The sequence below is a fragment of the Pseudomonas wadenswilerensis genome (assembly GCF_024749185.1).
GTDB lineage: Bacteria > Pseudomonadota > Gammaproteobacteria > Pseudomonadales > Pseudomonadaceae > Aquipseudomonas > Aquipseudomonas wadenswilerensis.
Window position 1 is genome coordinate 1,139,748 of sequence record NZ_CP087191.1, and the last position, 56,644, is coordinate 1,196,391.

Sequence of the window (56,644 nt, forward strand, 5' to 3'; positions counted from 1 at the left end):
TTTCAACACAGGCACCGAGCATCAGGAAGAGTCCGGTTGCGATGAGCCATCTGGCGCACCGCTGGCGCAAAGCGGTTTGGGCGAACATAGGTTGCAGTATACGCAAAGGACCGGTTGCGCCATATCTCGACAACGGTTTGCTTGTCTGCTAGCGATCTTTGCGTTTAGGGCGAAATGCAGGTCGAAATGGGTGGTTTTTTTTGACCCCCGAGTCCGCTTTGCCGGGCCGACATGCGGAGGTGTCGCAATGGCGTGTTTCGGGTGCCGGAAGCGCTGGAATTAGGCTAGAATGCACGGCCTCTAAGCACACCCCCTTCCTGAGGCTGTCCCGACGATGTTGATCCTGCGCGGCGCTCCTGCCCTTTCTGCCTTTCGCCACGGTAAGTTAATCGAGCAACTGAGCCAGAAAGTCCCCGCTGTTAGTGGTTTGTATGCTGAATTCACGCATTTCGCCGAGGTTGACGGCGATCTGAGTGCCGACCAACAGCAAGTGCTCGCGCGCCTGCTCAAGTACGGCCCGAGCGTACCGGTCCAGGAGCCGAGCGGCCGCCTGTTCCTGGTGGTTCCGCGTTTCGGCACCATCTCGCCCTGGTCGAGCAAGGCCAGCGACATCGCCCACAACTGCGGCCTGGAAAACATCCAGCGCCTGGAGCGGGGCATTGCCTACTACGTCAGCGGTGAGCTGAGCGACGCCGATGCCGCCGTCGTTGCCGACATCCTGCACGATCGCATGACCCAACTGGTGCTGAGCAAGCTCGAAGGGGCCGCCGGCCTGTTCAGCCACGCCCAGCCCAAGCCGCTGACCGCCGTCGACATCCTCGGTGGTGGCCGCGCCGCCCTGGAAAAAGCCAACGTCGAGCTGGGCCTGGCCCTGGCCGAAGACGAGATCGACTACCTGGTTACCAGCTTCCAGGGCCTCAAGCGCAACCCGCACGACATCGAACTGATGATGTTCGCCCAGGCCAACTCCGAGCACTGCCGCCACAAGATCTTCAACGCCAGTTGGGATATCGACGGCCAGAGCCAGGAAAAAAGCCTGTTCGGCATGATCAAGAACACCTACCAGATGCACAGCGAAGGCGTGCTGTCCGCTTACAAGGACAACGCCTCGGTGATCGTCGGTTCCGTGGCCGGGCGCTTCTTCCCGAACCCTGAAACCCGCCAGTACGGCGCGGTGCAGGAGCCGGTGCATATCCTGATGAAGGTCGAGACCCACAACCACCCGACCGCCATCTCGCCGTTCTCCGGCGCCTCCACCGGTTCCGGTGGCGAAATCCGTGACGAAGGCGCTACCGGCCGCGGTGCCAAGCCCAAGGCTGGCCTGACCGGTTTCACCGTCTCCAACCTGCGCATCCCGGGCTTTGAACAGCCATGGGAAAAGGCCTATGGCAAGCCGGACCGTATCGTCAACGCCCTCGACATCATGGTCGAAGGCCCGCTGGGCGGCGCCGCGTTCAACAACGAATTCGGCCGTCCGGCCCTGACCGGCTACTTCCGTACCTTCGAGCAGTCGATCAATACCCCGCACGGTGAAGAAGTGCGCGGTTATCACAAGCCGATCATGCTGGCTGGTGGCTTGGGCAACATCCGCGAAGATCACGTACAGAAGGCTGAAATCACCGTCGGCGCCAAGCTGATCGTGCTCGGTGGCCCGGCCATGCTGATCGGTCTGGGTGGCGGCGCGGCTTCGTCGGTCGATACCGGCGCCAGCTCCGCTGACCTGGACTTCGCCTCGGTGCAGCGCGAGAACCCGGAAATGGAACGCCGCTGCCAGGAGGTCATCGACCGCTGCTGGCAGCTGGGCGACAAGAACCCGATCGCCTTCATCCATGACGTCGGCGCGGGCGGTATTTCCAACGCCTTCCCGGAGCTGGTCAACGACGGTGGCCGTGGTGGCCGCTTCGAACTGCGCAACGTGCCCAACGACGAGCCGGGCATGGCCCCGCACGAGATCTGGAGCAACGAATCCCAGGAACGTTACGTCCTGGCGGTGAGCGCAGGCGACTTCGAGCGCTTCCAGGCCATCTGCGAGCGTGAGCGCTGCCCGTTCGCGGTCGTCGGCGAGGCCACCGCAGAGCCGCACCTGACCGTTACCGACAGCCATTTCGGCAACACCCCGGTGGACATGCCGCTCGACGTGCTGCTCGGCAAGCCGCCGCGCATGCACCGTTCGGTGACTCGCGAAGCGGAGCTGGGCGATGACTTCGACCCAAGCACCCTGGAACTGAACGACTCGGTCGAGCGCGTACTGCGTCACCCAGCCGTCGCCAGCAAGAGCTTCCTGATCACCATCGGCGACCGCACCATTACCGGCCTGGTTGCCCGCGACCAGATGGTCGGGCCGTGGCAGGTACCGGTGGCCGATTGCGCCGTCACCGCCACCAGCTTCGACGTCTACACCGGTGAAGCCATGGCCATGGGCGAGCGCACCCCGCTGGCCCTGCTCGACGCTCCGGCGTCCGGGCGCATGGCAATCGGCGAGACCCTGACCAACCTGGCTGCCGCGCATATCGGCAAACTGTCCGACATCAAGCTGTCGGCCAACTGGATGTCGGCTGCCGGCCACCCGGGTGAAGATGCCCGCCTGTACGACACCGTCAAGGCTGTCGGCATGGAACTGTGCCCTGAGCTGGGCCTGACCATTCCGGTGGGCAAGGACTCCATGTCGATGAAGACCAAGTGGAGCGAGGAGGGCGCTGAGAAGAGCGTCACTTCGCCGATGTCGCTGATCGTCAGCGGCTTCGCCCCGGTGCTCGACGTGCGCAAGACCCTGACCCCGCAACTGCGCATGGACAAGGGCGAGACCGACCTGATCCTGATCGACCTGGGCCGTGGCAAGAACCGCATGGGCGCCTCGATCCTGGCCCAGACCCACGGCAAGCTGGCCGCAGTGGCACCGGACGTCGACGACGCCGAAGACCTCAAGGCCTTCTTCGCTGTGATCCAGGGCCTGAACGCCGACGGTCACCTGCTGGCCTACCACGACCGTTCCGACGGTGGCCTGCTGACCACCGCGCTGGAAATGGCCTTCGCCGGCCACTGCGGCCTGGACCTGGAACTGGACACCCTGACCAGCAAGCGCGAGAAAATCGCCGCCATCCTCTTCAACGAAGAGCTGGGTGCGGTGATCCAGGTGCGTCAGGACGCAACGCCGGACGTGCTGGCCCAGTTCAGTGCTGCTGGCCTGGGTGAAGACTGCGTCGCGGTGATCGGTCAGCCGATCAACAACGGCGAAGTGCTGATCAAGCTGGCCGGTGAAGAGCTGTTCAAGGGCGACCGTCGTCTGCTGCAACGCCAGTGGGCCGAGACCAGCTACCAGATCCAGCGCCTGCGCGACAACGCCGACTGCGCCGATCAAGAGTTCGACGTACTGCTGGAAGAAGACAACCCGGGCCTGAGCGTCAAGCTTGGCTTTGACGTCAACCAGGACATCGCCGCGCCGTACATCAAGAAGGGCGTGCGCCCGCAGGTAGCAGTGCTGCGCGAGCAGGGCGTCAACGGCCAGGTCGAGATGGCGGCAGCCTTCGACCGCGCCGGCTTCAACGCCATCGACGTGCACATGAGCGATATCCTCGCCGGTCGCGTTGACCTCAACGACTTCAAGGGCCTGGTGGCCTGCGGCGGCTTCTCCTACGGTGACGTTCTCGGCGCCGGTGAAGGCTGGGCCAAGTCGGCGCTGTTCAACGCCCGTGCCCGTGATGCCTTCCAGGGCTTCTTCGAGCGTACCGACAGCTTCACCCTGGGTGTGTGCAACGGTTGCCAGATGATGTCCAACCTGCACGAACTGGTTCCGGGTAGCGAGTTCTGGCCGCACTTCGTGCGTAACCGTTCCGAGCAGTTCGAAGCCCGAGTGGCCATGGTCGAAGTGCAGAAGTCGAACTCGATCTTCCTGCAGGGCATGGCCGGTTCGCGCATGCCGATTGCCATCGCCCACGGTGAAGGCCATGCCGAATTCGCCAGCGAAGAAGCCCTGCTCGAAGCCGACCTGTCCGGTTGCGTGGCCCTGCGCTTCGTCGACAACCACGGCAAGGTCACCGAGAGCTACCCGGCCAACCCGAACGGCTCGCCGCGCGGGATCACCGGCCTGACCAGCCGCGACGGTCGCGTCACCATCATGATGCCGCACCCTGAGCGGGTCTTCCGTGCCGTGCAGAACTCCTGGCGTCCGGATGACTGGAACGAAGACGCGGCGTGGATGCGCATGTTCCGCAACGCCCGGGTGTGGGTGAACTAAGGGTGTACAAGCTCGCCTTCTTCGTCCCGCCTAGCCATGTGGAGGTGGTCAAGGCTGCTGTGTTCGCCGCTGGCGGCGGGCGCATCGGCGACTACGATTGCTGCGCCTGGCAGGTGCTGGGCCAGGGCCAGTTCCGCCCGCTGGACGGCAGCCAGCCGTTCCTCGGGCAGACCGGCGTGGTCGAGCAGGTCGAAGAATGGCGGGTCGAGCTGGTGGTGGCCGACCAGTTGATTGGCTCGGTGGTCGCTGCGCTAAAGCTCAGTCATCCCTATGAAACCCCGGCTTATGAGGTCTGGCAGCTAGCGGACTTCTAAGGGCTGAAAAAAAGCCGCGACCTGTGATCGGGTCGCGGCTTTTTTGTGTCTGCTCGGGCCTCATCGCGGGTCAAGCCCGCTCCCACAGTGGGAGCGGGCTTGACCCGCGATGCTTTTCAGCCCTGCAACGCCTGGCTCAAGGCAGCAGCACGCTTGCCCATCAACAGATGCCAGGTGCCATCCGTCAGCGGACTGACCCCCTGGCACCCCAGCGCCAGCAGGCGCTCGCGTGCCACCTTGCGCGCATCCTTGAACTCGATGCGCACGCGGGTCAGGGCCACGCACTCCACCTTCAGCAGATTATCCTTGCCGCCCAGGGCGCTGAGCCAACCGTCAGCGGCCATGGTTTCTGTCGCCTCGTTTTTCGCTTGTGGCTGCTCAGCAGTGTTCGCCAGGGCATGTGGCAACTGGTTGCGAATCTCGTCGGCAATGGTATCGGCCAGCGGTCCGACCACCACCTGCAGGCTGCCACCGGAACCCGGCCGCACTACGGCCATGGCGCCGAGAGTTTTCAGCACGGCATCCTGAGCCAGGCTACGGTCTTTAAGCAGCAGGCGCAGACGGGTGGTGCAGGCGTCCACCGAGAGCAGGTTTGCGCCGCCGCCAAGGGCATCGATGTAGCGCTTGCCGCGTGGCGCGCTGCTGTCTGGGGCCGGCGCTTCTTCGCTGGGCTGATCTTCACGGCCCGGGGTTTTCAGATCGAAGCGGCGGATACAGAAGTCGAAAACAAAGTAGTACACCAGCGCATACAAAAGCCCTACCGGGAACACCATCCAGCCATTGGTTGAACGGCCCCAGCCCAGGGCCATGTCGATGGCGCCACCGGAGAAGGTAAAGCCCAGGCGGATGTTGAGCAGGTCGCAGAGTGCCATGGCCAGGCCGGTGAGGACGGCGTGGATCAGGTAAAGCATCGGCGCAAGGAACATGAAGGCGAACTCGACAGGCTCGGTGACCCCGGTCAGCGCCGAGGTCAGGGCCATCGACAGGAGGATGCCGCCGATCAGCTTGCGCCGCGCCGGCAGGGCATGGCGGTACATGGCCAGGCACGCAGCGGGCAGGCCGAAGATCATCATCGGGAACATCCCGGCCAGGAACTGGCCGGCCCGGGGATCACCGGCGAAATAGCGGCTGATGTCGCCGGTCACGGTCAGGCCATTGGCACCCTCGAAACTCCCGAAGACGAACCACACCAGATTGTTGAGGATATGGTGCAGGCCGGTGACGATCAGCAGGCGGTTAAGCACGCCAAAGAAGAACGCGCCGATGCTTCCGCTGTCGAGCAGCAACTGGCCCAGGCTGTTGATGCCGTTCTGCAGCGGCGGCCAGATCAAGCCGAACAGCAAGCCCAGGCCAACGGCTGAAAGGCCGGTGGCAATCGGCACGAAACGCCGGCCACCGAAGAAGGCCAGGTACTCGGGCAGCTGGATGTCCTTGAAACGGTTGTACAGCGCGCCGCCGAGCAGTCCTACGATAATCCCGGCGAGCATGCCCATGTCGATGTGCGGGTCGATCACCTTGAGTGTCGACACCAGCACCAGGTAGCCGATGGCCCCGGCCAGGCCCGCCGTACCGTTGTTGTCACGGGCAAAGCCGACGGCGATGCCGATGGCGAAGATCAGCGCCAGGTTGGCGAAGATTGCATTGCCGGCGTCGTGGATCAGGGCGATGTCCAACAGGTCGGTGTCGCCCAGGCGCAGCAGCAGGCCGGCAATCGGCAAGATGGCGATGGGCAGCATGAGGGCGCGGCCGAGCCGTTGCAGGCCCTGAATGAAGTGCTGGTACATGGTGCGCTCCGGTTATTGTTCTGTGCTAAGTGGAGAGTGGCGTGGTTGTAGCGGCCGCGCATCAAAGTCACGGCAGGCCTGGCGCACCGCGTGGGCACTGGACAGACCCAGCAACTGCTGGCTGAAGGCGCGGCATTGCGTGCTGTCGAGCTGGCGCACGCGCTCCTTGATCTCGCCGACCTGCGGGGCGCTGACCGACAGCTCACTGACCCCAAGGCCGATCAGTACCGAAGTGGCCAGTGGGTCCGAGGCCAAGGCGCCACACACGCCGACCCAACGGCCATGACGGGCGGCGCCCTGGCAGGTGAGGTCGATCAGGCGCAGCAGCGCCGGGTGCAGGGCGTCGACGCGAGCCGCCAGGCCCGCGTGGTCGCGGTCCATGGCCAGGGTGTACTGGGACAGGTCGTTGGTGCCGATGGAGAAGAAGTCGGCGTGCTCGGCCAGGCGCTCGGCGAGCAGGGCGGCGGCCGGTACTTCGATCATCACCCCAAGTTCGGCGCGCTGGCTGATGCCCAGCTCGCTGGTCAGTCGATCCAGGCGCTGGCGGATCTCCAGCAGTTCATCGACCTCGCTGACCATTGGCAGCATGATCCGGCAGCGGCGCTGCGGGCTGACCTGCAGCAGGGCACGCAATTGCAGGTCGAGCAGCTCGGGGCGCAGCTGGCCCAGGCGAATGCCGCGCAGGCCGAGCACCGGGTTGGCTTCATGGGGCAGTGGCAGGTAGTCCAGTTGCTTGTCGCCGCCGACATCGATGGTGCGGATGATCACCGGGCGATCGCCCATGGCGTCGAGCACTGCCTGGTAGGCGGCGCGTTGCTCCTGCTCATCCGGAGCGGTGTGGCGGTCGACGAAGAGGAATTCGGTGCGCAACAGGCCGACGCCGTCGGCGCCCAGGGTCAGGGCCTGGGCGGCCTCGACAGCCGAGGCGACATTGGCGGCGACTTCGATCAGGCGTCCGTCACGGGTCTGGGCGCTGCCCTGGGCGGCGGCTTGCTGCTCATCGCGGCGTTGCTGCTGTTGCTGGCGAAGCTGCGCGACCTGGGCCAGGCGTTCGGTGTCTGGCGCGGTTTCCAGTCGGGCCTGTTCGCCATCCATGACCAGTACCTGGCCTGCCTGCAGGTTCATCAGCTCCGGGCCCAGGGCAACCAGGCATGGCAGCCCACGGGCGCGGGCGAGGATGGCGACATGCGAGGTCGCGCCACCGGCGACCATGCACAACCCGGCTACCGCGTGCTTGTCGAGCAGCAGCAGGTCCGAGGGCGTCAGTTCATGGGCGGCGACAATTGCCGAAGGCGGCAGGTTCAGCTCTCGGGTTTCGCCGAGCAGGTCGCGCAATACCCGTTGCTGCAAATCCTGCAGGTCGTTGGCGCGCTCGGCCAGCAGCGGCTTGTCGAGTGCCTTGAGGATCGCGCACTGGGCGTCGATGGCCTGGCTCCAGGCGTGGCTGGCGGCGGTGCCCTGGTCGATGCACTGGCGCGCGGCGTCGATCAGGGACGGATCGTCGAGCAGTGCCAGGTGCGCTTCGAAGATGGCTGCGGCGTCGCCCTGTTGCAGGTGCTGCAGGTCAGCTTCAATGGCGGCCTTGACGCTGGCTAGCGCGACGTTCAGGGCTTGATGCTGCGGGCCGGGTTGATGGCCGCCGGAGTCGTGCGGCAGGCGAATGGCATCCAGGCGTGCCAACGGGCCGCTGGCCAGGCCAGGTGATGCGCATACACCATTGAGAATGCCGGGCTCCAGGTTGGCGACGGGTTTGGCCTGGACGCTGACGGCAGGTCCGGCATGCTGTTCGCCGACGGTCGCTGTGGCGACTGCCGCCAACAAGGCGTGCAAGGCTGGCGTACTGTCGGCACCGCTGCAGACGATTTCGATTTCATCCTGCTCGCCCACCCCCAATCCCATGATCGCCACCAGGCTGTTGAGCGCGGCGACCTGGCCGTTGAAGTGCAGTTCGGCGTGGCTGGCGAAACCCTGGGCGGTCTGGCGCAGTAATGCTGCAGGGCGCGCATGCAGGCCGCCGTGATGGGCGACCTTGGTGCTACCGCGCACTGTCTCACCTGCGCTGGCAGCTTTGACTGCGCCGACGCCAGCGTTGGGAATGACATCCAGCAATGGCGCACCCAGGGCCACCGAACGGGTCGTGCGCGGCAGCAATCGGTATTCGCTGCTATTGCTCAGGATTATGACGGTGATCAGGCTGGTGCAGTGTTGTGCGACCAGGTCCAGGTCAAAACGAATCAGCGGCTGACCCCGTTCGACGCGCTCGCCATTGGCCACCAGCGCTTCGAAGCCGCGGCCCTGCAACTGTACGGTATCAAGGCCGATGTGCATAAGGATCTCGGCGCCGTTGTCGGCACGCAGGGTCAGGGCGTGCAGGGTTTTTGCCAGGTGAATGACGGTGCCGGCGCAGGGTGCCTGCAGGCAGTCGTTGAGCGGGTCGATGGCGATGCCATTGCCCAGGGTGCCGCCGGCGAACACCGGGTCGGGCACCTGGTCCAGTGGCAACAGGGGGCCTTCGAGGGGTGCATGGAGGGTGATGTTCTTGTTGTCGGGCATGCGCAAGATCCTCGGTGCCTCAGTGAGTTCGGGTCACTTTGCTCAGGTGACGGGGCTGGTCCGGGTCCATGCCACGCGCCTCGGCCAGGCCTGCGGCCATGACATAGAAGCTCTGGATCGCCAGCAGCGGGTCGAGGCCCGGGTGGGCGGCGCTGCTCAAGGTCAGGTTGCGCTGGGGGATGTCCGCCGGTGCGGCCAGCAGCACTTTGGCGCCGCGCTGGCGCATGTCTTCGGCCAGTTGCAGCAGGCCTGCCTGTTCCACGCCACGAGGCGCCAATACCAGCAACGGGTAATGGGCATCGATCAGTGCCATCGGGCCGTGACGCACTTCGGCGCTGCTGAAGGCTTCGGCCTGGATTGCCGAGGTTTCCTTGAACTTGAGCGCTGCTTCCTGGGCGACGGCAAACCCGGCGCCCCGGCCGATGACCATCAGCCGCTGGCAATCGCGCAGTTGTTCGATGGCCAGGCTCCAGTCTTGCGCCGCTGCTTCGCGCAGTTGCCCGGGCAGGGCGAGGCCAGCCTCGAGCAGCGCCGGGTCTTGCTGCCAGTGGGCGACCAGGCGGGCGCTGGCGCTGAGGGTGGCGATAAAACTCTTGGTGGCGGCAACGCTCAACTCGGGGCCGGCGCACAGCGGCAGGCTGTATTGGCAGGCGCGTTCCAGCGGCGAATCCTCGGCGTTGACCAGGGCGACGCTGGTGGCGCCGCGTTCGCGCAGGGTTTGCAGGCTGTTGACCAGGTCCGGGCTCTGGCCCGACTGGGAAAAGCCCAGGGCCACCTGGCCGCGCACCTGCAAGGGCGAGTTCTGCAGGGTCACCACCGACATCGGCAGCGACGCCACCGGCAGGCCAAGCTGTTGCATGGTCAGGTAGGCGAAATAGCTGGCGGCGTGATCCGAACTGCCCCGGGCCACGGTCAGGGCAACCTGCGGTGCGAGGCGGCGCAGGTGTTCGGCGACCTCGGCGATACGGGCATCGCAACGCTCGAGTTGGGTCTGCACGACGGTGGCCGAGGCCAGGGCCTCGGCAAGCATTTTAGAGCTCAAGGTGTTCTCCTTCGACCATTACGCCGATCAGTTCAAGGTTGCGATCCAGGCTGACTGCGTCGGCCCAGCTACCGGCCTGCAGGCGTCCGCGCTCCTCCAGGCCGAGGTAGTCGGCGGGGAATTGCGACAGGCGCTGAGAGGCTTCGGCCAGAGGCAGGCCGATCTTCACCAGGTTGCGCAGGGCCTGGTCCATGGTCAGGGTGCTGCCGGCCAGGGTGCCGTCGGGCAGGCGCACGCCGCCCAGGCATTTGGTCACGGTGTGGCTGCCGAGCTTGTACTCGCCATCGGGCATGCCGGCGGCGGCGGTGGAGTCGGTCACGCAGTACAGGCAGGGGATCGAGCGCAGGGCCACGCGGATCGCGCCGGGGTGTACGTGCAGCAGGTCGGGAATCAGTTCGGCGTAGCGCGCATGGGCCAGGGCCGCGCCGACGATGCCCGGCTCGCGGTGATGCAGCGGGCTCATGGCGTTGTACAGGTGAGTGAAACTGGTGGCGCCGGCCTCAAGTGCCGCCACGCCTTCTTCATAGCTGCCCAGGGTGTGGCCGATCTGCAGGCGCACGCCGCGCTCACTCAAGGCACGGATCAACGGCAGGTGGCCAGCGACTTCCGGGGCGATAGTGATCACCTTGATTGGCGCCAGGGCCAGGTAGGCTTCGACTTCCTCAAGCAACCCCAAGTGGGCGAAGTTCGGCTGCGCGCCGAGCTTGCCCGGGTTGATGTACGGTCCTTCGAGGTGCACACCCAGCACCCGCGCGCCGTTGCTGCGCGGCTGGCGGGCGTAGGCGCCGAGTTCGCCGAGCACCTGGGTCAGTTCTTCCTTCGGCGCGGTCATGGTGGTGGCCAACAGCGAAGTGGTACCAAACCGGGCATGTGTACGGGCGATGGTGGCGAAGGCTCCGGCGCCCTCCATCACATCGCTGCCGCCGCCGCCGTGCACGTGCAGGTCGATGAAACCGGGCAGCAGGTAGGGCAAATCATTGCCCTGAGGATCGCACGGCTGGCCGTCGATGGCGGCGACGCGGCCGTCACGCAGCAACAGGCGTCCGCGTACCCAGCCCGTCGGGGTGAGTATGTTGTGTTCGCTCATGGGGGCTCCGCTAGCGTCGCAGCTCGGCGACAAAGTCGTAGTAGTCGTCGCGACAGTAGGTGTCGGTCAGTTCGATGGGGGTGTTGTCGTCGAGGTAGCCGACCCGGGTCATCAGCAGCATGGCGGTGCCGGGCTGGATGCCGACCCGTGCGGCCAGTTCGGCGCTGGCGTTGATCGCGCGAATGTGTTGCAGGGCACGCACCACCGGTTTGCCGATCTGGTCGAGATATTGGTACAGCGAATCGCCGATGGCTTCGGGGTTGCTCAGCAAGCGCGCGGGCAGGGTGCTGTATTCGACGGCCATGACGATGTCATCGGCCTTGCGCAGGCGCTTGAGGTGTACCACCTGTTCGTTGGGCGACAGGCCCAGGCGCACCAGCTCATCGGCCGACGGCGCGTCGACGCTGCGCTCCAGCCACTGCGAGCTTGGGGTAAAGCCTTTCAGGCGGAGCATTTCGCTGAAGCTCGACAGGCGTGAGAGCGGTTGTTCCAGGCGCGGGGTGATGAACGTACCAGAGCCCTGGATGCGGCGGATCAGGCCTTGTTCGAGCAGTACTTCCAGGGCCTTGCGCGCGGTAACCCGGGAGATGTCCAGGGCTTCGCTGAGACTTCTTTCCGAAGGCAGGGCCTGTTCGGCTTTCCACTGCCCGGCGTGGATGGCCTGTTCCAGATTGCGCGCCAACTGAAGGTAAAGCGGGGTGGCCAGGGTGTCGTCGGGGCGCAGGGCGGTCAACGGGGGCATGGCGGTGACTTCAGGTGGCGAGTGGTATTAAAAATTTAATACCACTTGCATACCACGTCAATACCACTTGTCAGCTGTTGCAGGCGATTTCCTGGTTGCCCTTGCGCTCGACCGCAGCACAGGCCAGTAATCCGACTTCAAACAATATCCACATCGGCACCGCCAATAGGGTTTGCGAGAACACATCCGGCGGGGTCAGCAGCATGCCAACCACGAAACAACCGACGATCACATAGGGGCGGCTTTTGCGCAGGGTACCGACGTCGGTGACCCCGGCCCAGACGATGATAAAAGTCGCCACCGGGATTTCGAACGCCAGGCCGAAGGCCAGGAACAGGGCGAGGATGAAGTCCAGGTACAGGCCGATGTCGGTCATCATCGCCACGCCATCGGGGGTGACGCTGGCAAAGAAGCCGAACATCATCGGGAAGACTACGAAGAAGGCGAAAGCCATGCCGGAATAGAACAGCACGATGCTCGACACCAGCAGTGGCAGGGCGATGCGCTTTTCCTGGCGGTACATGGCCGGGGCAATGAAGCTCCAGGCCTGGTGCAACAGCACCGGCATGGCCACGAACAGCGCCGCCATCAGGGTCAGCTTGAACGGCGCCAGGAACGGCGAGGTGACGCTGGTGGCGATCATGCTCGCGCCTTCGGGCAGGTAGCGGCGCAGCGGCTCCGAGACCTGGGTGTACAGCGTCTGGGCAAACGGGAACAGGCCGAGGAAAACCACGGCGATGGCCAGCAGGCAGCGCACCAGGCGCTTGCGCAGTTCGCGCAGGTGAGCGGTGAGCGGCATGCCCGGGTCGTGGGTTGCTGTGTTCATCAAGGGTTTCCGCTGGTTGGGCTGTTGTCCGGCTGCAGGCTGACGCCGCGGCGCAGGTCCTGCTCAAGGCGCTGCAACGCCACGGCATCGAGTTCCTGGCTCAAGGCCTGGGTGTCCAGTTCGCGGCCCACCTGGGCCTTGATCGACGCCATGGCGCGTTTCGCCTGACCCAGGCCGCGGCCCAGGGTGCGCGCCGCCGCCGGCAGGCGCTCGGGGCCGAGCACCAGCAGGGCGACGATGCCCACCAGCAGCAGTTCGGTAAAACCGACTTCGAACATCAGCGCTGGTGTTCCGCTTGTTGCACGCTGTCTGCCTTTAGCGGCGCCTGCGGTTTGACCTGGGCAATGACGTCGTCCTCTGCCGGCCCATTGCCCATGGATTTGCGAAAGCCCTGGATCGCATCGCCCACGTCCGCACCCAGGCCTTTGAGGCGCTTGGTGCCGAACAGCATGAACACGATCACCAACACGATGAGCAACTGCCAGATCCCGATACCACCCATGAAAAACGCTCCAAGCTCATGAAAAAGAAGGCCTTATCCTGCCTGCGCTTTATGACGCAAAAGTGACGTGCAGATGTATTTGCCATGTGCCTGCAACATCCGTTGTGTTGACTGACGCCTTATTTGCTCGGGATGTGCAGTTCATGGGTGCGAAGAGGCAACAAGGGGCGGCGCTGTTGATGGTGCTGGTGGTGCTGGCGATGCTTGCCGCAGGTTTGACCTGGCTGGTGCAGGACGGTCGCCAGCAGATCGACAGCGTGCGCCTGGTGCAGCAACGGGTGCAGGCAAGGGCCATGGAAACCGCCGGCCTGGCCTTTGCCGAACAGGCCCTGAAAGACCCGGCCTGGCGCGCCAGCCCGTTGTTCTGGCAAGCGCTGCGCGGGCAGCCGTTGTCCTATGCCTTTGCCGGCGGCTCGGCGGCCTTGCGCATCCGCGACTTGCACAGCTGCTTCAACGTCAATGCGTTGATTGGCGAAGAGGGCGAACGTGCCGCGCGGCAATTGCGCTACCTGCTTGGCGATGACATGGCCGCCCAACGGCTGACCGATGCCCTCGCGGACTGGATCGACAGCGACGGCCAGACCCGACTCAGCGGCGCCGAGAGCGATCAGTACCTGCGCCAGTCACCTGCGCGTCTAGCGGCCAACCAGATGATGGTCGACATGAGTGAACTGAACCTGCTGCTCGAGCCCGACGCCCAGCGCCAGCAACGCTATCCACAGTTGTGCGCGCTGCCGCAGACCAGCGGCTGGCGACTGAATGCCAATGCCTTGAGCCTGGAGCAGTTGCCGTTGCTCGAAGCGCTGTACGAAGGGGAGGTGTCGCGTTCGCTGCTGACCCGGATCATCACCGGCCGGCCCGCTGGTGGTTATCACGATGCAGGGGCGTTGCGCCAGGCACTGGGCGCCATGGACGACGCGACGTTTGCCCGGCTGAGCGAAGGCTTGCTGCTCAACAGCGGTGATTTTGCCCTGCAACTGGAATTCGAACAGGACGGGCAGAAGATGCGCAGCGAATTTCAGCTGCGGGCACGAGGGATCGTGCAGTGGCACGCGCTGGTGCCGGCCCAGCAGGTGCAAGTGATCAGCCGTTCGCCGCAACCCTGGTAAGGGCTGCGGCGAGCGCCGCTTGGGTTACACGCCGATTTCACCGCCATCGGCACGTTGGATCACCACGGTCGAGGCCCGGGGGCGCACCTTGGTGCCGGCCGGGGTAACGGCAGTGGCGACGTCGGTAGACGGCCAGTTGTCCGGGTGCTGGATGTTGACGAAGATCGACTTGTTGTCCGGCGTGAACGCAATGCCGGTGACTTCGCAGCCGTTGGGGCCGACGAAGAAGCGGCGCAGGTCGACCTGGTTCTTGGCATTGACCGGCACCTGCTTGCCAGCGGCATCTACCAGGTCGGTAGGAATCACCGCCAGCATCTGGTCGTTGGTGTAGTCGGTCAGGGTTTTTTCGCCGTTGTCGGTCTGGAACCAGAGGATGCCGCGGCTATCGAAACTCATGCCGTCGGGGCTGGCGAACTGGTTGAGTTCGGTCAGGCCCGAGCGGTTGATGTCGGCAGTACCGGCGGCGTTGGCGCCAAACACGAAGATGTCCCAGCTGAAGCTCAACTGATCGTCGCTGTCGTGCCAGCGGATGATATGGCCGTGGCGGTTCGGCCCGCGCGGGTTGGCGGCATCGACCTTGGCAGCGGTACGCGCGCTGTTGTTGGTCAGGGTCAGGTACACGTCGCCATTGAGCGGGTTGACCGTGGTCCATTCCGGGCGGTCCATCGGCGTTGCGCCCAGGGCGTCGGCAGCACCGCGGGTGTTGAGGATGATCCCCGGCAGGTCGCCATAGATCGAACCCAGGGTCTTGCCGCTGCTGGTCGGGGTGTTGACGTCGAGCAGCAACCACACGCCCGAGCCGTCGGCGTTGAAGCGGGCGACATACAGCTTGCCCTGGTCCATGTACTTGTTGCCGGTGGCCAGGCGGTCGGCCGGGTTGGCATCGGCCGCTTCCCACAGCGCGGTGGAGACGAACTTGTACAGGTACTCGTTGTTCGAGTCGTCGCCCATGTACCAGACCAGCGGCTTGCCCACCACCGGCAGGCCCGGGCAGCAGCCTTCGTGACGGAAGCGCCCGAGTGCCGTGCGTTTTACGGCCAGGGTATTGGCCGTGTAGGGGTCGATCTCGACGATGTAGCCGTAGGTGCTGGCCTCGTTGCGAAAGTCATCGCTGGCGCTGGCGCCGCTCGGGGTGATGTTGAAGCGGCTGAATTCGCCATCCACTTCAGTCGGATCGCCCGCCACGCTTTCCCACTTGTAGTTACCGGTCTTGGTGCTCACGCCGATGCGCTTCTGGTCGGCCGGCAGGGTGGTGCTGGTGTTGACGAAAATCCCCGGCCAGTTCTCTTCGCAGGTCAGATAGGTGCCCCACGGGGTGTAGCCGTTGCCGCAATTGTTGTTGGTGCCGCGAGCCTGGGTGCCGTTCTTCGAGAAACGCGTCTTGACGTGCTCGCTGCCACGCAGGGGGCCTGCGATGTTCATCACCGTGGCGGTGGTGAAGCGGCGGTTGAGCGGGTCGTTGTCGACCACCTGCCAGCGGCCGCTGACTTTCTTCAGGCGGATCACCCCGGCGCCATGGGCGTTGATCTCCTTGCGTACTTCCTCGACCGGACGCTTGCCGCTGCTGTCGCTGGTCGGGCCGTTGGGATGCAGGGCGTCGGCGTCGATGTATTCGTGGTTGATCGCCAGCAGGCCGTCTTCGGAGCTGCCGTTGATGGGGAAGAAATGCATGCCGTCATGGTGCATGCCCACCGAGTTGGCCTGGTCGGCGGCGGTGTTGCTGCCGTCGGCTTTCCACGGGTTGGCGCTGGTGTTCAGCGGCGTGCCCCAGGGCGCCAGGACGTAGGCTGTGTATCCGGCGGCGACCACGCAGGCGTCGGTGCGCGAGCCGGGGATGGAGGTGAAGCCCAGTTTCAGTTTCGGCGGGGTTGGTGGCTCGACGACCGGTTCGTCGTCATCCGAGTCACTGCTGTCGAAGCAACCCGTCAGGCCAGTCCCGGCAATCATCGCGATCGCGGCGCCCAGGCCACCGCGTACCACGCTGCGGCGGCTCAGGTAAGACTCCAGAACGCTGTCCATGGGCAGGTTGCCACTTTGGTTGCGGTTCAGGTTGTCGCCGGTGTCTCGACTCATCAGTTCAGTTCCTTTTGTTCAATGATGCGGCGTGAAAGAAACCGGGACTTTAGTGAGCAAGTGTGATGATTGATTGGCAGTTTTGTTAAAAGGCGTTGAAGGAAATAAATCGTTACCACCTGATTTGCCTGAGGTTTTGCCCTGGCTGTCGATTAACTGCCATCAAACTGTAATCCAGGCGCCCCAATATCCCGGCCCGACAACCAACAAGCGCGAAGGCGACGGGACAGGCTGAACATGCACAGACGGGAAGTGTTGAACTGGATTGGCGTTGGCGCTGCGGCGCCGCTGCTCACGGCCTGTGCTGGCCTGGGCGGGACGTCGGCCGGCAACGATGCTTCGCTGGATGTGCTGTATTTCGCCGACACCCTCGACGCCCGCCAGGCGGGTAAACCCGTGGTCCCGGCCACGCGCCTGGGACCGGTTACTCACCTGGGTCAGGCGCCATGGATGACCGGCGCCAGCGCCCGCCAGGCCCGTGCCGAACTCAACCCGCTGCTCGACGCCAGCCTGGCCGATGGCGTGCGCACCGGCGGCTATGCCGTGTTGGCGGCCTTGCTGGAGCAACTGCGCCAACGCGCCGGGGCCGACAACTGCCTGACCCTGGAAAACGGCCAGGGCTGGAATGGCAGCGGGCTGGCCTACCTGACCCAGGGCAGCAGTGGTGTTGAAGGCAGCCAGTTGCTGGCCAGCGATGTGCGGGTCAGCAGCGATGAGCGGGTGCTCTGGCCGCAGCGCTGCGCCGGCCTTTACCGGCAATATGGCAAGACCGTGCTGGGCGCCGGCCTGGCTCCGGAGCAGGCCACCGCGCTGGGTGTTGCGCCTTTCATGGTGGTTCGCCGAGGCGCTGTACGGGTCGCCGTGGTCGGCATCACCGACCCCTATGCCCAGGACCAGAAAGCCTCGCTCAAACAGTGGTACCAGTCGCTGTTGCCGGCCTTCGAGCAGGCCCGCGGGCAAGCGGACCTGGTGATCGCCCTGGCCGATGTCGGCACCGGCCCCGGCCTGTGGCTGGCCGAGCGTCTGAGCGATGCCGATCTGCTGCTCTGTGCCCGTGGCCAGGACTTCTGGCCGGAACCGGTCGCCGTGCTGCAAGCCAGCGGCAAGCGGGTGCCGGTGCTGTTTGCCGGTAATCGCGCCTGCGGTGCCTTTCAGGTGCGCTGCCAACGCACGGCCGGCCAATGGCAGTTCAGCGCAGATTTTCATCCCGCCTTCGACAGCAGCCTGACAGCCACTGCCCAGGCCCGTGCTGCGCAGTTGCGTGGGCTGTTGGCGCAGCAACGCGCCGGTCACGCGGCCTGGCTCGATCAACCCCTGGCCCGTGCACCGCAGGCGCTATGGCGCCGCGATACTCGCGGCGGCAACTGGGACCGTCTGCTGCATCAGGCCCTGGCAGCCGACAGCGGCTACCCGGTGTTGCTCCCGGGTCTGCGTTATGACAGCCCCCTGGCCGCCGGCCAGGCCATCACCCGCGAACACCTGATCAGCCTGACCGGCAGTTACCCGGCACCGGTGGTCGAAGCGCCCGCCCGGCAAGTCGAGCAGGTGCTGGAAAACGCCGCTGAGCAGTTGTTCGGCGACCCGCTGTTGCTCGACAACAGCCAGGACCTGCCGCGCTGGCTGGGCCAGCCCTGGCAACTCAGCTACAGCCCGAACGGCAAGCGCGTCTCCGGCTTCAGTGAAACCCAGGGACAGTGCCGCACTTTTGGTTTGCAGTACGCCTCCAGCAGCGGCGAGCCGCTGTGGCAACGGGTCGAAGCCTGGCTGGCGCAGCAGCCTGCCGACTGGCAACTGCCGGCGTTGCAGTTGCCGCAGCTGCGCTATGTCCAGGGTCACCCCGGCTGGCATCCCCGTGAGCTGAACGCGTGATCGGTAGTGCGCGCCTGTTCAGCGCCGCGCTGCTGAGCCTGGCCGCCTGGCTCGCCGCCCAGTGCGTGCTGCAGCTCAGCCGTGCGCCGCTGCCGGCCGTGGCTCAGGTGCAGGACGTTGCGCCCATGCCGGGCCTGATGCTTGGCCACTGGCAGGCCCAGGTCGACAGCGGCGCTGTGCCGCTGACCCGTTTACCGCTGCAGTACCTGGGCGGCCTCAGGGCCGTGCCGGTCAGCGCCACGGTGGTGGTGCTGCGCTACGGCCAGGTCACGCGCAGCTTGCGCCGTGGCCAGCGCCTGGCCCCGGGCATCGTGCTCGAGAGCATCGATGACCAGGGCCTGATTTTCGACAACCAGGGGCGGCGCGAACGCCTGCCCTGGCCGCCACGGCCTGCCGTGACCGGCTTCAAGCGCCAAGGATGAATGATGATCGCAAGACTCTGCCTGGCCAGCGTGCTGAGCCTGGGCCTCAACCTGGCCTGGGCCGAAGAGCCGGTGGCGCTGGATGACAACGAGACGCCGTTGTACGAAGTCAATTTCGTCGATACCGAACTGAGCGAGTTCATCGACAGCGTCTCGCAGATCACCGGCACCACCTTCATCGTCGATCCACGGGTCAAGGGCAAGGTCACCGTGCGCACCGTCGACCGTCACGACAGCGAAGCGATCTACGACATCTTCCTGGCCCAACTGCGCGCCCAGGGCTTTGCTGCCGTCGACCTGCCCAACGGCAGCGTCAAGATCGTCCCCGACCAGGCCGCGCGTCTTGAGCCGGTGCCGGTGGAGACAGCGGGCAAATCGGCGCAAGGCAGTGACGGTGTCGCCACCCGCGTGTTCAATGTGCGCAACGCTGCCAGCGAACAGCTGCTGGGGATCCTCAAGCCGCTGATTGATCCACGGGTCGGGGTGATCACTCCGTATCCGGCGGCGAACCTGCTGGTGATCACCGACTGGCGCAGCAACCTGGAGCGCATCGACAGCCTGCTGCTGCAACTGGATCAGGTCAGTGACGAGCCGATGCAGGTGATGCCGCTGCAACATGCCAGTGCCAACGACACCAGCAAGTTGATCAGTCAGTTGCTGGCCCGCGAGCAGGGCGCCGACAGCGCCCAGGTGGTGGCCGACCCGCGCAGCAATGCCCTGCTGGTGCGCGGCAGTGCCGACAGCCGTGAGCGGGTGCGGGCCTTGCTGGCGCAACTGGATCGCCCTGGCGAGAACCTGCGCAGCTCCAACACCCAGGTGATCTACCTGCGCCATGCCAATGCCAGTGAAGTCGTCAAGGTGCTGCGCAGCCTCAGCCACGACACGCTGCCGGCCGGCACCGGCGAAGGCAGCAAGGATGACAAGGCGCCGGCTCCGGTCAGCAGCTCGGGGATCCGCCTGGAATATGAAGAAGGCACCAACGCCGTGGTCATGGTCGGCCCCGACAGCGAGCTGGCAGCCTATCGCAACATTGTCGAGCAACTGGATGTGCGCCGCGCGCAGGTGGTGGTCGAGGCGATCATTGCCGAAGTGTCGGATTCGCGCGCCGAAGAGCTGGGCGTGCAGTGGCTGTTTGCCGATGAGAAGTTCGGTGCCGGCACGGTCAACTTCGGCAGCAGCGGCCCCAGCATCGCCGCCATTGCCGGGGCGGCGGCGGGCAAGGACAACGCCGCGCTGGCCAAGCTGCTGTCCGGCACCAACGGCCTGACCGCAGGCTTTGGCAACTTCGGCGGCGGCTTCAACTTCGCCGTGCTGGTCAATGCGCTGAAAAGCAAAAGCGGCTTCAACCTGCTGTCGACGCCGACCTTGCTGACCCTGGACAACGCCGAAGCGTCGATCCTGGTCGGCCAGGAAGTGCCCTTCGTCACCGGCTCCGTGACCCAGGACAACACCAACCCCTACCAGACCATCGAGCGCAAGGAAGTCGGGGTCAAGCTGCGCATCAAGCCGCAGATCAACATCGACAATACCGTGCGCCTGGACATCGTCCAGGAGGTCTCGTCGATTGCCGACAACGCCTCGGCCAGCGACGTGATCACCAACAAGCGCGAGATCAAGACCAAGGTCATGGTCGAGGATAACGGCCTGGTGATCCTCGGTGGCCTGATCAGCGACGAGGTCACTTCGAGCAAACAGAAGGTGCCGCTGCTCGGTGATATTCCCTGGCTGGGGCGGCTGTTCAGTTCCTCCGGCCACCAGGGGGTGAAGCAGAACCTGATGGTGTTCATTCGCCCGCGGATCCTGCGTGACGGCCCGAGCCTGGCCAGCCTGAGCACCGAGAAGTACCGCAACCTGCAGCAGGAAACCGCGCTGAAACTGCCGGCCATCAGCGACGACGGCAAGCTGTTGCAAGCCTTCCCGGCCAGCCGCCAGCGCCTGGACGAGGGCGTCTGGTGATGGAGCTGTTGCCCTATCGCCTGGCCCGCCAGGCCGGCCTTGCCGTGGCGCCGTCGGCGACGGGCTGGAGCCTGTGGCTGCGCAGTGATGCCGACAGCGATCAATTGCAGGAACTGCTGCGCGTGCAGGGCCAACCGGATGAGGTCTGCCACCTCGACAGCGCCAGTTTCGACAGCCAGCTGGGGCAGCTGTACCAGGCCGGCGAAGGCGCCACCGCAGCGCTGATCGAAGGCATCGGCGAGCAGGTCGACCTCGACGGCCTGATGAGCGAAATGCCGCGCATCGAAGACCTACTGGAGAGCGATGACGAAGCGCCGGTGATCCGCCTGATCAACGGCCTGTTCGCCCAGGCCCTGCGCTTGCAGGCATCGGACATTCATATCGAGACCTTCGAGCAGAGCCTGGTGGTGCGCCTGCGCGTCGACGGCCATTTGCGCGAAGTGCTGCGCCCACCGCGAGCGCTATCGGCGATGCTGGTGTCGCGGATCAAGGTCATGGCCCGGCTGGACATCGCCGAGAAACGCCAACCCCAGGACGGCCGCATCACCCTGCGCTCGGCTGGGCGTGAAGTGGACGTGCGGGTTTCGACCCTGCCGGGCATTCACGGCGAGCGGGTGGTGATGCGCGTGCTCGACAAGCAGGCCAGCCTGCTGGCGCTGACCAACCTCGGCATGCCGGTGGCCGTGGAGCAGGGCTTGCGCGCTTGCCTGGCGCGGCCCAACGGCATCGTCCTGAGCACCGGGCCGACCGGCTCGGGCAAGACCACCACCCTCTATGCCAGCCTCAACAGCCTCAACGACGGCAGCCGTAATATCCTCACCGTCGAGGACCCGGTCGAGTACGCCATCGCCGGCATCGGCCAGACCGCAATCAATCCGCGCGCCGGGTTGACGTTCGCCACCGGCCTGCGGGCGATCCTGCGGCAGGACCCGGACGTGATCATGCTCGGCGAGATCCGCGACCGCGAAACCGCGCAGATCGCCGTGCAGGCCAGCCTCACCGGCCACCTGGTGCTCTCGACCCTGCACACCAACAGCGCCGTGGGCGCGGTGACACGTCTGCGTGACATGGGTATCGAACCGTTCCTGATTGCCTCGTGCCTGCGCGGGGTCATGGCCCAGCGCCTGGTACGGCGTCTGTGCCGCTGTGCCCGGCCACAACCCTTGCAGGCGGCCGAGCGGCACCTGTGGCCGGAGTTGGCCGAGTTGAGTGAGACATTTCATGCCGTCGGTTGCGAGCAGTGCCAGGGCACCGGCTATCGTGGCCGGCTCGGCCTTTACGAGTTCATCGAACTGGACGCCGGGCTGATTGCCTTGCTTTACGACGGCGCCAGCGAAGTGGCCATGCAGGAATACCTGGCCGGGCGTCGGCAGAGCCTGGCCGGCATGGCCAGCGAGTGCCTGCGCCGGGGCGATACCAGCCTGGCCGAAGTGCTGCGCGCGGTGCAGGGCTGAGCCATGCCGACCTTTCGCTATCAGGCGGTAGACCTCAACGGGCGGGCGCGCAAGGCCAGTATCCAGGCCGACAGCGAGCGCCATGCCCGCCAGTTGCTGCGTGAGCAGGGGCTGTTCGCCCGGCAGTTGCAACGCCATGACGCCAGCAATGCTCTGCCGCGCCGGCAACGGGTCAACCGCGCTCAGTTGTGCGAACTGACCCGGCAACTGGCAACCCTGACCGGCGCCGGCATTCCCCTGGTGGATGCCCTGGCGACCCTGGAACGGCAACTGGTGGAACCGGCGTTGCGCAACCTGCTGGTGGCGGTGCGCGGTTCGCTCGCCGAAGGCTTGAGCCTGGCCCGCAGCCTGGCGCGCCAGGGTGGCTTGTTCTCCGGCTTGTATTGCGCACTGGTCGAGGCCGGCGAGCGTTCCGGGCGCCTGGCCCAGGTGCTGGAGCGGCTGGCCGAACACCTGGAACAGGTCCAGCGCCAGCAGCACAAGGCGCGTACGGCGCTGATCTATCCCTGCGTGCTGATGGGCGTGTCGTTGGCGGTGGTGGTCGGCCTGATGACCTTCGTGGTGCCCAAACTCACTGAACAGTTTGCTCACTCCGGACAGAATCTGCCGTGGATCACTTCGCTGCTGATCGGCATCAGCGACCTGCTGGTACTGGTCGGCCCTTGGTTGCTGCTCGGCGGGGGGCTGGCGGCACTGCTCGGCGCCTGGTTGCTGCGCCGCCCGCACTGGTGTTTGCGCCGCGACGACCTGCTGCTGCGCCTGCCACGGATCGGCAACCTGCTGGCGGTGCTGGAGAGCGCACGCCTGTCGCGCAGCCTGGCGATTCTGGCCGGCAGCGGCGTGCCGTTGCTTGAGGCCCTGCAAGTGGCGACGGCCACGGTCAACAACCGGCGCATTCACCTGGCCCTGCAACGGGTCGGCACTGACGTGCAGGGCGGAGTCAGCCTGCACCGGGCGCTGGATGCCAGCGGCCACTTCCCGCCGTTGCTGCTCAACATGGTCGCCAGCGGCGAGGCCAGCGGCACTCTGCCGGACATGCTCGAACGGGTCGCCGACAACCAGGAGCGCGGCTTCGCCCGCCAGGTGGACAGCGCCATGGCCTTGTTCGAGCCGCTGATGATCCTGGTGATGGGCGCGGTGGTGCTGTTTATCGTCCTCGCCGTGCTGTTGCCGATCATGCAGCTCAACCAGGGCCTGACACTTTGAAAAGGAGCAAGACCATGCACAGCCCACGCGCGCGTCAGCGCGGCTTTACCCTGATGGAAATCATGGTGGTGATCTTCATCATCGGCCTGTTGATCGCCGTGGTCGCACCCAGTGTGCTCGGCAGCCAGGACAAGGCCATGAAGCAGAAGGTCATGGCCGACCTGTCGACCCTGGAACAGGCGCTGGACATGTATCGCCTCGACAACCTGCGCTTCCCGTCGGCCGAGCAGGGCCTGTCGGCGCTGGTCAGCAAACCGACGGTAGAACCACAGCCTCGGGCCTGGCGCGCCGACGGTTATATCCGCCGCCTGCCGCAAGACCCGTGGGGCACGGCGTATCAGTACCGTGCCCCCGGGCAGCACGGACGTATCGATATTTACTCGTTGGGCGCCGATGGCGTCGAGGGCGGTGAAGGCATCGATGCCGATCTGGGTAACTGGGAACTCTAGGCATGCGCGGCGAGCGTGGTTTTACCCTGCTGGAGATGCTCGTGGTGCTGCTGATCGCCGGGCTGATGAGTACCCTGAGTATTGCCTGGCTCGACAGTGGCAAGGCGCCGATGCAGCAGGCTCTTGAGCGCCTTGCCAGCGCCAGCCGCCAGCAGGCGGAGCTGGCGCTGCATGGCGGGGAGATTCGTGGCTTGCGCTGGAATGGCAGCCGTCCCGAATTTGTCCGTCGGGTCGATGAGCGCTGGCAGCTCGAGACCGTCGCCTTGGGCGACTGGCCGCCAGCTTTGCACGCCGACTGGCCTGCCAGCCACGAGCCACGACTGGTGTTCTCGGCCTACGGCGTTGCGCGCAGTGCTGTCTTGAACTGGCACTGGCCTGAGGGTACCCAGCGCTGGCACTGGAGCGGTGATGGCCAACTGCACAGGGCACCACGGTGATGCGTGCGCAACGAGGTTTCACCCTTTTGGAGGTGACCGTGGCCCTGGGCATTGCCGCAGCCCTGGCAATCATGACCAGCCAGGTGCTGCGCCAGCGTCTGGCGGTGCAGCAGAGCGTGCAGCAACACCGCCTGGGCGTGTTTTGCGCCCGCGAGCTGCAGGCGCGTTTCGCCGTTGAGCGCTATTGGCCGATGCAGAACAGCGTTGCCGGGCAATTGCAGCAGGGCGATGGCCACTGTCATTGGCAACTGCAACTGACCTCCACCGGAGTACGCAACCTGCGCCGTGGTGAGTTGCACCTGTTTGCCGACCGTGACGGGCGCGATCCCCTCGGCCAGTACCGCATCTTCCTGGTGCGCCCATGAAGCGCCGACAGCAGGGCCTGACCTTGCTTGAACTGCTGGTGGCCCTGGCCCTGACCGCCGTGCTGGGGATCTTGCTGGCGACGCTGGTCAATGCCTGGGTGGGCGTGCGCGAACGCTTGCAGCAACCTGCGCAGGGCTCGCCGGTACTGAATTTTTGCCTGGCCCTGGAGCGGCGTTTCGATTCGACGGTGTTACGCCAGCTCTATGAACAGCGCCTGCCCCTGGCAATCAACTGGCTGGACTGGCAACCCGCCACCTTGCAACTGCAATGGGTGGCCCGCGGCGCCTGGCCGCAAGCGGAAGGCGGTTCGCGCTTGCAGCGCCAGCGCCTGAGTTATGACTCGCGCGGGCAACGCCTGCTGCTGGAAACCTCCGCCGACCTGTATGCGGTGGGTAAACCGCAATGGCGTGAACGCGATCAGCTCGATCAGGTCACCGCGCCGAGTTTCTCCTTTTTTCAATCGGGCCGTTGGCTGGCCTTTCCTTCTGCCGAGCGATCCGCCCCGGATCTCGGCGTGCGGCTTGAGTTCAAGCGTGATGGAGCACCTTATGTCTGTACCTTCGCCCTGCCGGAGGCGCCCTGATGAAATGGCTTGAACGCTGGCAAACGCCACGCAGCAGCAACTGGCTGCTGCTGCGACCGGGCCAGGGGCAAGCGCCCTGGAGCTGGCTGCGCCTGGCAGACGGCAGGCGCGAAGCCGGGGAGGGGCTGCTTCCCAGCCCTGACGGCGCTCGCGTGGTGCTGATTCTGCCGGGTAACCAGTGCAGCCATTTTCAGCTTCCGGCGCCACCGGGGCTCAAACGTGACGAGTGGCCGCTGCTGGTCGAAGAGCGTTTGCTGCAGCCAGCCGAGTCCATCCGATGTGGCTGTGTTTCGCGCCAGGGCAATCAGCTGGAGCTGGTCAGCGTCGATCAGGCGCTGCTCGGCCAGTGGCTGGCCCGGTGCGCGGACTGGGGGCTAAGCGTGGAGCGTTGCTGGGCCGAGTTTCAGTTGTTGGCGGATACGCCGGCAGGCACCGCCCTGCGCTGGCAGCGCAGCCCTGATCTGCTGTTGCTCAAGGGCGTAACCGAGCAATCACGACAGCACTGGCTGGCCTGGCCGTCCTTGCTCGGGCCGAACCTGCCGGCGCCATGGCCGGGCCTGCAAAGCGAAGCGTTTGAGGGGGCCTGGCCACCTCGACTGGCCATGCTGGAGCGGTTGCCCAGCCTGTTTGATTTGCGCCCTTCGCGTCAGCTGCGGCTGCGGCTTCCCATGGCCCCCGGGCACTGGCGACTGATCGCCGCGTGCGCGCTGTTGGGCCTGCTCTGGTGCGGCCTGTGGCTGAGCCAGCAATGGCGCCAGAACGAGGTCTACAAAGCGCAAGTGCTCGCGGTGACGGGGCCGGTCACTTCACCTCGTCAGGCCGCCCAGGTACTCAAGCGTCAGCGTCAGGCCGAGGAGGATCGCCAACTGCGCCTGCGCCAGATCGGGCAATTGCAGGCCGCATTACAGCAATGGCTGCAAGCGCAGCCCGCCTGGCACATGACCGCCAGCGGCTTCGACGGGCAACGCTGGACGTTGCGGCTTCGCGGCGATCAGCCGCCAGAGGTCGCGACCTGGGAGGCTATCGCCAAGCAGGTCGGTGTGCCGGTTGCAGTGGCGGGTGGCGAAGATCACCTGCAACTGATGTTCGACCTGGGAGCGGCATCATGAGTCAGTGGATGCAGCGCCGCTGGTTGTTGCCGGCAGCCTGGGTAACGGTAGGGTTGTTGCTCATCACCTTGATGATTCGTGAAGGCACGGCCCGCTGGCAGGACGCCCAGCAGTGGCAGGCCCTGGCCCGGTCGGCGGCCGGCTTGCAGGTCGATGCGCGGTTCAGTGTCGAGCAACTGCAGCAATCAGCCCAGGCAAACAGCATCGTGCTCAACGAGGTGCTGGCGGAAAAAAACAGCTGGCAGATAAAGGGCCGTGCAGTCGATGAGCAAGGTTTGCAGCGCTGGTTACTGGCCGTGCAGCGCGAAGGCGTGCGTCCGCTGCGTTGGTCGCTGGAGCAAGCCGAGAGCGCCATGAACTTCGAGCTGGAGCTGCAGCAGTGAAGCGCGTCGGCTGGTTCAGCCTGGTGTTCTCGCTGACTGTGTTGGCCGGGCTGCCGGCCAGGTGGCTGCTCGCACCCGTTGCCGCCGAGGGCGTTTCCGGCAGCCTTTGGCAAGGCCAGGCGCAACGCTTGGGGCAGGTGGGGCCGGTTGCCTGGCACTGGCAACCCTGGCGTCTGCGGGCGCAGGTGGAGCTAGGGTTCCAGGGGCAAAGCTGGCAGGTCAAGGTCGCTGGCTGGCCGTGGAACTGGAGCGCGGCTGTCGAGCCGTTGCAGCGCACGCTCACAATGCCTTCGTCCTATCGCCTGACGGGCGAGTGGAGCGGCCGGATCGACGTGCAGGGGAGCGGTCGGCAGTGCCGGGTCAGCCAGGGTGAGATCGCTGGCCGCAACCTGGCGCTGGTTGCGCCATGGTCAGTGCCGTTGGGCGCGGCCCGGGTGCGGATTGATTGCACGGCCGGCATGCACCTGTTGGCGCAATTGCAGTTGCAGGGTCAGCATCAGGGTGAGCTGGATGCTGACCTGCTGGCCCGTCGCGGGAACCTGCAGGGGGAGGTAACACCGGGTACGGCCCTGTACCCGGTGTTACTGGCTGCCGGCTGGCTCAAGACGGATGGAACCCGCATGAACCGCAACCTCAGGTGGTGACGGGCAGGCGGCCTCAGCGCGGCTTGCCACCCTCCTTGATACTCGAGGCCAGGATACTGCTGCGGTCATGCCCGCTGGTGCGTAGCAGGCCAAGGTCAACCGGCTGTTCACCGCCGTTGGCGTTGCCCCCGGAACCGTAGACATTGATCAGGCCGCTGACCAGGTCTACCGGTGCATTCGAGGCATTGACCCCCACCTCGCGGTAATAGTCACGGCCCTGCAGGGCTTGCTGGGTGACGGGCGCGCCGCCCAGCTGCACCTTGCCCCTGTTCGCCTGCAGGCTGGCGCCGGAGAGCAGTACACTCCCGCCCACCTCCAGGGCGATGCCTTCACGGGCGTTGAGCGCGCTTTGACTGGCGACGGTGTTGCGCTGGGTGTGCTCGACCTTGAGGGTGAAGGTTGGCGAAGTCTTCGGGTCGACTTTCTGCAGCGCACTGCCGACCTGCTTCTCGACCTTTCCAGCCAAGGGGCCAGCCACGGCATTGGCGGCGTTGATGTAGCCCTGTGGGTTCCTCTCCTGGCTCAAGCGTGCATCCACCGCCACTTTCAGGCTGTCGACCTGATCCTGGCGGCTGGTGATGCGCAGATCACCGCCAACCTGTCCGTCGATGCGCCCGGCATCCAGGCCAACGCCCTCAAGGCGAGTGTCAGTCAGGCTGGTCAGGCTGATTTGCCCGGCGCGCCATTGGCTGTTGTCGAAGGTGAGGTTGTCACGACGATCAATGTTCACCTGCCCGCGGGCATACAGCCCGCGTTTGGCCTGTTGCGAGGATGCCCCCGGTGCTGCGTTGATACCGGCACCGGCGGTGAGATCGAGGTTGTTGCGCCGATCGCTGCTGGCGGCGGCCTCGATCAGCACGCCGCCTTCGCGGGCAGTGACGGCGATCTGGTTTGCCGATGCCTTGACGCCTTGCAGCTTCAGCGCATCGTCCTGGCCGGCGGCGCTGCTCAGCAGCAGTTGCTCCTTGGCAAACCAGTTGGCCCCGCTAGCCGTGGAACTGCTTTCATCGACCCGCCCAGTGCTGAAGTGACCACCCAGGCCACCGCCCTTGCCATTGCTGGTGCTCTTGCCCAGCAATTCCAGGCCACCACCAAGGTTGCTGCCTTGGGCCTCGTGGGTATCGACGCCAGTGCTGACCTTCAGCGCACCTGCGCTCTGCAACTCGATATCCGAGACCTTTGCCGCGCTACTGCCAATACGCCCACCCACCAGCTCGAGGGCGCCACCCGCCTGCAGCTGTACTTTGCCCTTGGCATCAATTTCTACCACGCGGGCCTGGGTATCGATACTGTCCAGCTTGCTCTGGTCAAGGTAGCCGCGCAGTTCCAGGGCACTGCCTGCGGGGGCATTGCCTGCTTTGAACCAGGCATTGCCCTCGAGTTTGTTCTCCTGCTGGCGTTGTTGATCGTTGGCCTGGACCAGGCTCAGGTTGCCCTTGGCCGAAATCTCAAGCGAACCGTCCCCGGCATTGAAACGGGTGCCCTCGTACAGACCGTCGCTGCCCACCTGAATCTGGATACCGGTCTGGCCGTAGAGGCTGCCAGGGCGTGCGGTTTGCGAGCTGTTGTCGGTCAGCAGCGAGCCGCCCTTGCCGGAAAGACGCAGGTTGATATCGCTGCCGGTGCTGGTTTCGACGCGCACGGCGGCGTCCACATCCAGGCGCTCGACACGCTTGCCAGTGCTGTCCTGGGCCGCAGCAAAACGATGGCTTTGCGCCTGAATCGCCAATGGTCCCTGTGTTGCCCGGTACTGGGTGCCCGTATCGTTGAGGGTGTCGGCCTTGAGGGTGATGTGCTGGGCGGTAAGCTCAGTGACCTGCGCCGTGCTGCTGCGCTTGAGTTCTTTGCGATTGAGATGCTTGAACTCCAGGTCGGCGCCCAGCGTTGGCGGGGCGAGAGCGTCTTCGATCGATGCCTGCTGGAAACGACTGGCCTCGGTACCGGTGACCAGGTTTTCCACCGGGCGGGTCAGGTCCTTGTACACCAGGCTGGCGCCGAGGCTGGCTTGCCAGTTGGTCTGGGTCAGTTCGGATTCCTGGGTATCGTCGACGGCACGATTGTCCACGGTGCTGGCTTGCAGCTCCAATGACCGGCCTGCCGTGAGTCTGGCGGCCTCGTTGACCAGCTTGACGGCTTTCAATTGCACGTCACCGGCGGCCACCAGGCTGCTGCGTTGCGCCTGGCTTGCGCGTTCATCCAGTACCTGGCGCTTGTGATAACCCTCGAAGGCGCTGCCGACGGCATCGATGCCACCACTGACACGCAGGCCGCCGCCACTTTCGGTGCTGGTGGTCTGCTGTGACTGTTGCTCATGGGCTACCGTCAAGGTGACCGCGCGGCCATCGAGCTGCAGGTCGCCCTCGACGGCCTCGATGTAGGAGCCATTGAGGTTGATGTCATTGCCGCTGTTGAGTTGTACGCCGGCGCCCTTGAGCGTACTGGCAACCTGTTCAAGATCGGTTTTCGTGGTGTCGGTGCGGACAGTGCCGTATCCCACCGAGGCGGTGTACTGGCGCGAGTCGGGTTTGCCGTCGGCGGCATCCTGGGTCTGGCTGGCGCTGGCGGTAAAGCCTTGTTGCTGGTTCTGTTCGCTGACGCTTTGAAGCTGTTCGGCAGTGCTGACACTGATGTTGTTCTGCGCCTGCAGGTGCAGCTGCTTGCCGGCTTCGAGCCTTGAACCTATCACCTGCAGGTCATCGGCGCTGGCCAGGCGCAGGTTGCTTTCAGAGGCAACGTCGCTGCTCAGCACCTGCTGACGCTGTTCCTGGCGTTGGCTTGTCTCGGTAATCAGGCCGAACAGCTTACTGTCAGTCTCGCGTTGATCAACGCTGGACTGGTTTTGGGTTGCTTCTACCGACAGCCGGGCTTTTTCACTGAGCAACAACGCATCACCTTTGGCCTGAACCCTGGAGCCTTTGATCTGCACCTGGTCAGCTGCCACAGTCAAAGCACCTTGGGCCTGAAGGGTGCTGCCACTGCCCTGTTGACCCTTGGCCTCGGTTTGCCCGTTCTTGCCGAAGAAGGTGCCGGAAACCAGGTCACCACTGTAGTTGCGGGTGTTCTCATCGCTTTTCAGGGTAACGGCGGCCACTTCCAGATTGCCGGCCTTGAGGCTCATGTCACCCGCGCTGTTCAGCGTGCTGCCCAGAATCTGCGTGCTGCCTTTGGACGTCAGGGAAACCTGCAGACCGGAAAGCGCGCTGGCGCGGGCGCTTTCCTGGTAGCTGCTGCTGTCCTTGTCGCCGCGCCACAGGTGCTTGCGGTGACGGATCTGCTCATCGACCTGCAGGCTATCGGTTCCAGCGCTGATGGTCAGATCCTTGCCGACGTTGACCGACAGGTCGCCGCCGGCCTCGACGGTAGCGGCCACCATGCGCAGGTCGTCGCCCGCCTGCAGGTTGATGTCCTGGCTGGCCAGGATCTGGCTGCCGACCTGTTGTCGCTGGGTGCGGGTGCTTTCGCGGTCGTAGGTTTCGGTGGTGACGAACCACCATTTTTCTTCGCGGCTCTGCCGTTCGCGGCTGATGGTTTCCCGGGTCCGGGCATCGAGGGTGAGATTTTTCCCGGCCTTGATGTTTACCTGTGGCGCCTGCACGCGCACTGCGTCGAGGCTCAGGTCGTCGGCGGCCTTGAGGTTCACCGCGCCGTTTTCGCTGTACAAGCGGCCGGGCTGCTCGGCGCTGGCGCTGATCTCCAGGGTACCGGCAGAGTCCATGTCGATCCCGTCGCGCGCTTGCAACTGGCTGCTGCCCATGCGTACGCCGGCGCCGAGGGCGGTGCTGAGGATGCGGATGCGCCCGGCCTGCATGGCACCGAACAGGCGAGCATCGATACTGCCGGCCGGCGCCGCCAGGTGCTCGATGACCTGACCGTCGGCCACGTCGATGCGGTTGCGTCCGACCACCAGGCTCAACTCGTCCCGGGCTTCGAGCGTGCCGCGGCTTTCGATGCGCGGGGCGATCAGCTCGAGGGCTCCGGCGCGGTTGCTCTGGCCAGCGTCGAGTATCTCCAGCGTGCCATTGGCGGCGCGGGTATCGAGGTATTTGATGCGCTGGTCTTCAAGTTCGGCCGTGCCGACCAGAAAGCCTGCGCGGGTGGTGTTGATGAAGCCGCCACCGTTGAGGGTGATGCCATTGGGGTTGGCCAGGATGTAATCGGCCGGTCGGCCGAAGATTTCCTGGGGGCCTTCGATGCGCGAGGCGTTGCGGCTGATCACTTCACTGAGGATGGTCGAGGCGGCCTGGCCCTGGAACTGCGGGTTGGCGGCCAGGGCGCCGGCCAGTTGCGATTGCCCGGCCTGCAGGGCGTTGTTCAACACCAACCCGGGCTTGTTGACGTTGTAGTCGAGGAACTGGTTGTGCGACAGGCCGCTGGCATTAGGGGCGACGATGTCGATCACCGGCACGCCGTGCTGATCGGTGATCAGTGGCGTACCGGCAATGCCGGTTGCCGCCTGCAGGCCGTTATCGGCCAGGCTGACGCCTGGGGTCATCAGGCTCAGGGCGATCATCCAGCGCAGGCGATTGAGCCTGCGCCGTTGTACTGCGGGGGAGGGCGTCTTGGGCATCACGGTCTTCTCTTTCTTGTTGTGGACATCAGATGTTCATTACCCACTCCAGCAGCCAGTAACCGGTCTCCAGGTCCTGGCGGCGAGTGTTGCTGGCGTGCAGGGCGCGTTGGTAGTCAAGCTTGAGCAGGCTGTCGGGCAGGCTCAGCTCAAGGCCGGCATGGGCACCGGCCAGTTGTTGCGCAGTGCGGCCGTGGTCGAATTTGCTCCAGCCCAGGTCCATGCCCAGTTGCGGGCGAATCACCAGCCCGGCGGGCAAGTCCAGGGCCAATGGCTGGCTCAGGGTGTTTCGCCACACGGCGCCCGTGGCGCCTGCCGCCACCTGTTGGCGAAAGCCGCGCACGGCGCTGTTGTCGCTGAGCAGAAACTGCTCGACCGCAGGCAGTGCATCGGGGCTGTACTGCAGGTTCAGTTCGCTCTGCCAGCGCCAGGGCCAAGCCGGGTCACGACCTTGGCGCAGATGCAGGAGGTTGGCGCGGTACTTGCGAAACTGCGGCTGCGGCGCATTGCTGGCCAGGGGCGCGCTATCGGCGCCGAACCGGTCCAGTCCCTGGACAATGCCCAGATTGGCACTCCACAAGTTGGCGTCGAGCCACAACAGGTTCAGGCCCGCTTCCAGGCTGGTGAGGGTCGGGCTTTGCAGTTGCAGGCGTTGCCCGGCCAGACGATTGTCCTGGCGTTTCTGATCCAGGCGCAGGCTGGCGCTGAGCAGGCCGTACTGGTTGCGCCACAGGTTGCGCTCAAGGCTCAGGCCATAAAAATCGCTCTGGCCGCTGCTGCGCACTCGCCGGCCCGGCAGCTGCGCCTGGTAGTGCAATTGGTTGAGGTTAAGCGCGTAGGTCCAGGGGCCATAGGGGATGCTGTAGTAGAGGCCGTAGCCGCGGCTGTAGCGGGGGCCTGAACCGAGCGTCGAGGTTACCGAGAGCTGCGTGTAGTCATTGAGCTGCAGCGGGCTGTCCAGGGTCAGGCTGGCACCGACACGGTCACGTCCGGTCAGCTCGCTGCCGCGATTGTCATAGGTACTGCCCAGGCGCCAGCGGGGGTTGACCTGCCGTGACGTGATCACGATGCGGGTGCCGCCTTCAAGCTCTCCGGGCATCAGGTCGGCGCCCAGCTCGAATGCCCGCAGCCGGTTCAACTGGTCCATGCCCTGTTCCAGTTCGGTCAAACGCAGGGGCTCGCCGAGCAAGGTCGGGAATGCGCTGCTCAGTGACAGCGGCAGATCGGGGGTGGCCAACTCGATCGATTCGACAAAGCCCTCGACGATCTCGATGTCGAGGGTCGTGCCGGCTTGCGGCGGGTTGACGAGGTAAGGGCGGCTGGTCGGATACCCCGCTTGCACGTATTGCTGGGTGATGGATTTGAGGATCAGGTTGATTTGCGCCACGTCCATGCACGGCGTCACCAGCGGTTGCACGTTGGCGGCCAGCTCTGCGGACGTCAACTCCCGGTTGCCTGCCAGGCGTACACCGTTCAGCGGCCAGCAGGGCGTGGCCTCGGCGGGTGTTGGCACATCGGTAGCGGGCTCGGGTAACTCATCGGTACGTTGCAGCTTGCGCAAGCGTTGACGTTGTTCGAGTTGCTCAAGGTAAAGGCGTTGATCGCGCAGCGGCTGTACACCTAGGTGTTCATGAGCGCTGGCGGGGCCCACCATGAGCAGTAAAACGACGAAGATACCCGGGGCGGCCGGATGCGGGATACCAAGGCGTGCAGCAACAATGCTGAGTGAACAGGGCATGCAGTAGCGTCCAGAGGATATCCAGGTGCGTGGATTTTATGGGCGCTACTATTCGAATAGATGTGCTACCGGGCCGGTAGATGGGTAGGGCTGAAGCCTGAGTTGTGCGGGAAACTTCCGACTTATTTGTCGGAAGTAGCCTGGAGAGTGATCAGGGACGGATTTCGATCATGGTGCCGTCCGGCACCATGTTCCACACCTCGCGCATGTCGCGGTTGGTCATGGCGATGCAGCCTTCGGTCCAGTCCAGGGTGTGGAACACCTCTTCCGGGTACTCCTCGCTCAGGGGCGTGCCGTGGATCATGATCATCCCGCCCGGCGGGACACCTTCGCGACGGGCGCGCGCGGCGTCGCTGATGTTTGGGTAGGACACGTGCATGGCCAGGTTGTAGCGGTCGCTCTGCTTGCGCCAGTCGATCCAGTAGAAACCTTCGGGGGTGCGCTTGTCGCCTTCCTGCACCTTGGCGCCCTTGGGCTGCTTGCCCAGGGAGATGCGGTAGGTTTTCAGCGGCGTGCCACCACTGATCAGTTGCAGGCGCCGCTCCGACTTGATCACCAGGATCTTGTCGATCATCGCAGGCCGTGGCTGTTGCGGTTGCAGTGGCGAAGGCGCGGTCTTGTCGACCGGCCGGGTGATGATGGTTTCGGTGAAACCCGCCTGGGACATCGAAGCCACACTGAGGCAGAAAAGGGCAAGCAACCAGCGCATGAAACGATATCCCTGAGAAAGCTAGGTATTGGGTGACGGGACGAGCATGGGTGAAAGGCATTCGTTGCCAATCGGGAAGCGCTGCTCGATGCGGTCACGATAATAGCATTCTAGGGTACGACTGACGGTGCGGAAAGCCAGCTCGTCCCAGGGGATTTCACTTTCGTCGAAAAGCCGCACCTCCAGGCTCTCGACGCCGACGGCGAAGTCCAGGTCGGCGAGCTCGGCGCGGAAGAACACATGCACCTGGTTGATGTGCGGCAGGTCGAACAGCTGGTACAGGCTCGCCGCCCCGACACGGGCGCAGGCTTCCTCGATGGTTTCCCGGCGCGCGGCTTGTTCCACCGTCTCGCCGTTCTCCATGAACCCGGCGGGCAAGGTCCAGTAGCCGCGGCGCGGTTCGATGGCGCGACGGCACAAGAGTACCTGGCTGCCCCAGGTCGGCAGTACCCCGGCGACGATGTTGGGGTTCTGATAATGAATGGTCTGGCAGTGATCACAGACATAGCGCAGGCGGGTATCGCCTTCGGGAACACGCTGAATTACCTGATTGCCACACGCGCTACAGAATTTCATGCTTTTATTCCTGTTAGGTGCGCCTATCTTGGCGCCACTGTCACCGGGGCCGCAAGCCGGATCGTCGCCGGGACTTGGGCGGCCCGCGGCTTTGGTGCATCATGCAGGACAGGCTTTGGAATCGAGAGAGAGCAATGCTGGACGAGCTACTTCGCCGCGTGAGCAGTCATACGCCGAGTACCCTGGAGACGGACCGACGTTTTCCCGAGGCCGCCGTGTTATTGCCCATCACCCGTAGCGAAGAGCCGGAGCTGGTGTTGACCCTGCGCGCCAAAGGGCTGTCGACCCACGGTGGCGAGGTGGCTTTTCCCGGTGGGCGCCGCGACCCGGAAGACCCCGACCTGATCTTTACCGCCCTGCGTGAAGCCGAAGAAGAAATCGGCCTGCCGCCGGGCCTGGTGGAAATCATCGGCCCACTGAGCCCGCTGATTTCCCTGCATGGGCTGAAAGTGACGCCTTTCGTCGGGCTGATCCCCGATTTTGTCGAGTACCAGGCCAACGACGCCGAGATTGCCGCGGTGTTCACCGTGCCGCTGGAATTCTTCCGCCAGGACCCGCGCGACCATACCCACCGTATCGATTATCAGGGCCGCAGCTGGTACGTGCCCAGCTATCGGTATGGCGAGTACAAGATCTGGGGCCTGTCGGCGATCATGATCGTCGAGCTGGTCAACTTGCTTTACGATGCCAACATCAGCCTGCATCAGCCGCCTGAACGCTTTACCCCAATTTGAGCGGGACCACCCGCCAGCCATGCCGCACCGTGAGGAACCACGCATGAAATACCGTCTGGGCGACCTGCGGGTCGAAACCCATCCGCGCAGCTGGGTTGCGCCCACCGCCACGCTGATCGGCAAGGTGCGCCTGCAGGCCGGTGCCAACGTCTGGTTCGGCGCGGTGCTGCGCGGCGATAACGAACTGATCGACATCGGCGAGAACAGCAACGTCCAGGACGGCACGGTGATGCACACCGACATGGGCTCGCCGCTGACCCTGGGCAAGGGCGTGACCGTCGGTCACAACGCCATGCTCCACGGTTGCTCGATCGACGACTACAGCCTGATCGGCATCAACGCGGTGATCCTCAACGGCGCGCGGATCGGCAAGTACTGCATTATCGGCGCCAATGCGCTGATCCCCGAAGGCAAGGAGATTCCCGACGGCTCGCTGGTCATGGGCTCGCCGGGCAAAGTCGTGCGTGAGCTGACCGACGCGCAGAAAAAACTGCTCGAAGCCAGCGCCGCTCACTATGTGCACAACGCCGAGCGTTATGCCCGCGACCTGGCCCCGCAGGAGGATTGATGAGTACGCCTGAACGCCTGGTGGCCTCGCCCTGCGTGCAGATCTGCGCGCTGGACGACGATGATATCTGCACCGGCTGCCAGCGCACCGCCGCTGAAATCACCCGCTGGGGGCGGATGGACAACATTGAGCGCCGCCAGGTGCTCAAGCTGTGCCATGAGCGTGCAGTCGCTGCCGGGCTGATCTTCAGCGTCGGCGCATGATCCGCCCCTTGGCCGCCGGCAGTCGCTGCAGTACCCTGTAGCGCTTGCCCAGCGGTCGATCCCATGTTCTTTCTGATTGCCTATATCAGCAGCGTAGTGCTGATCAACTACGCCTTCTCCAGTGCCCCGCACCTGGATGTCATCTGGTCTGCCTGGGGCGGCCTGGTGTTCATCCTGCGCGACATGGTCCAGACCCGCTTCGGCCATGGTGCGCTGATCGCCATGCTGGCGGCCCTGGTGCTGTCCTATGTCACCTCGGAGCCGGCCATTGCTCTGGCCAGTGCCACCGCCTTTGCCGTGTCCGAGTGCATCGACTGGCTGGTGTTCACCCTTACCAAACGGCCCTTGCATGATCGCCTGTGGCTGAGTTCGGCACTGAGCATTCCGATCGACACCTTTATCTTCTTCGGCATGATCGGGGCCCTGACCCCGGCCGTGGTCGGCACCGCCATGGCGTCGAAATTCGCCGGTGTCACCGTGGTCTGGCTGGCCATGGCCTGGCGCGTGCGCAAACGGGTGGTCACCGGCTGAGGCCAGCGGCCGCGGTTCATGTAAAATGGCGCTCCTTTTCACCGGGTTGCACCGAGTACGGGGCGGCCCAGGATGTTCTTCCCTCTGAGGACCTGAAATGACCCGTATCGGAACCCCATTGTCGCCGACCGCGACCCGCGTACTGCTCTGTGGCTGCGGCGAGCTGGGCAAGGAAGTGGTGATCGAGCTGCAACGCCTGGGCGTTGAAGTGATTGCCGTGGACCGTTACGCCAATGCCCCGGCCATGCAGGTGGCCCATCGCAGCCACGTGATCAACATGCTCGACGGCGCCGCCCTGCGGGCAGTGATCGAGGCCGAGAAGCCGCATTACATCGTCCCGGAAATCGAAGCCATCGCCACCGCGACCCTGGTCGAGCTGGAAAACGAAGGCTTCACCGTGGTGCCGACCGCCCGCGCCGCGCAGCTGACTATGAACCGCGAAGGCATCCGTCGCCTGGCAGCGGAAGAGCTGGACCTGCCGACCTCGCCCTATCATTTCGCCGATACCTTCGAGGCGTATTCCAAGGCTGTCGAAGACCTGGGTTTCCCGTGCGTGGTCAAGCCGGTCATGAGCTCGTCGGGCAAGGGCCAGAGCCTGCTGCGCAGCGCTGACGACCTGCACAAGGCCTGGGACTACGCCCAGGAAGGCGGGCGTGCCGGCAAGGGCCGGGTGATCATCGAAGGCTTTATCGATTTCGACTACGAAATTACCCTGCTGACCGTTCGTCATGTCGGCGGTACTACCTTCTGCGCACCGGTCGGCCACCGTCAGGAAAAGGGCGATTACCAGGAATCCTGGCAGCCGCAGGCGATGAGCCCGCTGGCCCTGGCCGAGTCCGAGCGGGTGGCCAAGGCGGTTACCGAGGCGCTGGGCGGTCGTGGGTTGTTCGGTGTCGAGTTGTTCGTCAAAGGCGACCAGGTGTGGTTCAGCGAAGTTTCGCCGCGCCCGCACGACACCGGCCTGGTGACCCTGATTTCCCAGGACCTGTCGCAATTTGCCCTGCATGCGCGGGCGATTCTGGGCTTGCCGATCCCGCTGATTCGCCAGTTCGGCCCGTCGGCGTCGGCGGTGATCCTGGTTGAAGGTCAGTCGCAGCAGACTGCATTCGATAACCTGGGCGCGGCGTTGAGCGAGCTGGATACCGCGATTCGCCTGTTCGGCAAACCTGAGGTCAATGGCCAGCGGCGCATGGGCGTGTGCCTGGCCCGTGACGAGTCGATCGAAGCTGCCCGCGCCAAGGCAACCCGTGCTTCGCAGGCGGTCAAGGTAGAGTTCTAGGCAATCGCGGGGCAAGCCCGCTCCTACCGGTGTAGGAGCGGGCTTGCCCCGCGATGGTTTTACAGCTCCGAGTGCCGCGTCTCTTTCAGGCACAACACCGCAATCAGGCTCAGCACAGCCGCCGCCGACACATACCCGCCGACCCAGCTCAAACCGCCCATCGCCACCAGCTTCTGGGCAAAGAACGGCGCCGCCGAGGCCCCGACAATCCCGCCCAGGTTATAGGCTGCCGACGCCCCGGTGTAACGCACGTGGGTGGGGAACAGCTCAGGCAGCAATGCCCCCATCGGCGCGAAAGTCACGCCCATCAAGAACAGCTCGATGGCCAGGAACAACGCCACCCCCGTGGTCGAACCCGAGGTCAGCAGCGGCTCCATGGTAAAGCCCGAAGCGATCGCCAGCAGGCCACCGACAATCAGCACCGGCTTGCGCCCGTAACGATCGCTGAGCCAGGCCGACAGTGGCGTGGCCAGGGCCATGAACAGGACCGCGAAGCACAGCAGGCCGAGGAAGGTCTCACGGCTGTAGCCCAGGGTCGAAACGCCATAGCTGAGCGAAAACACCGTCGAGATGTAGAACAGCGCATAGCACACCACCATGGCCCCAGCACCCAGCAGGGTAGGGGCCCAGTACTGGGCAAACAGCTCGACCACCGGCATTTTCACCCGCTCGTGACGAGCCACGGCCTTGGCGAACACCGGCGTTTCTTCCAGCTTCAGGCGCACGTACAGGCCAACCATGACCAGAGCGGCGCTGAGCAGGAACGGAATGCGCCAGCCCCAACTGCGGAACTGCTCATCGGTCAGCAGCATGGCCAGGGTCAGGAACAGGCCGTTAGCCGCCAGAAAACCAATCGAAGGGCCTAACTGCGGGAACATGCCGAACCAGGCGCGCTTGCCCTTGGGCGCATTCTCGGTGGCCAGCAGCGCCGCACCGCCCCATTCGCCGCCCAAGCCCAGGCCCTGGCCGAAGCGCAGCACGCAGAGCAGGATCGGCGCCCAGGCACCGATACTGTCGTAGCCGGGCAGTACGCCGATCAGGGTGGTACAGACCCCCATCAGCAGTAGCGAGGCCACCAGGGTCGATTTACGCCCGACCCGGTCGCCAAAGTGGCCGAACAGCGCCGAGCCCAGGGGCCGGGCCAGGAAGGCAATACCGAAGGTCAGGAAGGCCGAGAGCATCTGTGCGGTGCCCGACGTCTGCGGGAAGAACACCGGGCCGATCACCAGCGCTGCCGCCGTGGCGTACACGTAGAAGTCGTAGAACTCGATGGCGGTGCCGATGAAGCTGGCCGTGGCGACCCGCGCTGGCGAGTTGCCGGGGCTGGCCTGGGCGGTATCGGAGTAGGTGCTGCTGGTCGTCATGCGATTATCCCTGACAGTCGAGAGCTCCATGGGCATGGCCGCAGGCCTGGTGAACAGGCAGGCAAGGGCGTGCGCCGAAGCGAATTGTTATGGTCGCGCAACTGAACATACGCCCTTTGGGGATGGGGGCGGGCGCGGGCAAGGCTCGGGGTGTGAACCAGTACCGCTATTGCGCGCAATATTCAGTCAGGCTGACTGGCCGTGTGACGCCGGTGCGGGTAGCGGGCGAGACGGCTGGGGCTGGGTAAGCGTTACTGAGTATAGCTAGCGCTTGAGCGTCCAGACCAGTATGCGGCTGGCACAATTGTCCTCGGTTTCGAGGATTTCCAGGCGATAACGGCCGATTTTCAGGCATACCGCGCTTGCCGGAATGCTTTCCAGGGCTTCGGTGACCAGGCCGTTGAGGGTTTTTGGCCCATCGCTGGGCAGGTGCCAGCCCAGGGTACGGTTCAGCTCGCGGATCGACACGTTGCCTTCGATGACGAAGCGCCCGTCGGCTTGCGGGTGAATGTGCGGGTTGTCGAGGCTGTGCTCGTCTTCGAATTCGCCGACGATTTCTTCGAGGATGTCTTCCAGGGTGACGATGCCGAGCACTTCACCGTACTCGTCGACCACCACGCCCAGGCGCCGCTGTTGCTTGTGGAAGTTGAGCAATTGCAGCTGCAGCGGCGTGCTTTCCGGCACGAAGTAGGGTTCGTAGCAGGCTGCTTGCAGTGTTTCGCGGGTCAGCTCGGCCTTGGGCAGCAGGTGGCTGATCAGCTTGGTGTTGAGGATCGCTTCAACCTGGTTGATGTCGCTGTGGTAGACCGGCAGGCGGGTGTGGCGGCTGATGATCAACTGCTCGATGATCGCCTCGATCGACTCATCGAGGTTGATGCCGTCGACATCGTTGCGCGGCACCAGGATGTCGTTGACGGTGATTTTATCCAGCGCCAGCAGGCTTTCGGGCAGGTTCAGGCGCTGGTCGGTGTCGGGTTCATCGGCGGCGTAGCTGTCGGCATCGTCGTTGTCGTGCACGGCCACGGCATGGCTTTGCACGCGAAACGGGCGCAGCAGCAGGCGCGCGCAGCCATCGAGCAGCCAGGCCAGGGGTTGCAGCAGCTTGAGCGGCACCTTGAGCAGGCTGTTGCCCAGGCCAATGAAGGCCTGCGGGTTACGTCGGGCCAGTTGCCGTGGCAGGTACTCGGCGACGATCAGCAGCAGCGCTGCGGCACCCAGGCCCGCCAGCCAGAAGCCGTGTTCGCCGCTGTAACGCTGGCCGATCAGGCAGGCCAGGGCCAGCACCAGCAGCTTGCCCAGGGTCGAGCACAGCACCAGGGCCTGGGGGGTAACGGCAAGGTCGGGGTGTGCGCCGGTCTGGGCGTTGCGCCGCGCACCATTGAGCTGCTGCTGGGCGGCGTCCACCGCAGTGAATAACGCCGACCAGAGCAGTGCCAGTGCCAATACGCCGAGTAGCGGTCCTAACGGCAGAGCGTCCATTTACCTGTGCTCGTCAGATATGCAGGATGAATTCGCGTACCAGCTTGCTGCCAAAATAGGCCAGCATCAGCAGGCAGAAACCGGCCAGGGTCCAGCGGATCGCCTTGTGCCCGCGCCAGCCGAGGCGGGTGCGGCCCCACAGCAATACGCTGAAGACGATCCAGGCCAGGCAAGCCAGCAGGGTCTTGTGCACCAGGTGCTGGGCGAACAGGTTGTCGAGGAACAGCCAGCCGGAGAGCAGCGACAGCGACAGCAGGCCCCAGCCGGCCCAGAGGAAGCCGAACAGCAGGCTTTCCATGGTCTGCAGCGGCGGGAAGTTCTTGATTAGCCCGGACGGGTGTTTGTGCTTGAGCTGGTGATCCTGCAACAGCAGCAGCAAGGACTGGACCACGGCGATGGTGAACATGCCGTAGGCCAGGATCGACAGCAGGATATGCGCGAGGATGCCCGGCTCTTCGTTGATCAGCGGCACCGTGCCCGACGGCGCGAACTGGGCGATCAGGGCCGTGGTCATGCCCAGCGGGAACAGCAACAGCAGCAGGTTCTCCACCGGGATGCGCAGGCAGGCCAGCAGGGTCAGGGCGATCACTGCAGTGGCGATCAGGCTGGCGGCGCTGAAGAAGTCCAGGCTCAGGCCCAGGGGCGTGAGCAGTTGCCAGAACAGCGCGGTGCCCTGGGCGATGACCGCCAGTGCGCCAAGCAGGCCGAGCAGGCGTTTGTCGGCCTTGGTGCCCTGGGCCAGGCGTGAGCCTTGATAGAAGGTCGCGGCGGCATACAGGCAGGCGGCGATGAGATTGGGTAGCAAGCTGGGTGACAAGGGGAGCATAAGTCCTGTTAGGCAAGCCCGAAAGAGAATGAGTTTGGCATAGATCGCGCCCGCCTAGGAAGACTGCCAGCCGACGGCATGGTGTGCGCTGGGCCAAGTCTTCGTTATAATCGCCGACCTGCCCCTGCCCAAGGCCGGCCGAATACGCCAGAGGCAGCTGATAAACCTCGGTTCTACAGAGCCCGAAAGGATCACCATGTTTGAAAACCTGACCGACCGTCTGTCACAGACGCTGCGCCATGTCACCGGCAAGGCCAAGCTGACCGAAGACAACATCAAAGACACCCTGCGTGAAGTGCGCATGGCGTTGCTCGAGGCTGACGTCGCCCTGCCGGTGGTCAAGGATTTCGTCAACAAGGTCAAGGAGCGTGCGGTCGGCACCGAGGTGTCGCGCAGCCTGACCCCGGGCCAGGCGTTCGTGAAGATCGTCCAGGCCGAGCTCGAAGGCCTGATGGGCGCCGCCAACGAAGACCTGGCGCTCAACGCCGCGCCGCCTGCGGTGGTGCTGATGGCCGGTCTGCAGGGTGCGGGCAAGACCACCACCGCCGGCAAGCTGGCGCGCTTTCTTAAAGAGCGCAAGAAGAAGACCGTGATGGTGGTGTCGGCCGACGTCTACCGTCCGGCGGCGATCAAGCAGCTGGAAACCCTGGCGGGCGACATCGGCGTGACCTTCTTCCCGTCCGATATCAGCCAGAAGCCGGTGGCCATTGCTGAAGCGGCAATCCGCGAAGCCAAGCTCAAGTTCATCGACGTGGTCATCGTCGACACCGCCGGTCGTCTGCACATCGACACCGAAATGATGGCCGAGATCAAGGACCTGCACGCCGCGGTCAAGCCGATCGAGACGTTGTTCGTGGTCGACGCCATGACCGGCCAGGACGCCGCCAACACCGCCAAGGCCTTCGGCGACGCGCTGCCGCTGACCGGTGTGATCCTCACCAAGGTCGACGGTGACGCCCGTGGCGGTGCCGCGCTGTCGGTGCGCGCCATTACCGGCAAGCCGATCAAATTCATCGGTATGGGCGAGAAGAGCGACGCGCTCGAGCCGTTCCACCCCGACCGTATCGCTTCGCGCATCCTTGGCATGGGCGACGTGCTCAGCCTGATCGAGCAGGCCGAACAGACCCTCGACAAGGAAAAGGCCGACAAACTGGCCAAGAAGCTGAAGAAGGGCAAGGGCTTCGACCTCGAAGACTTCCGCGACCAGCTGCAACAAATGAAGAACATGGGTGGCCTGGGCGGCCTGATGGACAAGCTGCCGAGCATCGGCGGCGTCAACCTGGCCCAGATGGGCAGCGCCCAGGGCGCCGCCGAGAAGCAATTCAAGCAGATGGAAGCGATCATCAACTCGATGACCCCGGCCGAGCGCCGCGACCCTGAGCTGATCAGCGGTTCGCGCAAACGCCGTATCGCCCTCGGTTCCGGCACCCAGGTGCAGGACATCGGCCGTCTGATCAAGCAGCACAAGCAGATGCAGAAGATGATGAAGAAGTTTTCTGCCAAAGGCGGCATGGCCAAAATGATGCGCGGCCTGGGTGGCATGATGCCCGGCGGCGGCATGCCCAAGCTGTAACCCCATTCGGATCGGCGGCCTGGAAACGGGCCGACGATCGGAACCCCGCCCCGGCGGGAACACCGCTGCCTTTATATAGAGGCAGCACGAACCGCAGATCTGCAGGCTGGCCTTTTTACCTGGCGTAAAAAGGCATTTGCAAAAGTCCGTGTATTCCTTGAGAATATGCGGCCTTTCGGGCACCCGTGTGCCCGCTGTGCATTATGATTTGCAGCACCGACTACAGGAACGATGTTCAATGCTAACCATCCGTCTTGCCCGTGGTGGCTCTAAAAAGCGCCCATTCTACACCCTGACCGTGACCGACTCGCGTAACCCGGTTACCGGTTCGCACATCGAGCAGGTTGGTTTCTTCAACCCTATCGCTCGTGGCCAGGAAGTTCGCCTGTCCGTTAAACAAGACCGCGTTGCTCACTGGCTGAGCGTTGGCGCACAGCCATCCGAGCGCGTTGCAAAACTGCTGAAAGATGCTGCTAAGGCTGCTGCCTGAATAGTATGAGCGCGACGCCAGAAAAAGCTGATGACCTGATCGTCGTCGGCAAGATTTTTTCGGTTCACGGCGTTCGCGGCGAGGTAAAGGTCTTTTCCTTTACCGATCCGATTGAAAACCTGTTGGATTACCCTAACTGGACGCTTCGGCACGAAGGGAAGGTAAAACAGGTCGAGCTGGTCAGTGGCCGTTCCACTCAAAAGGACCTGGTCGCCAAGCTCAAAGGCCTCGACGATCGTGATGAAGCCCGTCTTCTGAGCGGTTATGAGATTTGTATCTCGCGTAGCCTTTTGCCCAACCTGTCTGCCGACGAGTACTACTGGTACCAGTTGGTGGGTCTGAAAGTCATCAATCAGGACGAACAGCTGTTCGGCAAGATTGATCACCTGTTGGAGACCGGCGCGAACGATGTAATGGTGGTCAAGCCCTGCGCGGGCAGCCTGGATGATCGAGAACGCCTGTTGCCTTATACCGGGCAATGCGTGTTGAAGATCGACCTGGTTGCAGGCGAAATGAGGGTCGAATGGGACGCGGACTTCTAAGCAATGGCCAGCCTGCGCGTAGACGTCATCACGCTGTTCCCCGAGATGTTCTCGGCCATCAGTGAGTACGGCATTACCAGCCGCGCGGTGAAACAGGGGTTGTTGCAACTGACCTGCTGGAATCCGCGGGACTACACCACAGATCGTCACCATACGGTAGATGATCGGCCGTTTGGCGGTGGTCCGGGCATGGTGATGAAGATCAAGCCTCTGGAAGACGCCCTGGTGAATGCCAGGCAGGCAACCGGAGAGGCGGCAAAGGTGATTTACCTGAGCCCACAAGGCCGCAAGCTGACTCAGTCGGCGGTCAAAGACCTGGCGAAGCACGAATCGTTGATTCTGATAGCCGGTCGATATGAAGGCATCGACGAGCGCTTTATTGAAGCTCATGTCGATGAAGAGTGGTCGATTGGAGACTATGTCCTGTCTGGCGGCGAGCTGCCGGCGATGGTCCTGATCGATGCGGTTACACGACTGCTGCCCGGAGCTTTAGGGCATGCGGACTCGGCGGAGGAAGACTCCTTCACCGATGGTCTGCTTGATTGCCCGCACTACACCCGACCTGAGGTGTATGCGGATCAGCGTGTTCCCGACGTGTTGCTTAGTGGCAACCATGCACACATCCGGCGATGGCGTTTACAGCAGTCCCTTGGGCGGACCTATGAACGACGCGTCGATCTTCTGGAAAGTCGCTCACTTTCTGGAGAAGAGAAGAAGCTGCTGGCGGAATACCTCCGTGAGCGGGACGATAGTTAACGTATCGATGGTAAATCCAGTTGATTTACCTTAGGAGCACAGCATGACCAACAAAATCATTCTTGCACTCGAAGCAGAGCAGATGACCAAAGAGATCCCGACCTTTGCCCCGGGCGACACCATCGTCGTTCAGGTGAAAGTGAAGGAAGGCGATCGTTCGCGTCTGCAGGCTTTCGAAGGCGTTGTAATCGCCAAGCGTAACCGTGGTGTGAACAGTGCTTTCACTGTTCGCAAGATCTCCAACGGTGTTGGCGTAGAGCGTACTTTCCAGACCTACAGCCCGCAAATCGACAGCCTGGCCGTGAAACGTCGTGGTGACGTGCGTAAAGCCAAGCTGTACTACCTGCGCGACCTGTCCGGTAAAGCCGCTCGCATCAAGGAAAAACTGTCCTGAGGACAGCTTGACCGGTGACTGCGGCCACCATGCGAAAAAAGCAGCCTTCGGGCTGCTTTTTTGTTGTCTGAAATTTGTTTGCCGATATGAAGCCCATGACCCCCAGAGAGCAGGAAATCGAACGCCGCACCGAACTGTCGGTGACCCGCGTGACCAAGGCGGTATTCCCGTCCACCACCAACCACCACAACACCCTGTTCGGCGGCACCGCGCTGGCCTGGATGGACGAAGTGTCGTTCATCGCCGCGACGCGTTTCTGCCGTTTGCCGCTGGTGACCGTGTCCACCGACCGCATCGACTTCAAGCACCCGATTGCCGCAGGTTCCATCGTCGAGCTGGTTGGGCGGGTGGCGACGGTAGGTAACACCAGCCTCAAGGTCGAGGTCGAGGTGTTTGTCGAGAGCATGAGCTGTGACAGCCGCGAGAAGGCTATCCACGGCCTGTTCAGCTTTGTCGCCATTGATGAAGACAAGCGCCCGGTGCCGGTACTGCCCGGTTTCTGACCATCCTGTAGGAGCGGGCTTGCCCCGCGATAATGTGCAGGCTTCACCGGCCTCATCGCGGGGCAAGCCCGCTCCTACTGCGGCTGAATCAACGCCACCAGCGTCCACCCTGGCCCAGGCTTCAGCACACTGTCCGGCCCGAACACATGCACCCAGCCGCTGCCATCGCGGGCAAACAGCGGGTTCGCCCGCTCGCCATGCAGCGCCTGATAGTCCGCCCATCCAAAGGTTTCGGTCAGGTGCGTGCTGTACAGCTCCGCTCCGTTGTTGAGCAAACCGGCCAACTGCCCGTAGGTCAGCGGCTGGCTCCCCAGCGTCTGCCCGCGATGCTCATCGCTGGCCCGGTGCTTGTCGCTGCGCTTGGCCTCCAGGCCGCTGGCCAGGACAAACAGCCGCTGCGGGCCAAAGTCATGGCGAAAACGGGTGCAGGCCAGGGTATTGAGCTCGCCCGCCGGCGACAGCCCGAGCAGATGGCCCAGGCCCACCAGGTCCAGGTGCGCATCGGCATGCTGCGAGGCAGGGTGGCCAAAGTAAGTCGGCAAGCCCTCCATGCGCGCGGCGCGGATGTTTTCCCAGCTGGAATCGGCCAGCAGCACCCGGCAATCCAGCTGCTGCAGGGCCTTGGCCACGGCCCGGGCCAGCGGGTTGGCGCCGACGATCAGAAAGCCGCTGGGGGCGGGCTCGGCAACCTTGAGCAGGCGCGCCAATGGCCGCGAGGTGGCGCTCTGCAGCACCACGGTGCCGATGATCACGGCGAAGGTCAGCGGCACCAGCAACAGGGCGCCTGCATGTCCGGCTTCGTCCAGGCGAATGGCAAAAATCGCCGACACTGCTGCGGCAACGATGCCGCGTGGGGCGATCCAGGCGAGCAGGGCGCGTTCGCGCCAGTTCAGTTGCGAACCAAAGGTCGACAACGCGACGTTCAGCGGCCGGGCAACGAACTGGATGACCAGCAGCAAGGCCAGTACCGCCGGGCCCAGGCCAATCAGGGCATCCAGGTCCAGGCGCGCAGCCAGGAGGATGAACAGCCCGGAGATCAGCAGCACGCTGAGGTTCTCCTTGAAGTGCAGGATCTGTCGTACATCCACGCCCTTCATGTTCGCCAGCCACATGCCCATGAGGGTGACCGCCAGCAGTCCCGACTCGTGCATTACCTGGTTGGAGGCAATGAAAATCCCCAGCACCGCCGCCAGCGAAGCCAGATTGTGCAGATACTCCGGTAACCACTGGTGACGGATTACCTGGCCCAGCAACCAGCCGCCGGCCACGCCGAAACCGCTGCCGCAGACAATCACCCCGGCAAAGGTCACCAGGCTATGGCTCAGGCCCTCGCCGGCGGCGCTGGCGATGATGAAGCTGTACACCACCACCGCCAGCAGCGCGCCGATCGGATCGATGACGATGCCTTCCCAGCGCAGGATGTTGGCGATGGCCGCCTTGGGCCGCACCACCCGCAACATCGGTACGATCACCGTCGGCCCGGTGACCAGGGTCAGGGTGCCGAACAGGGTAGCCAGCATCCAGTCAAAACCCAGCAGCCAATGGGTGGCCAGGGTAATCAGCAACCAGGTCGACAGCGCACCGAGGGTGACCATGCGCTGTACCACGCTGCCGATGTCTTTCCACTGCGACAGGTGCAGGGTCAAGCTGCCCTCGAACAGGATCAGCGCCACCGCCAGTGATACCAGCGGCATCAGCAGCGGGCCGAACAATTCTTGCGGGTCGAGCCAGCCGAGCACGGGGCCGGCGAGAATGCCGCTGAGCAGCAGGAAAAGAATCGCTGGCAGTTTCAGGCGCCAGGCCAGCCACTGGCAGCACAATGCGGCCAGACCGATACCACCAAATGCCAGCAATATCTGTTGTTCGTTCATTCAGGCTCCCTATGCCGGCAGTGTTATGGAAGACTAGCGGCAATTCGTCGTTTTCGTCGCCTGCCGCAGAGTTGTCATGCCCGCTATTGAACATCCGCTTATCGATCAGTTCCTTGACGCCCTGTGGCTGGAAAAGGGCCTGGCCGACAACACCCGCGATGCCTACCGCAGCGACCTGGCGCTGTTCAACGGCTGGCTCAAGGAGCAGGGCGTCGAGTTGCCCCATGCCGGGCGCGAACTGATCCTCGATCACCTGGCCTGGCGCCTGGAACAGGGCTACAAGCCGCGTTCGACGGCACGCTTTCTCTCCGGTGTGCGAGGGTTTTATCGCTACTTGCTGCGGGAAAAACTGATTGGCGTCGACCCGACCCTGCAGGTGGAAATGCCGCAACTGGGTCGGCCGTTGCCCAAATCTCTGTCGGAAGCCGACGTCGAGGCCTTGTTGCAGGCGCCGGACCTGAGCGAGCCGATCGGCCAGCGCGACCGGGCCATGCTCGAAGTGCTCTACGCCTGTGGCTTGCGCGTCACCGAACTGGTCAGCCTGACCCTCGACCAGGTCAACCTGCGCCAGGGCGTGCTGCGGGTGATGGGCAAGGGCAGCAAGGAACGCCTGGTGCCCATGGGTGAAGAGGCGGTGGTGTGGATCGAGCGCTACCTGCGTGACGGGCGCAACGAGCTGCTCGGTGGGCGCCCCAGCGATGTGCTGTTCCCCAGTCAGCGCGGCGAGCAAATGACCCGCCAGACCTTCTGGCACCGCATCAAGCACCAGGCGCTGGTGGCCGGTATCGACAAGAGCCTGTCGCCGCACACCCTGCGCCATGCCTTTGCCACGCACTTGCTCAACCACGGCGCCGACCTGCGCGTGGTACAGATGCTGCTGGGCCACAGCGACCTGTCGACCACCCAGATCTACACCCATGTGGCCCGTGCGCGGCTGCAGGAACTACACGCTTTGCATCACCCTCGGGGTTGACGCTCGGGCGATCATCCAGCAGATTCCGACACCTCAAACGCTCGATATGGAAATCAAGCATGACCAGGTTCAAGTGCCCTGCAGCCGTGCCGTTGCCGGTCAGTAATGTCTGACGCCCTGTGGGCCGCCCGCCAGGGCGATGCGCTGATGCACACCTCGATGATGGCCGACATCGTCAGCGGCGTGCTGGAGGTGGCCGCCAACGTCGCCATCGGCGTGCTGGCCACCGCGGCGGTGACCGCGGCGCTGGGCCTTACCGTGGCTACCGGCGGCCTGGGCTGCTTCGTGCTGGGTGCAGTGGTGGGCATTGTGGTCGGCGTGGCCATGAGCAAGACCGGGGCCGACAAGGGCTTAAGCAGTTTATGCGAGGGCATCGGCAACTTTTTGTTCCCGCCCTCGGTGCAGGCCAACATCCTCACCGGCTCGAAGAATACCCACACCAATGGCAAACCGGCCGCACGCGCTGCAGGCGTCATCGTTGCCGCCGCTGCGCCCGCCGGCAGCGACGCGGCTCAGCCGCCGGCCGAGGAGGAGGAAGAAAGCTTCCTCGACATGGCCAAGGGCTTTTTTTCGCAGATGTGGCGGCCTACGGTCGCCAGCCCGGCGCCGAACACCGAGCCTGCCGACGACGACAAGATCCTCTGCAGCAAGCACCCGCCGATGCCGCCGCAGTACCTGGCCGAAGGCTCGAGCAAGGTCACCATCAACGGCCACCCGGCCTGTCGCAGCGGCGATCGCAGCACCTGCGAGGCGGTGATCGTCGACGCCGGGCTGATCTCCGATAACGTGCGCATCGGCGGCGGCTCGATCGTGGTCCGTGAGATTCGCAGCGGCAAGACCCCGGGCATCGGCCTGGCGATTACCGCCTTGATGATGCTGCGCGGGCGCGGCGGCAAGTTCTACAGCAAGTTCGGCTGCATGGCGATTGGCGGCATCAGCAGCGCCGTCACCAGCCAGGTGACCGGCGCGATCACCAGCGCCATCGCCGGCTCACCCAACCCGGTCCACAGCCCCACAGGCGCCAAGCTGTTGAGCGGCGAAGCCGAACTCGATTTCAGCCTGCCCGGACTGATCCCGCTGGACTGGCAGCGCTACTACAACAGCCGGGATGAACGCCGCGACGGCCTGTTTGGCGCTGGCTGGAGCGTCGACTACGAAGTCTTCGTCGCCATCGAAGCGCACCCTGAAGGCGGCGAGCGCCTGCTGTTCACCGACGAACAGGCACGGGTCGTCGACATGGGCCATATCCCTCGTGGTGATGCCGTGTTCAGCGCCGGCGAAGGCCTCAGCGTGCGGCACGCGCACAATGGCGAGTTGCTGATCGAAAGCGTCGACGGCCTCTATCGCCTGTTCCAGCCAACCCCGGGTAACCCGCAACGCCTGCGCCTGGCGCAACTGGGTGACCGCAACGACAACCGCATCTACCTGGACTACGACACCAGCGGACGATTACTACGCTTGCGTGACACTTTCGATGAGGTCCAGGTGCAGCTGGTTTACAGCGCCCAGTGGCCGGCACGGGTCAGCCATATCGAGCGATGGTACCGCGACGAGTCGAGCGAACTGCTGGTCAGCTATGCCTACGACGGCAACGGCGACCTGGCGGAAGTGCGCGACGCCAGCGGCCAGGTGCAACGACGCTTCGCCTATGACCAGGGCCGGCGCATGGTCGAGCACCAGTTGCCCAGCGGCCTGCGCTGCTTCTACGAATGGACTCGTGCTGCAGACGACTGGCGCGTGACCCGACACTGGACCGACGACGGCGACGAATACCGCTTCGACTACGACCTCGAAGCCGGCATCACCCGGGTCACCGACGGCCTGCAGCGGGTCAGCAGCCGCCACTGGAACCCGCAGTACCAGATCACCCAGTACACCGACGCCCTCGGCCACACCTGGCATTTCGAGTGGAACGACGAACGCCAGCTGCTGGCCGCCACCGACCCGCAGGGCGGGCAATGGCAGTATCTGTACGATGAATCCGGCAACCTCTGCGAAAGCATCGACCCACTGGGTCGCAGCGAGGCGACCCAGTGGCTGGAACACTGGTCGCTGCCCCGGGTACAGACCGACAAGGCCGGCAAGCGCTGGAGCTATCGCTACGACCAGCGCGGCAACTGCAGCAGCGAAACCGACCCGCTAGGCCACACCACCCGCTACCGCCATGACGAACGCGGCCAGGTGGTGGAGATCATCGATGCGGCGGGCAAGCACAAGCACCTGCGCTGGAACGAATTGGGCCTGCTGATTGAGCAGGTCGATTGCTCAGGGTATCCGACCCGCTTCAGCTATGACCGGCGCGGGCATCTGCAGGCTGTCACCGATGCCCTCGGCGAACGCATGGAGTATTCGTACGACCATAAGGGAAGGCTGCTCAAAAGGGTGCTGCCCGACGGCCGCAGTGAACATTACCTGCACAATGCGCGCGGCCTGCTGGATCGTTACATCGACCTGGCCGGGCATCCCACTCATTACCGCCATGACCGTCGTGGTCAGGTATGCGAGCGAATCGATGCCCATGGCCGCAACGTACAGCTTGCCTACGATGCCTACGGTCGTCTTCAGGCCCTGACCAATGAAAATGGTGAAAGCTACCGGTTTGCCTGGGACCTGGGGGATCGCCTGACGCTGCAGCAGAATCTGGATGGCAGTGCCAAGCGCCTTTGCTATGACGCCCTCGATGACATCCGCCAGGTGCAATTCATCCCGGCGCCGGATGGCAGTCATCAGCAACCAATCACCCACAAGCTGGAGCGGGATGCGGCGGGGCGGTTGATCGCAAGGCATACCGATGATGGTCTTGCTTCGTATGCTTATGACCCTCTCGATCAACTGACGGCGGTGAGCTTTACCGACAACATGGGCAACAGCGAACAACTGGCCTTCGCTTATGATGCTTTCGGCCAACTTGTCGAAGAACACAGTGCCAATGGTGTGCTGAAGCATCACTACGACGAACTCGGCAACCTGATCCAGAGCCAGCTGCCTGATGGTCGCTGGCTCAACCGGCTGTATTACGGCAGCGGTCACCTGCATCAGCTAAATCTCGACGGCAAGGTGATCAGCGACTTCGAGCGCGACCGCCTGCACCGCGAAGTGCTGCGCACCCAGGGGCGTATCAGTACCCGCAGCGAGTACGACCGCAGCGGTCGTTTGCGTTCACGGCTGCGCCGCCCCAACCACCAGCCGCCGCAACTGCCGGCTGCGGTGCAGCAACGTTTCGACTTCGATCCCGCAGACAACCTGATCAGCCGCTTCAACCAGCAGCCCGGTAGCCAGCACCAGCAATTACTGCATTACGATGCCAGCGGGCGGATCATGGCCAGCCAGGACGCCGGCCAGGGCCAAAGTGAAGCCTTCGCCTACGACGCCGCCGCCAACCTGCTCGATGGGCCGCAAGCCGGCATCGGCCTGGTGCGCCATAACCGCGTGCTCACCTACCAGGACAAACGCTATCGCTACGACGGCTTCGGCCGCCTGATCGAGAAACGCAGCAGCCGGCGTGGCATCCAGCACTTCAGCTACGACGCCGAGCACCGCCTGATCCAGGTGCGCAGCCAGCATGGTGGGCGCGAACGGGTACTGAACATGCGCTACGACCCGCTGGGGCGGCGTGTCGAGAAAAGCGAATACGACGATCAGGGCAATCTGCTCGACCAGACCCGCTTCGCCTGGGATGGCCTGCGCTTGCTACAGGAGCATCGATACAGCCAGACCAGCCTGTACCTGTATGTTGAAGGCAGTCACGAGCCATTGGCGCGGGTTGACGGCACGGGGCTGCACCAACAGGTGCGCTACTACCATAACGATCTCAATGGCCTGCCCGAACAGCTGACGGATGACAGTGGCGAAGCAGTCTGGCAGGCGCGGTATCAGGTCTGGGGCAATACCCTGCAGGAAGTGCGTGAGGCGCATTTCATCGAGGAACAGAACCTCAGATTCCAGGGCCAGTACCTGGACCGTGAGACGGGCCTGCACTACAACACGTTTCGGTTTTATGACCCGGATATCGGGCGGTTCACCCAACCCGACCCGATTGGCTTGTTGGGAGGCTCCAATCTCTATCAATACGCTCAGAATCCAGTACGGTGGATCGACCCGCTAGGATTGGAAACGACCCTGTACAGGTCCATGAGCCTTGATGAATATTCCAGCCTAATGAAAACCGGAACATGGTCATCTCACGGAACCATGGAAGGAAAGTGGTTCGCTGAGTCCTATAAAGACGCTGTGACGTGGGGGAAAACGATGGGGCATGGCGGTGATTTCCGGATTGTTCAGGTAAAAGTACCTGACAAAATTGCTAACGCGGCATTCTCTAGTGCAAACCTAGATGCAATTGGTAAAGCTAGGTACATAGAGATCAGTGATCTCAATAAAGCTAAAGTCAAACCGAAATGGACTCGCCGGATAGCTTGTGGAGGAAAATAAAATGAAAAAAATTGTTGATGTCAGAGTGCGTTGGGTCGATGAGCAATTAGGCGGGAAAGCCGTGCTGCCTCACAAAACACCTTTCTATGTTACGACCGACCTGCTTCGAAATGAATCAGGGATAGAGACGAACTGGAGTCTAGTGTTGGAAATAGAAAGCAATACAGAAGATGTCGGTAGCAGAACCGGTCTTGGTAAAGCCTATTTTCTGGTGGAGAACGCGCCATCCTCTTTACTAAGAAAAGGGTGTTCTTTGAAAGTGTATGAAGGCAGACGGTACGTTGCAGTGGTTGAGGTGGTTTAGCTGTTCCAGCTGTAACGGCTGGGTGAGTATCCGCTGTCGAAGGTTGAAAAATGAATATAGTTCAACGCCTGGCTTTAAATTACCCGTTGGCTTTTTTGCAGATGCCGGCTGGCTGGGCAGTAGTCAAGAATAGCTTCATTGACGCTGATCCCAATATCCTTGATGGGATCGATAACCCGCTTGAGCAAATGATGGTTCGAGCGAATTTTTTCGACTCCGATATTTTTTATGCGTTCAGCGAATACGTTACGGGTGATCGCAGTCAGATCAAAGCAACCATTGATGTCTGGTGTCGTCCATCTGACAGGGACGTATCGCTTGTCAGCTATGAACTCACTTTTTCCTTGTACAAGAACAAGTCGAAAAACAGTTACTTCAGTACGCAGCAGTTAGCTCAGGATAGGCATAGCACGGTAAGGCTCATCAACCACTGGATGAGTTCATTTTCACTAAAGTTTGTCCATGCGTTTGACAGCGATCTCGAAAGCTGCTTTTCGGTGGATTCAAGTAAAGGTTAAGGCATTTTTGAAATGCTAGACATCTCCTATCTGTCGGATGTACTAGGCGACAAGCCCTACCTTCAACTGAGTGACGCTGAGGTGAAGCGTGTGCAGGGCGCATTTATTGAATTGCGTGAAAAGACGGGGCTTTATATCGATCCTTATGGGCGATCCAGGATTTATCCCAGGCAGCAGAAGATGTTGATTGCGCTGCTGTTACAGGACATTGATCGCGATGTGTTTGCTTTTGTTGATTTTCTGAAAGTCTCCAGTGATGCAGATGAGGTCTTGCTGGCAGACGGTGATTGATAGCTGAGGTAGACGCTGACCGCTGGCGCACGCAGCCTTGCGCTCCCGATCGAGCACGCCTCCGACCACCGCCGCTTCTGTGGTAGGCTTGGGCGGTTTGCACCGAGGGCCGCAATGACACCCCGTTTTCAGTACGGGCGTGCTGCATCCGGCCCCCTGTCCGCCTTCAGGAGTTCCCATGCGCGTGACCCAGATTTTCGCCGCCGCCGCCCTGGCGCTGGTCAGTACTTTTGCCGCTGCCACCGACAACGCCGAGCAGGCGATCCGCAAGACCCTGCAGTCCCTGGAACTGGGCGTGCCGGTCGACAGCGTTGCCACCAGCCCGCTCAACGGTCTGTATGAAGTCAAGCTCGAAGGCGGCCGCGTGCTGTACGCCAGCGGCGACGGCCAGTTCGTCATGCAGGGCTACCTGTTCCAGATCCAGGACGGCAAGCCGGTCAACCTGACCGAGAAGACCGAACGACAGGCCATCGCCAAGACCATCAATGCCATTCCAGCGGCCGAGATGGTGGTTTATCCTGCCAAGGGCGAAACCAAGTCGCACATCACGGTGTTTACCGACACCACCTGCCCGTACTGCCACAAGCTGCACGCCGAAGTGCCTGAGCTCAACCGTCGCGGTATCGAAGTGCGCTACGTCGCCTTCCCGCGTCAGGGCCTGGGTTCGCCGGGTGACGAGCAGTTGCAGGCGGTCTGGTGCTCGAGCGACCGCAAGGCGGCGCTGGACAAGATGATCGACGGCAAGGAAATCAAGGCCGCCAAGTGCGCCAACCCGGTCGGCAAGCAGTTCGCCCTGGGCCAGTCGATCGGCGTCAACGGTACGCCGGCCATCGTCCTGGAAAACGGCCAGGTGATTCCGGGCTACCAGCCGGCACCGCAAGTGGCCAAGCTGGCCCTGGCCAAGTAATTCAATCTGAAGCCGTCACCTTGGGGTGGCGGCAGTTTCACGATCGGCTGCCAGCCGGTCGTTTCATGGGGAGTTCACAGTGAAACCGGTCAAAGTAGGCATCTGTGGGTTGGGGACCGTCGGTGGCGGTACCTTCAATGTACTTCAGCGTAACGCCGAGGAGATCGCCCGCCGTGCCGGGCGTGGTATTGAAGTGGCACAGATTGCCATGCGTTCGCCAAACCCGAATTGCCAGATTACCGGTACCCCCATTACCGCTGATGTGTTCGAGGTCGCAACGAACCCGGAAATCGACATTGTCATCGAGCTGATCGGCGGCTACACCATCGCCCGCGAACTGGTGCTCAAGGCCATCGACAACGGCAAGCACGTGGTCACCGCCAACAAGGCGCTGATTGCCGTGCACGGCAACGAGATTTTCGCCAAGGCTCGCGAGAAGGGCGTCATCGTCGCTTTCGAAGCGGCCGTAGCCGGCGGTATCCCGGTGATCAAGGCGATCCGCGAAGGTCTCTCGGCCAACCGTATCAACTGGGTGGCCGGGATCATCAACGGCACCGGCAACTTCATCCTCACCGAAATGCGTGAAAAAGGCCGTGCGTTCCCCGACGTGCTGGCCGAAGCCCAGGCCCTGGGTTACGCCGAAGCCGATCCGACCTTCGACGTCGAAGGCATCGATGCCGCGCACAAGCTGACCATCCTGGCGTCCATCGCCTTTGGTATCCCGCTGCAGTTCGACAAGGCCTACACCGAAGGCATCACCCAGCTGACCACCGCTGACGTGAACTACGCCGAAGCGCTGGGCTACCGCATCAAGCACCTGGGCGTGGCCCGCAGCACTGCCAACGGCATCGAACTGCGCGTGCACCCGACGCTGATCCCGGCCGATCGCCTGATCGCCAACGTCAATGGCGTGATGAACGCAGTGATGGTCAACGGTGACGCTGCCGGTTCCACCTTGTTCTACGGCGCCGGCGCCGGCATGGAACCGACCGCTTCGTCGGTGGTGGCTGACCTGGTCGACGTGGTTCGCGCCATGACCTCCGACCCGGAGAACCGTGTACCGCACCTGGCCTTCCAGCCAGACTCGCTGTCGGCCCACCCGATCCTGCCGATCGAAGCTTGCGAAAGCGCCTACTACCTGCGCATCCAGGCCAAGGATCATCCGGGCGTGCTGGCCCAGGTGGCGAGCATCCTCTCCGAGCGCGGCATCAACATCGAATCGATCATGCAGAAGGAAGTCGAGGAACAGGACGGCCTGGTGCCCATGATCCTGCTCACTCATCGAGTGGTCGAACAGCGCATGAATGATGCCATCACCGCCCTGGAAGCCCTGCAGGATGTGGTCGGCAACGTGGTGCGTATCCGCGTCGAAC

The 56,644-nt window shown here is 63.8% G+C and carries 51 protein-coding genes (2 of these 51 only partly in view); 33 read left to right on the forward strand and 18 right to left on the reverse strand.

From position 1 onward, the window contains the following. On the reverse strand, positions 1-88 hold the 5' end (the start) of the coding sequence (gene mltF, locus LOY45_RS05190; RefSeq protein WP_115088491.1) for a membrane-bound lytic murein transglycosylase MltF. Its footprint begins 1,373 nt before the window's first position; the window shows 88 of its 1,461 coding nt (coding positions 1-88); the start codon lies at positions 86-88; the stop codon falls past the left edge of the window. A 246-nt stretch (positions 89-334) separates the two neighbouring features. Between mltF and purL the strand changes: the two genes are divergently transcribed. Together purL and LOY45_RS05200 are read left to right on the forward strand one after the other, a co-directional pair. Next, positions 335-4,234 carry a phosphoribosylformylglycinamidine synthase gene (gene purL / locus LOY45_RS05195; protein WP_134064104.1) on the forward strand — a complete coding sequence of 1,300 codons (3,900 nt, stop codon included), beginning with the start codon at positions 335-337 and terminating at the stop codon, positions 4,232-4,234. Between the two features lie 2 nt (positions 4,235-4,236). Next, the gene (locus LOY45_RS05200) at positions 4,237-4,548 is read left to right on the forward strand and encodes a YqfO family protein (protein ID WP_134064158.1); all 312 of its coding nucleotides are present in this window, start codon (positions 4,237-4,239) and stop codon (positions 4,546-4,548) included. 116 nt (positions 4,549-4,664) lie between these two features. On the opposite strand, the gene nagE is transcribed toward LOY45_RS05200, so the two are convergent. From nagE to tatA, 8 genes are all read right to left on the reverse strand, one after another. Next, complete coding sequence (nagE, locus tag LOY45_RS05205) at positions 4,665-6,332, reverse strand: N-acetylglucosamine-specific PTS transporter subunit IIBC (RefSeq protein ID WP_258578827.1); 1,668 nt, start codon at positions 6,330-6,332, stop codon at positions 4,665-4,667. A gap of 12 nt (positions 6,333-6,344) precedes the next feature. Further along, positions 6,345-8,885 carry a phosphoenolpyruvate--protein phosphotransferase gene (gene ptsP, locus LOY45_RS05210; protein ID WP_258578828.1) on the reverse strand — a complete coding sequence of 847 codons (2,541 nt, stop codon included), beginning with the start codon at positions 8,883-8,885 and terminating at the stop codon, positions 6,345-6,347. Between the two features lie 19 nt (positions 8,886-8,904). Further along, positions 8,905-9,927 carry an SIS domain-containing protein gene (locus tag LOY45_RS05215; protein ID WP_233673310.1) on the reverse strand — a complete coding sequence of 341 codons (1,023 nt, stop codon included), beginning with the start codon at positions 9,925-9,927 and terminating at the stop codon, positions 8,905-8,907. Next, on the reverse strand, positions 9,917-11,014 hold the full coding sequence (gene nagA / locus LOY45_RS05220) for an N-acetylglucosamine-6-phosphate deacetylase (protein ID WP_115088485.1): 1,098 nt from the start codon (positions 11,012-11,014) through the stop codon (positions 9,917-9,919). Before nagA ends, LOY45_RS05215 begins: the two co-directional genes overlap by 11 nt. 10 nt (positions 11,015-11,024) lie before the next feature. Then, positions 11,025-11,756, reverse strand: a complete 732-nt coding sequence (locus tag LOY45_RS05225; RefSeq protein ID WP_115088484.1) for a GntR family transcriptional regulator — start codon at positions 11,754-11,756, stop codon at positions 11,025-11,027. A 70-nt stretch (positions 11,757-11,826) separates the two neighbouring features. Next, positions 11,827-12,582, reverse strand: a complete 756-nt coding sequence (gene tatC, locus LOY45_RS05230; protein ID WP_134064096.1) for a twin-arginine translocase subunit TatC — start codon at positions 12,580-12,582, stop codon at positions 11,827-11,829. Beyond that, positions 12,582-12,860 carry a Sec-independent protein translocase protein TatB gene (tatB, locus tag LOY45_RS05235; protein WP_258578829.1) on the reverse strand — a complete coding sequence of 93 codons (279 nt, stop codon included), beginning with the start codon at positions 12,858-12,860 and terminating at the stop codon, positions 12,582-12,584. Before tatB ends, tatC begins: the two co-directional genes overlap by 1 nt. Continuing rightward, positions 12,860-13,084 (reverse strand): twin-arginine translocase TatA/TatE family subunit, encoded by a 225-nt coding sequence (gene tatA / locus LOY45_RS05240; RefSeq protein WP_115088481.1) that lies wholly within the window; start codon positions 13,082-13,084, stop codon positions 12,860-12,862. Before tatA ends, tatB begins: the two co-directional genes overlap by 1 nt. 143 nt (positions 13,085-13,227) lie before the next feature. Between tatA and gspK the strand changes: the two genes are divergently transcribed. Further along, positions 13,228-14,193, forward strand: a complete 966-nt coding sequence (gspK, locus tag LOY45_RS05245; RefSeq protein ID WP_233673311.1) for a type II secretion system minor pseudopilin GspK — start codon at positions 13,228-13,230, stop codon at positions 14,191-14,193. A 24-nt stretch (positions 14,194-14,217) separates the two neighbouring features. Here gspK and LOY45_RS05250 read toward each other — a convergent pair whose 3' ends face one another. Next, positions 14,218-16,266, reverse strand: a complete 2,049-nt coding sequence (locus LOY45_RS05250; RefSeq protein WP_115088479.1) for a PhoX family protein — start codon at positions 16,264-16,266, stop codon at positions 14,218-14,220. Positions 16,267-16,503: 237 nt separating this feature from the next. Here LOY45_RS05250 and LOY45_RS05255 point away from each other — a divergent pair, with 237 nt between their 5' ends. The 12 genes from LOY45_RS05255 to gspN are packed head-to-tail and all read left to right on the forward strand — an operon-like array spanning position 16,504 to position 27,144. Then, positions 16,504-18,135, forward strand: coding sequence for a bifunctional UDP-sugar hydrolase/5'-nucleotidase (locus LOY45_RS05255; RefSeq protein ID WP_258578830.1), 1,632 nt, complete (start codon positions 16,504-16,506; stop codon positions 18,133-18,135). Continuing rightward, complete coding sequence (locus LOY45_RS05260) at positions 18,132-18,557, forward strand: pilus assembly protein PilZ (RefSeq protein ID WP_115088477.1); 426 nt, start codon at positions 18,132-18,134, stop codon at positions 18,555-18,557. The genes LOY45_RS05255 and LOY45_RS05260 overlap by 4 nt, the downstream gene beginning before the upstream one ends. A gap of 3 nt (positions 18,558-18,560) precedes the next feature. After that, the gene (gene gspD, locus LOY45_RS05265) at positions 18,561-20,513 is read left to right on the forward strand and encodes a type II secretion system secretin GspD (protein WP_258578831.1); all 1,953 of its coding nucleotides are present in this window, start codon (positions 18,561-18,563) and stop codon (positions 20,511-20,513) included. Positions 20,514-20,518: 5 nt separating this feature from the next. Beyond that, the gene (locus tag LOY45_RS05270; RefSeq protein WP_115088522.1) at positions 20,519-21,967 is read left to right on the forward strand and encodes a GspE/PulE family protein; all 1,449 of its coding nucleotides are present in this window, start codon (positions 20,519-20,521) and stop codon (positions 21,965-21,967) included. Positions 21,968-21,970: 3 nt separating this feature from the next. Beyond that, positions 21,971-23,173, forward strand: a complete 1,203-nt coding sequence (gspF, locus tag LOY45_RS05275; RefSeq protein WP_115088476.1) for a type II secretion system inner membrane protein GspF — start codon at positions 21,971-21,973, stop codon at positions 23,171-23,173. A gap of 14 nt (positions 23,174-23,187) precedes the next feature. Beyond that, complete coding sequence (gene gspG, locus LOY45_RS05280) at positions 23,188-23,622, forward strand: type II secretion system major pseudopilin GspG (RefSeq protein ID WP_115088475.1); 435 nt, start codon at positions 23,188-23,190, stop codon at positions 23,620-23,622. 2 nt (positions 23,623-23,624) lie between these two features. Then, entirely contained in the window at positions 23,625-24,059 is a 435-nt protein-coding gene (locus LOY45_RS05285) for a prepilin-type N-terminal cleavage/methylation domain-containing protein (RefSeq protein WP_115088474.1), read from the forward strand. Then, positions 24,056-24,424, forward strand: a complete 369-nt coding sequence (locus tag LOY45_RS05290; protein WP_115088473.1) for a type II secretion system protein GspI — start codon at positions 24,056-24,058, stop codon at positions 24,422-24,424. Before LOY45_RS05285 ends, LOY45_RS05290 begins: the two co-directional genes overlap by 4 nt. Next, positions 24,421-25,008, forward strand: a complete 588-nt coding sequence (locus LOY45_RS05295; RefSeq protein ID WP_115088472.1) for a prepilin-type N-terminal cleavage/methylation domain-containing protein — start codon at positions 24,421-24,423, stop codon at positions 25,006-25,008. Before LOY45_RS05290 ends, LOY45_RS05295 begins: the two co-directional genes overlap by 4 nt. Continuing rightward, positions 25,008-26,117 carry a GspL/Epsl periplasmic domain-containing protein gene (locus LOY45_RS05300; protein ID WP_115088471.1) on the forward strand — a complete coding sequence of 370 codons (1,110 nt, stop codon included), beginning with the start codon at positions 25,008-25,010 and terminating at the stop codon, positions 26,115-26,117. Before LOY45_RS05295 ends, LOY45_RS05300 begins: the two co-directional genes overlap by 1 nt. Continuing rightward, positions 26,114-26,500, forward strand: a complete 387-nt coding sequence (gene gspM, locus LOY45_RS05305) for a type II secretion system protein GspM (protein WP_115088470.1) — start codon at positions 26,114-26,116, stop codon at positions 26,498-26,500. Before LOY45_RS05300 ends, gspM begins: the two co-directional genes overlap by 4 nt. Further along, positions 26,497-27,144, forward strand: a complete 648-nt coding sequence (gspN, locus tag LOY45_RS05310) for a type II secretion system protein N (RefSeq protein ID WP_167458917.1) — start codon at positions 26,497-26,499, stop codon at positions 27,142-27,144. The genes gspM and gspN overlap by 4 nt, the downstream gene beginning before the upstream one ends. Positions 27,145-27,157: 13 nt before the next feature. Here the strand turns inward: gspN and LOY45_RS05315 are convergent, their stop codons facing one another. The 4 genes from LOY45_RS05315 to LOY45_RS05330 all read right to left on the reverse strand — a co-directional run bounded on the left by LOY45_RS05315 (position 27,158) and on the right by LOY45_RS05330 (position 34,734). Further along, positions 27,158-31,711 (reverse strand): hemagglutinin repeat-containing protein, encoded by a 4,554-nt coding sequence (locus LOY45_RS05315; protein ID WP_115088469.1) that lies wholly within the window; start codon positions 31,709-31,711, stop codon positions 27,158-27,160. A gap of 28 nt (positions 31,712-31,739) precedes the next feature. After that, complete coding sequence (locus LOY45_RS05320) at positions 31,740-33,449, reverse strand: ShlB/FhaC/HecB family hemolysin secretion/activation protein (RefSeq protein WP_258578832.1); 1,710 nt, start codon at positions 33,447-33,449, stop codon at positions 31,740-31,742. A gap of 151 nt (positions 33,450-33,600) precedes the next feature. After that, the gene (locus LOY45_RS05325; RefSeq protein WP_115088467.1) at positions 33,601-34,158 is read right to left on the reverse strand and encodes a L,D-transpeptidase family protein; all 558 of its coding nucleotides are present in this window, start codon (positions 34,156-34,158) and stop codon (positions 33,601-33,603) included. Positions 34,159-34,179: 21 nt separating this feature from the next. Then, the gene (locus LOY45_RS05330; RefSeq protein WP_115088466.1) at positions 34,180-34,734 is read right to left on the reverse strand and encodes an NUDIX hydrolase; all 555 of its coding nucleotides are present in this window, start codon (positions 34,732-34,734) and stop codon (positions 34,180-34,182) included. A gap of 134 nt (positions 34,735-34,868) precedes the next feature. Here LOY45_RS05330 and LOY45_RS05335 point away from each other — a divergent pair, with 134 nt between their 5' ends. The 5 genes from LOY45_RS05335 (at position 34,869) to purT (ending at position 38,049) form a co-directional block, all read left to right on the forward strand. Next, positions 34,869-35,468, forward strand: a complete 600-nt coding sequence (locus tag LOY45_RS05335) for a CoA pyrophosphatase (protein WP_010220257.1) — start codon at positions 34,869-34,871, stop codon at positions 35,466-35,468. Positions 35,469-35,511: 43 nt separating this feature from the next. Then, positions 35,512-36,036 (forward strand): gamma carbonic anhydrase family protein, encoded by a 525-nt coding sequence (locus LOY45_RS05340; protein WP_258578833.1) that lies wholly within the window; start codon positions 35,512-35,514, stop codon positions 36,034-36,036. After that, positions 36,036-36,239: a DUF1289 domain-containing protein gene (locus tag LOY45_RS05345; protein ID WP_258578834.1), complete on the forward strand. Its 204-nt coding sequence runs from the start codon at positions 36,036-36,038 to the stop codon at positions 36,237-36,239. The genes LOY45_RS05340 and LOY45_RS05345 overlap by 1 nt, the downstream gene beginning before the upstream one ends. A gap of 63 nt (positions 36,240-36,302) precedes the next feature. After that, the gene (locus LOY45_RS05350; protein ID WP_258578835.1) at positions 36,303-36,770 is read left to right on the forward strand and encodes a VUT family protein; all 468 of its coding nucleotides are present in this window, start codon (positions 36,303-36,305) and stop codon (positions 36,768-36,770) included. Positions 36,771-36,867: 97 nt separating this feature from the next. Next, the gene (gene purT, locus LOY45_RS05355; protein WP_258578836.1) at positions 36,868-38,049 is read left to right on the forward strand and encodes a formate-dependent phosphoribosylglycinamide formyltransferase; all 1,182 of its coding nucleotides are present in this window, start codon (positions 36,868-36,870) and stop codon (positions 38,047-38,049) included. 59 nt (positions 38,050-38,108) lie between these two features. On the opposite strand, the gene LOY45_RS05360 is transcribed toward purT, so the two are convergent. The 3 genes from LOY45_RS05360 to LOY45_RS05370 all read right to left on the reverse strand — a co-directional run bounded on the left by LOY45_RS05360 (position 38,109) and on the right by LOY45_RS05370 (position 41,718). After that, on the reverse strand, positions 38,109-39,413 hold the full coding sequence (locus LOY45_RS05360) for an MFS transporter (RefSeq protein WP_115088461.1): 1,305 nt from the start codon (positions 39,411-39,413) through the stop codon (positions 38,109-38,111). A gap of 264 nt (positions 39,414-39,677) precedes the next feature. After that, a complete protein-coding gene (locus LOY45_RS05365; protein WP_134064070.1) occupies positions 39,678-40,892 on the reverse strand; it encodes a transporter associated domain-containing protein in 1,215 nt (404 codons plus the stop codon). Positions 40,893-40,905: 13 nt separating this feature from the next. Then, entirely contained in the window at positions 40,906-41,718 is an 813-nt protein-coding gene (locus LOY45_RS05370; RefSeq protein WP_115088459.1) for a cytochrome C assembly family protein, read from the reverse strand. Positions 41,719-41,914: 196 nt separating this feature from the next. Here LOY45_RS05370 and ffh point away from each other — a divergent pair, with 196 nt between their 5' ends. The 6 genes from ffh (at position 41,915) to LOY45_RS05400 (ending at position 45,976) form a co-directional block, all read left to right on the forward strand. Beyond that, complete coding sequence (ffh, locus tag LOY45_RS05375; RefSeq protein ID WP_115088458.1) at positions 41,915-43,291, forward strand: signal recognition particle protein; 1,377 nt, start codon at positions 41,915-41,917, stop codon at positions 43,289-43,291. A 238-nt stretch (positions 43,292-43,529) separates the two neighbouring features. Continuing rightward, positions 43,530-43,781 carry a 30S ribosomal protein S16 gene (gene rpsP / locus LOY45_RS05380; RefSeq protein ID WP_028942918.1) on the forward strand — a complete coding sequence of 84 codons (252 nt, stop codon included), beginning with the start codon at positions 43,530-43,532 and terminating at the stop codon, positions 43,779-43,781. A gap of 5 nt (positions 43,782-43,786) precedes the next feature. Continuing rightward, a complete protein-coding gene (gene rimM / locus LOY45_RS05385) occupies positions 43,787-44,323 on the forward strand; it encodes a ribosome maturation factor RimM (RefSeq protein WP_115088457.1) in 537 nt (178 codons plus the stop codon). A 3-nt stretch (positions 44,324-44,326) separates the two neighbouring features. Continuing rightward, complete coding sequence (trmD, locus tag LOY45_RS05390) at positions 44,327-45,079, forward strand: tRNA (guanosine(37)-N1)-methyltransferase TrmD (protein WP_038996822.1); 753 nt, start codon at positions 44,327-44,329, stop codon at positions 45,077-45,079. A gap of 43 nt (positions 45,080-45,122) precedes the next feature. Then, a complete protein-coding gene (gene rplS, locus LOY45_RS05395) occupies positions 45,123-45,473 on the forward strand; it encodes a 50S ribosomal protein L19 (RefSeq protein WP_038996821.1) in 351 nt (116 codons plus the stop codon). 95 nt (positions 45,474-45,568) lie between these two features. Beyond that, positions 45,569-45,976 carry an acyl-CoA thioesterase gene (locus LOY45_RS05400; RefSeq protein WP_115088455.1) on the forward strand — a complete coding sequence of 136 codons (408 nt, stop codon included), beginning with the start codon at positions 45,569-45,571 and terminating at the stop codon, positions 45,974-45,976. A 74-nt stretch (positions 45,977-46,050) separates the two neighbouring features. Here the strand turns inward: LOY45_RS05400 and LOY45_RS05405 are convergent, their stop codons facing one another. Beyond that, positions 46,051-47,847, reverse strand: a complete 1,797-nt coding sequence (locus tag LOY45_RS05405) for a cation:proton antiporter (RefSeq protein WP_115088454.1) — start codon at positions 47,845-47,847, stop codon at positions 46,051-46,053. A gap of 76 nt (positions 47,848-47,923) precedes the next feature. Between LOY45_RS05405 and xerD the strand changes: the two genes are divergently transcribed. The 7 genes from xerD to LOY45_RS05440 form a co-directional block, all read left to right on the forward strand. Then, the gene (gene xerD, locus LOY45_RS05410) at positions 47,924-48,820 is read left to right on the forward strand and encodes a site-specific tyrosine recombinase XerD (protein ID WP_233673321.1); all 897 of its coding nucleotides are present in this window, start codon (positions 47,924-47,926) and stop codon (positions 48,818-48,820) included. Between the two features lie 105 nt (positions 48,821-48,925). Then, on the forward strand, positions 48,926-53,251 hold the full coding sequence (locus LOY45_RS05415) for an RHS repeat-associated core domain-containing protein (RefSeq protein ID WP_258578837.1): 4,326 nt from the start codon (positions 48,926-48,928) through the stop codon (positions 53,249-53,251). 1 nt (position 53,252) lies between these two features. Beyond that, positions 53,253-53,555, forward strand: a complete 303-nt coding sequence (locus tag LOY45_RS05420) for a hypothetical protein (protein WP_258578838.1) — start codon at positions 53,253-53,255, stop codon at positions 53,553-53,555. Positions 53,556-53,605: 50 nt separating this feature from the next. Next, positions 53,606-54,073, forward strand: a complete 468-nt coding sequence (locus LOY45_RS05425; RefSeq protein ID WP_258578839.1) for a hypothetical protein — start codon at positions 53,606-53,608, stop codon at positions 54,071-54,073. Positions 54,074-54,085: 12 nt separating this feature from the next. Continuing rightward, on the forward strand, positions 54,086-54,364 hold the full coding sequence (locus tag LOY45_RS05430; protein ID WP_258578840.1) for a hypothetical protein: 279 nt from the start codon (positions 54,086-54,088) through the stop codon (positions 54,362-54,364). 178 nt (positions 54,365-54,542) lie between these two features. Next, positions 54,543-55,271, forward strand: coding sequence for a bifunctional protein-disulfide isomerase/oxidoreductase DsbC (gene dsbC, locus LOY45_RS05435; RefSeq protein ID WP_036994032.1), 729 nt, complete (start codon positions 54,543-54,545; stop codon positions 55,269-55,271). Positions 55,272-55,350: 79 nt separating this feature from the next. Beyond that, positions 55,351-56,644 carry the 5' portion of a homoserine dehydrogenase gene (locus LOY45_RS05440; RefSeq protein ID WP_036994034.1) on the forward strand. It continues 11 nt past the right edge of the window, so 1,294 of the gene's 1,305 nt are visible here — the first part of the coding sequence; the start codon lies at positions 55,351-55,353; its stop codon lies off the right edge, out of view.

Excerpts from the sequence above, each read along its gene's own strand:
- purL (WP_134064104.1), top strand. The coding sequence starts at position 335 with ATGTTGATCCTGCGCGGCGCTCCTGCCCTTTCTGCCTTTCGCCACGGT.
- nagE (WP_258578827.1), bottom strand. The coding sequence starts at position 6,332 with ATGTACCAGCACTTCATTCAGGGCCTGCAACGGCTCGGCCGCGCCCTC.
- ptsP (WP_258578828.1), bottom strand. The coding sequence starts at position 8,885 with ATGCCCGACAACAAGAACATCACCCTCCATGCACCCCTCGAAGGCCCC.
- nagA (WP_115088485.1), bottom strand. The coding sequence starts at position 11,014 with ATGAGCGAACACAACATACTCACCCCGACGGGCTGGGTACGCGGACGC.
- LOY45_RS05225 (WP_115088484.1), bottom strand. The coding sequence starts at position 11,756 with ATGCCCCCGTTGACCGCCCTGCGCCCCGACGACACCCTGGCCACCCCG.
- tatC (WP_134064096.1), bottom strand. The coding sequence starts at position 12,582 with ATGAACACAGCAACCCACGACCCGGGCATGCCGCTCACCGCTCACCTG.
- tatB (WP_258578829.1), bottom strand. The coding sequence starts at position 12,860 with ATGTTCGAAGTCGGTTTTACCGAACTGCTGCTGGTGGGCATCGTCGCC.
- tatA (WP_115088481.1), bottom strand. The coding sequence starts at position 13,084 with ATGGGTGGTATCGGGATCTGGCAGTTGCTCATCGTGTTGGTGATCGTG.
- gspK (WP_233673311.1), top strand. The coding sequence starts at position 13,228 with ATGGGTGCGAAGAGGCAACAAGGGGCGGCGCTGTTGATGGTGCTGGTG.
- LOY45_RS05250 (WP_115088479.1), bottom strand. The coding sequence starts at position 16,266 with ATGAGTCGAGACACCGGCGACAACCTGAACCGCAACCAAAGTGGCAAC.
- LOY45_RS05255 (WP_258578830.1), top strand. The coding sequence starts at position 16,504 with ATGCACAGACGGGAAGTGTTGAACTGGATTGGCGTTGGCGCTGCGGCG.
- gspD (WP_258578831.1), top strand. The coding sequence starts at position 18,561 with ATGATCGCAAGACTCTGCCTGGCCAGCGTGCTGAGCCTGGGCCTCAAC.
- gspF (WP_115088476.1), top strand. The coding sequence starts at position 21,971 with ATGCCGACCTTTCGCTATCAGGCGGTAGACCTCAACGGGCGGGCGCGC.
- gspG (WP_115088475.1), top strand. The coding sequence starts at position 23,188 with ATGCACAGCCCACGCGCGCGTCAGCGCGGCTTTACCCTGATGGAAATC.
- LOY45_RS05285 (WP_115088474.1), top strand. The coding sequence starts at position 23,625 with ATGCGCGGCGAGCGTGGTTTTACCCTGCTGGAGATGCTCGTGGTGCTG.
- LOY45_RS05295 (WP_115088472.1), top strand. The coding sequence starts at position 24,421 with ATGAAGCGCCGACAGCAGGGCCTGACCTTGCTTGAACTGCTGGTGGCC.
- LOY45_RS05300 (WP_115088471.1), top strand. The coding sequence starts at position 25,008 with ATGAAATGGCTTGAACGCTGGCAAACGCCACGCAGCAGCAACTGGCTG.
- gspM (WP_115088470.1), top strand. The coding sequence starts at position 26,114 with ATGAGTCAGTGGATGCAGCGCCGCTGGTTGTTGCCGGCAGCCTGGGTA.
- LOY45_RS05315 (WP_115088469.1), bottom strand. The coding sequence starts at position 31,711 with ATGCCCAAGACGCCCTCCCCCGCAGTACAACGGCGCAGGCTCAATCGC.
- LOY45_RS05320 (WP_258578832.1), bottom strand. The coding sequence starts at position 33,449 with ATGCCCTGTTCACTCAGCATTGTTGCTGCACGCCTTGGTATCCCGCAT.
- LOY45_RS05325 (WP_115088467.1), bottom strand. The coding sequence starts at position 34,158 with ATGCGCTGGTTGCTTGCCCTTTTCTGCCTCAGTGTGGCTTCGATGTCC.
- LOY45_RS05330 (WP_115088466.1), bottom strand. The coding sequence starts at position 34,734 with ATGAAATTCTGTAGCGCGTGTGGCAATCAGGTAATTCAGCGTGTTCCC.
- LOY45_RS05335 (WP_010220257.1), top strand. The coding sequence starts at position 34,869 with ATGCTGGACGAGCTACTTCGCCGCGTGAGCAGTCATACGCCGAGTACC.
- LOY45_RS05340 (WP_258578833.1), top strand. The coding sequence starts at position 35,512 with ATGAAATACCGTCTGGGCGACCTGCGGGTCGAAACCCATCCGCGCAGC.
- LOY45_RS05345 (WP_258578834.1), top strand. The coding sequence starts at position 36,036 with ATGAGTACGCCTGAACGCCTGGTGGCCTCGCCCTGCGTGCAGATCTGC.
- LOY45_RS05350 (WP_258578835.1), top strand. The coding sequence starts at position 36,303 with ATGTTCTTTCTGATTGCCTATATCAGCAGCGTAGTGCTGATCAACTAC.
- purT (WP_258578836.1), top strand. The coding sequence starts at position 36,868 with ATGACCCGTATCGGAACCCCATTGTCGCCGACCGCGACCCGCGTACTG.
- LOY45_RS05360 (WP_115088461.1), bottom strand. The coding sequence starts at position 39,413 with ATGACGACCAGCAGCACCTACTCCGATACCGCCCAGGCCAGCCCCGGC.
- LOY45_RS05365 (WP_134064070.1), bottom strand. The coding sequence starts at position 40,892 with ATGGACGCTCTGCCGTTAGGACCGCTACTCGGCGTATTGGCACTGGCA.
- LOY45_RS05370 (WP_115088459.1), bottom strand. The coding sequence starts at position 41,718 with ATGCTCCCCTTGTCACCCAGCTTGCTACCCAATCTCATCGCCGCCTGC.
- ffh (WP_115088458.1), top strand. The coding sequence starts at position 41,915 with ATGTTTGAAAACCTGACCGACCGTCTGTCACAGACGCTGCGCCATGTC.
- rpsP (WP_028942918.1), top strand. The coding sequence starts at position 43,530 with ATGCTAACCATCCGTCTTGCCCGTGGTGGCTCTAAAAAGCGCCCATTC.
- rimM (WP_115088457.1), top strand. The coding sequence starts at position 43,787 with ATGAGCGCGACGCCAGAAAAAGCTGATGACCTGATCGTCGTCGGCAAG.
- trmD (WP_038996822.1), top strand. The coding sequence starts at position 44,327 with ATGGCCAGCCTGCGCGTAGACGTCATCACGCTGTTCCCCGAGATGTTC.
- rplS (WP_038996821.1), top strand. The coding sequence starts at position 45,123 with ATGACCAACAAAATCATTCTTGCACTCGAAGCAGAGCAGATGACCAAA.
- LOY45_RS05400 (WP_115088455.1), top strand. The coding sequence starts at position 45,569 with ATGACCCCCAGAGAGCAGGAAATCGAACGCCGCACCGAACTGTCGGTG.
- LOY45_RS05405 (WP_115088454.1), bottom strand. The coding sequence starts at position 47,847 with ATGAACGAACAACAGATATTGCTGGCATTTGGTGGTATCGGTCTGGCC.
- xerD (WP_233673321.1), top strand. The coding sequence starts at position 47,924 with ATGCCCGCTATTGAACATCCGCTTATCGATCAGTTCCTTGACGCCCTG.
- LOY45_RS05415 (WP_258578837.1), top strand. The coding sequence starts at position 48,926 with ATGTCTGACGCCCTGTGGGCCGCCCGCCAGGGCGATGCGCTGATGCAC.
- LOY45_RS05420 (WP_258578838.1), top strand. The coding sequence starts at position 53,253 with ATGAAAAAAATTGTTGATGTCAGAGTGCGTTGGGTCGATGAGCAATTA.
- LOY45_RS05425 (WP_258578839.1), top strand. The coding sequence starts at position 53,606 with ATGAATATAGTTCAACGCCTGGCTTTAAATTACCCGTTGGCTTTTTTG.
- LOY45_RS05430 (WP_258578840.1), top strand. The coding sequence starts at position 54,086 with ATGCTAGACATCTCCTATCTGTCGGATGTACTAGGCGACAAGCCCTAC.
- dsbC (WP_036994032.1), top strand. The coding sequence starts at position 54,543 with ATGCGCGTGACCCAGATTTTCGCCGCCGCCGCCCTGGCGCTGGTCAGT.